General features: G+C 35.2%; 49 protein-coding genes, 3 other RNA genes and 2 riboswitches (2 of these 54 running past the window's edge). Of the genes, 8 read left to right on the forward strand and 44 right to left on the reverse strand.

Annotated features, from left to right (window positions below):
- Window positions 1–12,679, forward strand: the 3' portion of a protein-coding gene (locus MKO96_RS06615) for a DUF7507 domain-containing protein (RefSeq protein WP_240587061.1). The gene continues 2,354 nt to the left of window position 1, outside the view; only the last 12,679 of its 15,033 coding nucleotides appear in the window; its start codon lies off the left edge, out of view; its stop codon occupies window positions 12,677–12,679.
- A gap of 111 nt (window positions 12,680–12,790) precedes the next feature.
- Here MKO96_RS06615 and MKO96_RS06620 read toward each other — a convergent pair whose 3' ends face one another.
- The 15 genes from MKO96_RS06620 to MKO96_RS06690 all read right to left on the reverse strand — a co-directional run bounded on the left by MKO96_RS06620 (window position 12,791) and on the right by MKO96_RS06690 (window position 27,261).
- Entirely contained in the window at window positions 12,791–14,338 is a 1,548-nt protein-coding gene (locus MKO96_RS06620; RefSeq protein ID WP_240587062.1) for a hypothetical protein, read from the reverse strand.
- 92 nt (window positions 14,339–14,430) lie between these two features.
- Window positions 14,431–15,480, reverse strand: coding sequence for a glycosyltransferase family 4 protein (locus MKO96_RS06625; protein ID WP_087980028.1), 1,050 nt, complete (start codon window positions 15,478–15,480; stop codon window positions 14,431–14,433).
- The gene (locus MKO96_RS06630) at window positions 15,477–16,277 is read right to left on the reverse strand and encodes a glycosyltransferase family 2 protein (RefSeq protein WP_240587063.1); all 801 of its coding nucleotides are present in this window, start codon (window positions 16,275–16,277) and stop codon (window positions 15,477–15,479) included. The genes MKO96_RS06625 and MKO96_RS06630 overlap by 4 nt, the downstream gene beginning before the upstream one ends.
- On the reverse strand, window positions 16,252–17,466 hold the full coding sequence (locus tag MKO96_RS06635) for an O-antigen ligase family protein (protein WP_240587064.1): 1,215 nt from the start codon (window positions 17,464–17,466) through the stop codon (window positions 16,252–16,254). Before MKO96_RS06635 ends, MKO96_RS06630 begins: the two co-directional genes overlap by 26 nt.
- Before the next feature lie 3 nt (window positions 17,467–17,469).
- Window positions 17,470–18,906, reverse strand: coding sequence for an oligosaccharide flippase family protein (locus MKO96_RS06640; RefSeq protein WP_240587065.1), 1,437 nt, complete (start codon window positions 18,904–18,906; stop codon window positions 17,470–17,472).
- A gap of 37 nt (window positions 18,907–18,943) precedes the next feature.
- Window positions 18,944–19,582 (reverse strand): sugar transferase, encoded by a 639-nt coding sequence (locus tag MKO96_RS06645; RefSeq protein ID WP_240587066.1) that lies wholly within the window; start codon window positions 19,580–19,582, stop codon window positions 18,944–18,946.
- 18 nt (window positions 19,583–19,600) lie between these two features.
- On the reverse strand, window positions 19,601–20,221 hold the full coding sequence (locus MKO96_RS06650) for a CpsD/CapB family tyrosine-protein kinase (protein ID WP_240587067.1): 621 nt from the start codon (window positions 20,219–20,221) through the stop codon (window positions 19,601–19,603).
- Window positions 20,208–20,951 (reverse strand): YveK family protein, encoded by a 744-nt coding sequence (locus tag MKO96_RS06655; RefSeq protein WP_131934826.1) that lies wholly within the window; start codon window positions 20,949–20,951, stop codon window positions 20,208–20,210. The genes MKO96_RS06650 and MKO96_RS06655 overlap by 14 nt, the downstream gene beginning before the upstream one ends.
- Window positions 20,952–22,145 carry an acyltransferase family protein gene (locus MKO96_RS06660; protein ID WP_240587068.1) on the reverse strand — a complete coding sequence of 398 codons (1,194 nt, stop codon included), beginning with the start codon at window positions 22,143–22,145 and terminating at the stop codon, window positions 20,952–20,954.
- A gap of 327 nt (window positions 22,146–22,472) precedes the next feature.
- Window positions 22,473–22,613 carry an FbpB family small basic protein gene (locus tag MKO96_RS06665; protein WP_046955196.1) on the reverse strand — a complete coding sequence of 47 codons (141 nt, stop codon included), beginning with the start codon at window positions 22,611–22,613 and terminating at the stop codon, window positions 22,473–22,475.
- 359 nt (window positions 22,614–22,972) lie between these two features.
- Window positions 22,973–23,839: a 5'-3' exonuclease gene (locus MKO96_RS06670; RefSeq protein WP_087980021.1), complete on the reverse strand. Its 867-nt coding sequence runs from the start codon at window positions 23,837–23,839 to the stop codon at window positions 22,973–22,975.
- 130 nt (window positions 23,840–23,969) lie between these two features.
- Window positions 23,970–24,695 carry a P-type ATPase actuator domain-containing protein gene (locus MKO96_RS06675; protein ID WP_240587069.1) on the reverse strand — a complete coding sequence of 242 codons (726 nt, stop codon included), beginning with the start codon at window positions 24,693–24,695 and terminating at the stop codon, window positions 23,970–23,972.
- Window positions 24,696–25,037: 342 nt separating this feature from the next.
- Window positions 25,038–25,203, reverse strand: a riboswitch (M-box (ykoK) riboswitch).
- Window positions 25,204–25,328: 125 nt separating this feature from the next.
- Entirely contained in the window at window positions 25,329–25,715 is a 387-nt protein-coding gene (locus MKO96_RS06680) for a DUF350 domain-containing protein (protein WP_000606860.1), read from the reverse strand.
- Window positions 25,708–26,946, reverse strand: coding sequence for a glutathionylspermidine synthase family protein (locus tag MKO96_RS06685; RefSeq protein ID WP_240587070.1), 1,239 nt, complete (start codon window positions 26,944–26,946; stop codon window positions 25,708–25,710). Before MKO96_RS06685 ends, MKO96_RS06680 begins: the two co-directional genes overlap by 8 nt.
- A gap of 3 nt (window positions 26,947–26,949) precedes the next feature.
- On the reverse strand, window positions 26,950–27,261 hold the full coding sequence (locus MKO96_RS06690) for a hypothetical protein (RefSeq protein ID WP_073517808.1): 312 nt from the start codon (window positions 27,259–27,261) through the stop codon (window positions 26,950–26,952).
- 83 nt (window positions 27,262–27,344) lie between these two features.
- Between MKO96_RS06690 and MKO96_RS06695 the strand changes: the two genes are divergently transcribed.
- Entirely contained in the window at window positions 27,345–27,794 is a 450-nt protein-coding gene (locus MKO96_RS06695) for a hypothetical protein (RefSeq protein WP_240587071.1), read from the forward strand.
- A 54-nt stretch (window positions 27,795–27,848) separates the two neighbouring features.
- On the opposite strand, the gene ssrS (MKO96_RS06700) is transcribed toward MKO96_RS06695, so the two are convergent.
- The 5 genes from ssrS (MKO96_RS06700) to MKO96_RS06720 all read right to left on the reverse strand — a co-directional run bounded on the left by ssrS (MKO96_RS06700) (window position 27,849) and on the right by MKO96_RS06720 (window position 29,950).
- A non-coding RNA gene (ssrS, locus tag MKO96_RS06700) (6S RNA) lies at window positions 27,849–28,032 on the reverse strand.
- A gap of 21 nt (window positions 28,033–28,053) precedes the next feature.
- Window positions 28,054–28,236, reverse strand: a non-coding RNA gene (gene ssrS / locus MKO96_RS06705) — 6S RNA.
- Window positions 28,237–28,352: 116 nt separating this feature from the next.
- Window positions 28,353–29,186, reverse strand: coding sequence for a sulfurtransferase (locus MKO96_RS06710; RefSeq protein WP_240587072.1), 834 nt, complete (start codon window positions 29,184–29,186; stop codon window positions 28,353–28,355).
- A 2-nt stretch (window positions 29,187–29,188) separates the two neighbouring features.
- On the reverse strand, window positions 29,189–29,461 hold the full coding sequence (locus MKO96_RS06715) for a YpbS family protein (RefSeq protein ID WP_000451807.1): 273 nt from the start codon (window positions 29,459–29,461) through the stop codon (window positions 29,189–29,191).
- A gap of 21 nt (window positions 29,462–29,482) precedes the next feature.
- Window positions 29,483–29,950, reverse strand: a complete 468-nt coding sequence (locus MKO96_RS06720; protein WP_240587073.1) for a GNAT family N-acetyltransferase — start codon at window positions 29,948–29,950, stop codon at window positions 29,483–29,485.
- A 73-nt stretch (window positions 29,951–30,023) separates the two neighbouring features.
- Here MKO96_RS06720 and MKO96_RS06725 point away from each other — a divergent pair, with 73 nt between their 5' ends.
- A complete protein-coding gene (locus MKO96_RS06725; RefSeq protein WP_000369740.1) occupies window positions 30,024–30,278 on the forward strand; it encodes a DUF3931 domain-containing protein in 255 nt (84 codons plus the stop codon).
- 3 nt (window positions 30,279–30,281) lie between these two features.
- On the opposite strand, the gene MKO96_RS06730 is transcribed toward MKO96_RS06725, so the two are convergent.
- On the reverse strand, window positions 30,282–33,941 hold the full coding sequence (locus MKO96_RS06730; RefSeq protein ID WP_240587074.1) for a dynamin family protein: 3,660 nt from the start codon (window positions 33,939–33,941) through the stop codon (window positions 30,282–30,284).
- A gap of 548 nt (window positions 33,942–34,489) precedes the next feature.
- Between MKO96_RS06730 and MKO96_RS06735 the strand changes: the two genes are divergently transcribed.
- Window positions 34,490–35,653: a DUF418 domain-containing protein gene (locus MKO96_RS06735; RefSeq protein ID WP_098102172.1), complete on the forward strand. Its 1,164-nt coding sequence runs from the start codon at window positions 34,490–34,492 to the stop codon at window positions 35,651–35,653.
- 15 nt (window positions 35,654–35,668) lie between these two features.
- Here MKO96_RS06735 and pbuX read toward each other — a convergent pair whose 3' ends face one another.
- From pbuX to MKO96_RS06800, 13 genes are all read right to left on the reverse strand, one after another.
- Window positions 35,669–36,991, reverse strand: coding sequence for a xanthine permease PbuX (gene pbuX / locus MKO96_RS06740; protein WP_000809222.1), 1,323 nt, complete (start codon window positions 36,989–36,991; stop codon window positions 35,669–35,671).
- A 3-nt stretch (window positions 36,992–36,994) separates the two neighbouring features.
- A complete protein-coding gene (locus MKO96_RS06745; protein WP_000866483.1) occupies window positions 36,995–37,588 on the reverse strand; it encodes a xanthine phosphoribosyltransferase in 594 nt (197 codons plus the stop codon).
- Between the two features lie 107 nt (window positions 37,589–37,695).
- Window positions 37,696–37,797: riboswitch (purine riboswitch) on the reverse strand.
- 116 nt (window positions 37,798–37,913) lie between these two features.
- Window positions 37,914–38,660: a type I methionyl aminopeptidase gene (locus MKO96_RS06750; RefSeq protein WP_087980012.1), complete on the reverse strand. Its 747-nt coding sequence runs from the start codon at window positions 38,658–38,660 to the stop codon at window positions 37,914–37,916.
- A gap of 154 nt (window positions 38,661–38,814) precedes the next feature.
- A complete protein-coding gene (locus MKO96_RS06755; protein ID WP_240587075.1) occupies window positions 38,815–39,288 on the reverse strand; it encodes a GNAT family N-acetyltransferase in 474 nt (157 codons plus the stop codon).
- Between the two features lie 48 nt (window positions 39,289–39,336).
- On the reverse strand, window positions 39,337–40,854 hold the full coding sequence (gene ypwA / locus MKO96_RS06760) for a carboxypeptidase (RefSeq protein ID WP_087980010.1): 1,518 nt from the start codon (window positions 40,852–40,854) through the stop codon (window positions 39,337–39,339).
- A 100-nt stretch (window positions 40,855–40,954) separates the two neighbouring features.
- Window positions 40,955–42,892: an ATP-dependent DNA helicase gene (locus MKO96_RS06765; protein WP_087980009.1), complete on the reverse strand. Its 1,938-nt coding sequence runs from the start codon at window positions 42,890–42,892 to the stop codon at window positions 40,955–40,957.
- A gap of 138 nt (window positions 42,893–43,030) precedes the next feature.
- Window positions 43,031–43,213 (reverse strand): DUF3921 family protein, encoded by a 183-nt coding sequence (locus tag MKO96_RS06770; RefSeq protein WP_240587076.1) that lies wholly within the window; start codon window positions 43,211–43,213, stop codon window positions 43,031–43,033.
- 61 nt (window positions 43,214–43,274) lie between these two features.
- A complete protein-coding gene (locus MKO96_RS06775) occupies window positions 43,275–44,414 on the reverse strand; it encodes a THUMP domain-containing class I SAM-dependent RNA methyltransferase (protein ID WP_087980008.1) in 1,140 nt (379 codons plus the stop codon).
- A gap of 180 nt (window positions 44,415–44,594) precedes the next feature.
- Window positions 44,595–44,985: RNase P RNA component class B (gene rnpB / locus MKO96_RS06780), an RNA gene on the reverse strand.
- 87 nt (window positions 44,986–45,072) lie between these two features.
- Window positions 45,073–45,411, reverse strand: a complete 339-nt coding sequence (gene gpsB, locus MKO96_RS06785) for a cell division regulator GpsB (protein ID WP_000622425.1) — start codon at window positions 45,409–45,411, stop codon at window positions 45,073–45,075.
- A gap of 97 nt (window positions 45,412–45,508) precedes the next feature.
- On the reverse strand, window positions 45,509–46,063 hold the full coding sequence (locus tag MKO96_RS06790) for an SLOG family protein (protein ID WP_000862919.1): 555 nt from the start codon (window positions 46,061–46,063) through the stop codon (window positions 45,509–45,511).
- A 56-nt stretch (window positions 46,064–46,119) separates the two neighbouring features.
- Complete coding sequence (locus MKO96_RS06795; protein WP_240587077.1) at window positions 46,120–46,560, reverse strand: CotD family spore coat protein; 441 nt, start codon at window positions 46,558–46,560, stop codon at window positions 46,120–46,122.
- Between the two features lie 156 nt (window positions 46,561–46,716).
- Window positions 46,717–47,274, reverse strand: coding sequence for a YppG family protein (locus tag MKO96_RS06800; protein WP_240587078.1), 558 nt, complete (start codon window positions 47,272–47,274; stop codon window positions 46,717–46,719).
- Window positions 47,275–47,451: 177 nt separating this feature from the next.
- Between MKO96_RS06800 and MKO96_RS06805 the strand changes: the two genes are divergently transcribed.
- Window positions 47,452–47,643, forward strand: a complete 192-nt coding sequence (locus MKO96_RS06805) for a YppF family protein (protein WP_000242661.1) — start codon at window positions 47,452–47,454, stop codon at window positions 47,641–47,643.
- A 25-nt stretch (window positions 47,644–47,668) separates the two neighbouring features.
- Here MKO96_RS06805 and MKO96_RS06810 read toward each other — a convergent pair whose 3' ends face one another.
- Together MKO96_RS06810 and MKO96_RS06815 are read right to left on the reverse strand one after the other, a co-directional pair.
- Window positions 47,669–48,013 (reverse strand): YppE family protein, encoded by a 345-nt coding sequence (locus MKO96_RS06810; protein ID WP_240587079.1) that lies wholly within the window; start codon window positions 48,011–48,013, stop codon window positions 47,669–47,671.
- A 15-nt stretch (window positions 48,014–48,028) separates the two neighbouring features.
- A complete protein-coding gene (locus MKO96_RS06815) occupies window positions 48,029–48,271 on the reverse strand; it encodes a hypothetical protein (RefSeq protein ID WP_001252041.1) in 243 nt (80 codons plus the stop codon).
- A gap of 85 nt (window positions 48,272–48,356) precedes the next feature.
- On the opposite strand from MKO96_RS06815, the gene MKO96_RS06820 reads away from it, so the two are divergent.
- A complete protein-coding gene (locus MKO96_RS06820; protein WP_001982922.1) occupies window positions 48,357–48,533 on the forward strand; it encodes a hypothetical protein in 177 nt (58 codons plus the stop codon).
- Window positions 48,534–48,691: 158 nt separating this feature from the next.
- On the opposite strand, the gene MKO96_RS06825 is transcribed toward MKO96_RS06820, so the two are convergent.
- Entirely contained in the window at window positions 48,692–49,717 is a 1,026-nt protein-coding gene (locus MKO96_RS06825; protein WP_240587080.1) for a DUF2515 domain-containing protein, read from the reverse strand.
- A 103-nt stretch (window positions 49,718–49,820) separates the two neighbouring features.
- Here MKO96_RS06825 and recU point away from each other — a divergent pair, with 103 nt between their 5' ends.
- A complete protein-coding gene (recU, locus tag MKO96_RS06830) occupies window positions 49,821–50,423 on the forward strand; it encodes a Holliday junction resolvase RecU (protein ID WP_000155591.1) in 603 nt (200 codons plus the stop codon).
- Window positions 50,424–50,488: 65 nt separating this feature from the next.
- Window positions 50,489–53,194, forward strand: coding sequence for a PBP1A family penicillin-binding protein (locus tag MKO96_RS06835; protein ID WP_240587081.1), 2,706 nt, complete (start codon window positions 50,489–50,491; stop codon window positions 53,192–53,194).
- A 23-nt stretch (window positions 53,195–53,217) separates the two neighbouring features.
- Here MKO96_RS06835 and MKO96_RS06840 read toward each other — a convergent pair whose 3' ends face one another.
- The 7 genes from MKO96_RS06840 to dinG all read right to left on the reverse strand — a co-directional run.
- Window positions 53,218–53,736 carry a YpoC family protein gene (locus tag MKO96_RS06840; protein WP_240587082.1) on the reverse strand — a complete coding sequence of 173 codons (519 nt, stop codon included), beginning with the start codon at window positions 53,734–53,736 and terminating at the stop codon, window positions 53,218–53,220.
- Between the two features lie 3 nt (window positions 53,737–53,739).
- On the reverse strand, window positions 53,740–54,387 hold the full coding sequence (gene nth, locus MKO96_RS06845) for an endonuclease III (protein ID WP_240587083.1): 648 nt from the start codon (window positions 54,385–54,387) through the stop codon (window positions 53,740–53,742).
- 15 nt (window positions 54,388–54,402) lie between these two features.
- Complete coding sequence (gene dnaD / locus MKO96_RS06850; protein WP_240587084.1) at window positions 54,403–55,110, reverse strand: DNA replication protein DnaD; 708 nt, start codon at window positions 55,108–55,110, stop codon at window positions 54,403–54,405.
- A 121-nt stretch (window positions 55,111–55,231) separates the two neighbouring features.
- On the reverse strand, window positions 55,232–56,419 hold the full coding sequence (gene aspB / locus MKO96_RS06855) for an aspartate transaminase AspB (RefSeq protein WP_000761544.1): 1,188 nt from the start codon (window positions 56,417–56,419) through the stop codon (window positions 55,232–55,234).
- Window positions 56,420–56,437: 18 nt separating this feature from the next.
- Window positions 56,438–56,941: a cell wall elongation regulator TseB-like domain-containing protein gene (locus MKO96_RS06860; RefSeq protein WP_240587085.1), complete on the reverse strand. Its 504-nt coding sequence runs from the start codon at window positions 56,939–56,941 to the stop codon at window positions 56,438–56,440.
- Between the two features lie 7 nt (window positions 56,942–56,948).
- Window positions 56,949–57,119 (reverse strand): YpmA family protein, encoded by a 171-nt coding sequence (locus tag MKO96_RS06865; protein ID WP_000358354.1) that lies wholly within the window; start codon window positions 57,117–57,119, stop codon window positions 56,949–56,951.
- A gap of 250 nt (window positions 57,120–57,369) precedes the next feature.
- Window positions 57,370–57,671, reverse strand: partial view of an ATP-dependent DNA helicase DinG gene (gene dinG, locus MKO96_RS06870; protein ID WP_240587086.1) — the 3' end only. 2,503 nt of this gene lie beyond the right edge of the window; the window shows 302 of its 2,805 coding nt (coding positions 2,504–2,805); its start codon lies off the right edge, out of view; its stop codon occupies window positions 57,370–57,372.

Raw genomic sequence — 57,671 nt, forward strand, 5'->3', positions numbered from 1 at the left:
AGATCCACTTCCAAATGGAACGATATTGACCCCTGGTACTGTAACATTAAACGGAGTTTTGCAAAATGTAGATTCTCTCGTTGCTTTACCTATCGGCACAATTCCTGGCGGAGCTACTTTTACACTTTCTTTCCAAGTAGCAGTCATCAATATTACCGCCCAAAATCCTATCATTAATAATGCTTTCGCCTCTTATCTATATACTGTAAATCCAAGTCTGCCACCAACTTCAAAAACAGCAAATTCTAATTCTGTTACATCAACAATTAGACTAGCAAATCTTCATGCCAATAAATCTGTAAGTCAAACGTTTGCGGAAGTTGGGGATGTATTAACTTATACCTTTGCTCTTACAAACGATGGAAATGTTGCGGCAAACAATGTATTACTATCCGATTCAATTGCGAACGGTACTTCCTTTGTACCGAACAGTGTTACAGTTAACGGTGTTACTCAGCCGGGCGCAACACCAGCTAGCATCAATATTGGTAGCATCAATGCTAATACTACGATTACAGCTTCATTCCAAGTATTAATAACTAGCATTCCAAACCCAAATCCTATTTCGAATAGTGCCTCCATTTCTTATAACTTTATCGTTGATCCAAACGCTTCGCCTGTAAGTAAGAACACTACTTCAACTACTACATTTACGCAAGTAAACGATGCAAATGTCATTTCAGCCAAAACAGTGGATAATGGGTTCGCTACTGTAGGGGATGTATTAACTTATACCGTCGTGTTAACGAATTCAGGAAGTGTTTCTGCTGATAGTCCTACTTTCGTAGATCCGAATCCAGACGGTACTACCTTTATCCAAAACACTTTCCTTATTAATGGTGTACTCCAAAATAACGCCGATCCAAATGTCGGTGTTCCGTTACCTTCCATTCCTGCTAACAGCTCACTTACCGTCTCTTATCAAGTAACTGTCACCTCTTTACCAACACAAAACCCAACATTAAATTCATCTAGTACACAGTATAGTTTTATTTTAAATCCGGGTGATCCACCAACTATAGAAACATCTTTAAGTAATACTGTAAGTACACAAATTAATTTAGCAAATGTTGTTATTGTCAAACAGGTAGATTTAACTATTGCTGATGTTGGGCAACCAATCACATATACCATTGCTCTAGCTAACCCTGGAAATACTCCAGCGAATAATGTAGTTGTTACTGATATACTACCTCCTGGTACGACTCTCATACCAAATAGTATTTTTATAGGCGGTACTTTACAACTAGGTGCAGATCCAAGTGTCGGTCTTCAAGTTGGCACAATTCCAGCAGGCGGAATTACAACTATTGTCTTCCAAATTAGTACGAATGGGATACCTTCACCAAATCCAGTGCAAAACAGTGTTACACTTCAATATAGCTTTATCGCAGATCCAAATTTACCTGCTGTTGTGAGAAATGCTACTAGTAATATAGTAACGACACAAATTAACACCGCTAATATTGTTGCTACGAAACTAACAAGTACAAATTTCGCTGATGTTAGCGATGTTATAACTTATGCAACAATTTTAACGAATAACGGCAATATCCCTGCCTCTAATGTAACGTTTACAGATATTATTCCAGTTGGTACCATCTTCCTTCCTAATACTGTAACGATTAACGGTGTCCCTATAGCCAATGCAAATCCTGCTAATGGCATTTTAATTGGTACGATAGGGGCGAATTCATCACGTACTGTTTCATTCCAAGTTTCTGTACCAACTATTCCTAGTCCAAATCCGATTACGAATCAATCGAGCACTACATTCCAATACACGTACGATCCATCCAAACCAGTTGTGATGCAGATGGTTGCTTCTAACACTGTACAGACAACTATTAATAACGCTACTATTATCTCTGCAAAATCTGCAGATAAACAGTTTGCGAACGTAAATGATATTATTACGTACACGACTACTTTAACGAATAGCGGGAACACACTTGCATCAAATGTAGTATTTACAGATGCCATTCCAAACGGGACGTCTTTTATTCCAAATAGTGTAACAGTAAATGGGAGTACACTCCCTAATACAAATCCAGCAAGTGGAATTGCAATTGATCCAATAAACCCTAATACAAGTGTAACAATCTCATTTCAAGTAATCGTAAATTCCATTCCTAGTCCAAATCCAATCCCGAACCAAAGCAATACAACGTACCAATATGTCGTAAATCCTAACTTACCTCCAGCATCCGCCAATACGCTAAGTAACGTAATAACAACTCAAATTAATAACGCTACTATTATCGCTACGAAGTCAGTGAATACACCGACAGCTGCAATTGGAGATATCGTTACTTATACGATTGCAGTTACGAACACAGGAAATATTCCTGCTAGTGCTACAGTTTTAACAGATGGACTTGGACCAGGTGCATCCTTCATACCGAATTCCGTTACGATAAATAACGTTTCCCAACCTGGATTAGATCCCTCATTAGGTATTCATTTAGAAGATATTTCACCAGGAGGCACTACTTTCATTACATTCCAAGTGAAAATCCTCGCTATTCCACCTAGTGGCATATTAACAAATAATGCTCTTGTAAATTACGAATACACCGTGAATCCAAACCAATCACCCGCTGTTGATAGTACAATTACGAATACGACGGTTACTCCAATTATTGATGCTACTTTAGTTTTAAATAAAAATGCGAGTACAACTTTCGCTACAATTGGAGATACAATTACATTCACCTCAGTTGTTACAAATACAGGAAATACTACTGCTAACAATATTGTATTTACAGATTCCATTCCAAATGGTACTACCTTTGTCCCAAATAGTTTTAAAATAAACGGCGTAACCGTTCCGAATACAAATCCACAAAACGGTATCAATATCGGTAACTTGAATTCAAATGTTTCGGTTACACTCAGTTTTCAAGTAAACATTACAACAATCCCAAATCCTAATCCAATTCCTAACAAATCATCGCTTCAATATAGCTTTATTGTTGATATAAATGAACCGCCTGTTTCACGAACAGTTAAATCCAATAAAACTTTTACACAAGTAAATACTGCCTCCGTTATCGCAACAAAAACTGCGAGCAGTGCATTTGCTGCCGTTGGAGATACCATTACGTATACAACTACTCTCACTAATAGCGGCAATACTACCGCTAACACACCTGTTTTTATCGATATATTACCACCTGAACTTTCATTCGTGCCTGATAGCGTACAAATTAACACTATCCCACAACTTGGATTTAGACCAGATAGCGGGATTTCTTTAGACTCAATTCCAGTTGGAGGAACGACAACAATTAGCTTTCAAGCTATCGTTGGCTCAATACCAGCTACAAACCCTACGTTGAATCAATCTAGCACAACATACTCTATAATTGTTGACCCTACCCAGCCACCGGTGACAGAAACAGCTACAAGTAATCCAACTTTAGTCCAAATTAACGAAGCAATCATTCGAGCAACGAAAAGTGTGGACCGTATCTTTTCTGACGTCGCACCTGGAAATTCATTTTTAACGTATACTGTTTTATTAGAAAATATAGGGAATACAACTGCTACTAATATCATTTTTACAGATCCGATTCCAAATAATACAGTATTTATAGAGGATAGCGTTCGAGTAGGCGGAGTTTTATTACCTGGGGTAAATCCAGCGAATGGGATACCAATTGGGGATATTATTGCAGGAGATTTTATAAACGTCACCTTCCGTGTGCAAGTAGTTAGCATTCCAAATCCAATTTTCACAATTGGACCTGGGGGGCCAAACTCACCGGTTGTAAACGGAGCTTCCATTGATTATCAATTTATGACAGGACCTAATTTACCACTCGTTTCAAGAAATACGACATCCAATTCTGTTTCGACACAAATAAATTCCGGGGAAATTGTGGCAGTTAAATCTGCAGATAAAACTTTCGCAACAATCGAGGATACAATTTCTTATACAATTACATTAAGTAACCCTGGAAATGTCACTTCACAAAATATAATTTTTACGGATATTTTACCTGAAGGAACAACATTTATATCGGGGACTGTTACTAACGATTCTGGTACACAGCAAATCGGAAATCCTGGGAACGGAATACAGATTGGAAATATAAACCCTAGCGGAATGGCCTTTATTACTATTAACGCACTTGTTACAAACATTCCGAGCATAAATCCAATTTCAAATTTTAGTTCTGTACAGTATTCACATGTGGTCGATCCTAGCCAACCTGCCGTAACACAAACGAATATATCTAATACTGTTTCGACAACTATTAATAGTGCTATATTAACTACTACAAAAAGTGCTGATAAATCCATTATTTCTGTCGGAGATACGATTACGTATACAACTACTATTACAAATACGGGAAATACTGCAGCAACGAATATTACTTTCACAAGCGCTATTCCAGCTAACACTACATTTATACCAAATTCGGTCACAATCAATGGTATGCAGCAACTTGGTGCACGGCCAGCACTTGGAGTCAATATACCCAATATCACTCCTGGCGAAACAGTAACCGTTACTTTCCAAGTAAATGTTATTTCTGTTCCCTCTTCAAGTTCAATTATGGATAACGATACAATTTTATACTCTTATACTGTTGATCCAAGCGCAGCTCCTGTTACCACTTCTACTTCAACAAACCTCGTTACAAACCCTGTACTAGATGCTATGATAACGATGGTAAAATCGGTCGATCAAACAATTGTAACACTAGGTGATACCATTACCTATACTACAATTTTAACGAATAATGGCAATACAAATGCAACGAATATTGCTTTCACTGATCTTATACCAGATGGTACAACGTTCATTCCGAATAGTGTCACAATCAATGGCAGTACACACATTGGACTCGATCCTAATACAGGTATAACAATCGGATCAATTGCTCCTAACAGCTCAATAGCAATAGCATTTCAAGTTACCGCCACTTCGACTCCTGTTCAAAATCCTATTGCCAATTCTGCTACTGCTTCTTACACATTTATCGCTGATCCAAATGCACCGATTGTTTCAAGAAATGTTACTTCAAACTCAGTGTTCACTACAATTAATACAGCTACCATTCTTTCATCTAAACAAGTTGATAAAATATTTAGCCACATCGGCGATACACTCACTTATACTGTCTCTTTAACAAACAATGGAAATTCATCTGCACAAAATGTTATATTCACAGATACCGTGCCGAGCGGAACAGCATTTATTGCAAACACATTTTCTATTAACGGAATTCCTCAAAGTGGTGCAAATCCTGTGAACGGTGTAAATATCGGATCTATAACAGCTGGGTCTACAGTAAATGTTTCTTTCCAAGTAAACGTAACATCATTACCAACCGAAAACCCAGTTGTAAATTTCTCATCAACATCGTATCAATTAGTCTCACCGCCTGTTGCAGAAACTTCAATTAGCAATCCTGTTTCAACACAAATTAAAGAAGCAATACTATCCATGACAAAAAATGAAAGTGTCTCTTTTGCAGATGTCGGGCAAACTGCTTTTTATACTACTTCTATTTCAAATATAGGAAATACAGATGCAGCCAACATTGTATTCACAGATGTATTACCAAGTGGAATCATTTTTGTTCCTAACACATTAACGGTCGATGGTATTTTACAACCTGACGCGAATCCGAATACAGGTGTATTACTTGCAGCACTTCCACCAAATGAAATATATAGTATCGTCTTTCAAGTTACAGTGAACAGCATTCCACCTATTAATCCAGCACCGAATACTGCTTCAACGACATATGAGTTTACTGTTGATCCTATTAATCCTCCAGTATCAAGTTCAGCTACTTCCAACACTACGCTTCTTCAAATAAACAACGCTACTATTATAAGTACAAAAACAGCAGATCTTACCTTTGCGGATGTTGGTAATACAATAACATTTACACTTAACCTCCCTAATACCGGGAATGTGACCGCAACTGATGTTACCGTTATCGATATACTTGATAGCAATTTAAGTTTCGTTCCAAATAGTTTCACAGTTAATGGGCAAACTATTCCAAATGCTAATTTATCTACTGGTGTAAATATCGGTTCCATTAATGGTGGTAATACGGCAATCGTCACATTCCAAGCAACTGTTACTACACTTCCTACGCTTAATCCTATTTCTAATTCTGCTTCTATCACATATCATTATGTCATTGATCCTAGCCAGCCATCTATTACAACTTCTAATCAATCTAATACAACAACCACACAAATTAATAGCGCTATCCTTACTGCACAAAAAAATTCAAATGTGTCAACAGTAGATATTGGGCAAGATATTATCTACACCGTTACAATTACAAATAGCGGCAATGTTAGTGCAACAAATGTTATTTTTACCGACCTTATTCCAGACGGAACTTCATTTGAACCGAATAGTTTTACATTTAACGGAACTAGCATCCCAGATGCAGATATCATTACAGGCGTCCCAATTGGTGATATCGCGCCAAACCAATCTGTCATTGTGGCATTTAATATTATCGCAGATGAAATCCCGCCTATAAATCCAATTACCAATCAAGCTAGCGTTAACTTTCAACATATCGTTAATCCAGCTAATCCACCAGTTTCAAAAAACATTACTTCTACTACTGTTTCAACAAAAATCGAAAGTGCAATTTTAAACACGATTAAAATCGGAGATAAAGCTTTTGCAACGATTGGTGATACGATTACGTATACAACTACGATTACGAATACAGGAAATATTCCAGCTAACAACGTTGTTTTCTCAGACCCTTTACCATCATGGACACAATTTGTGACAGGATCAGTTGTTGTTGACGGTACTTCATTACCATCCGCTTCTATCATTGACGGTGTTGGCATAAATACAATCAATCCAAATCAAACTGTAACAATCATATTCCAAGTTCAAATTGTAAGCAATCCAACAACATTCACTCCTGAACTTCAAAACTTAGGATTTGTGAACTTCCAATATAACGTAGGCAATGCATTACAGGCTCAGCCTGGCAACGTGGAAACGAATGTCTTCGTTACTTCTATTAATTCAGCAATATTTTCAGCTGTAAAAACTGCTAGTACAGCCTTCGCAAATATTGGAGACACGATCACTTATACCGTTTTAATTCAAAATAGCGGCAATACAAACGCTACGAATGTAAATTTCTCAGACCTCATTCCATCAGGAACGACCTTTGTTGAAAATAGTTTTGCTGTAAATGGAAATACCATTCCAGGTGCAAATCCAAATAACGGAGTTAATATCGGAACCGTTAGCGCGGGTAATTCCTTAACTGTTACTTTCCAAGTCATAGTTACATCTACTCCACCTTCAAACCCAATTACAAATGTTGCATCTATTCAGTTCGCATTCATTGTTGATCCGGCAGCTCCTCCTGTTACAGGCACAATAACTTCTAATAGTGCTTCCACACAAATTAATAACGCTACTGTTACAACGGTTTTAGAAGCAAATCGAACAATCGTATCTATTGGAGATATAATTACGTACACTGCAACATTAACAAACACTGGAAACTTCCCTGCAAATTCTGTATTACTCATTAACGGTGTTCCTGAAGGTGCATTATTTGTTCCAAATAGTGTCACGCTTAACGAGATCTCACTTCCAGATGCAAGTCCAACTCTCGGTATTCCAGTTGGTATTATCGCACCAGGTGATTCTGCTACGATTACGTTCCAATTTCTTGCAAGCTCTATTCCACCGAAAGGAGCAATTATAAATCAAGCACTTACAAGTTACACGTATATTGTAGATCCAAGTCAACCTCCAGTTACAGCAACATCTTCATCTAATACAGTTACTACAGCTGTCGTTGATGCATCGCTATCTGTAATTAAAAATACAGATTCCCTCGTACAATCTACTGACGGTACAATCACTTACACTGTAGTCGTTCAAAATAACGGGAATACAACTGCAAATACAGTTACTTTAACAGATTTGGTCCCAGAAGGAACTGCGTTTATTCCGAATAGCGTGACCATTAATAACGTCTCAATCCCAGGTGCCGATCCAAATGTAGGAATACCATTAAATCCCATCCCTTCGTCAAAAATCGTCACCGTCACATTCCAAGTTATCGTTCAATCCATTCCAAGCGTGAATCCAATTTCTAATATTGCCCGTATTGACTATACTTTTATCGCCGATCCAACTGCCCCTATCATCTCTCGAACAATTACTTCGAATCCAGCTTTCACACAAATTTCAGATGCGAATGTTCTTTCTTTAAAAGCAGTCAATGCACAACAAGCAACAACTGGCGACATTTTAACCTACACGGTAACACTAGAAAATACCGGAAATATTCCAGCTACTAATCTCATATTTTCAGATACGATTCCAGAAGGGACTACATTCGTAGAAAATAGTTTTACACTTAACGGAACAGCTATACTTGGTGCAAATCCAAATGTAGGTGTTACTTTGCCTAACCTAGCAGCAAACGCTACTCACCTGATTTCGTTCCAAATTCTTATTAACGATCCATTCTCGCAAGAATCGATTACAAATCAATCTAATACAACATATACAATTCAACCAGACCCAGGGCAACCACCTATTACTGAAACATCTACAAGTAATATTGTCATTACAAATTTCGTGCAAGCACAATTGACAATTACAAAAACATCCAATCCAACAACTGTAGATATTGGTGGAACTATACTTTATATTTCCGAAGTGAAAAATATCGGCAATGTTGACGCAATAAATATTATTTTTACAGATTCTATTCCAGCTGGAACTACATTCGTCCCCGATAGTGTCACAATTAACGGTGTTCTGCAGCCAGGTGTAAATCCTGAAAACGGAATACCGATTGGAACGATTCCACCAAACAGTTCCAAAACGATACTATTTCAAGTACAAACAAATAATCCACCAACTGCAACCGAAATTGTAAATCAATCATCTGTAAATTACCAATATGTAAGTATTCCTACAGCTCCACCAGTGAATCGCTCTGCAAATTCTAATATCGTTACAACATCACTTCAAAATGCAAATATTATTTCTGTTAAACAGGCGGATGTTACTTTCATAGCCATTGGGCAAAATATTACCTACACAAATACACTACAAAATATAGGAACTGTTCCAGCTAACAATACGGTGTTCATTGACAACATTCCAGAAGGTACTATATTCATTGAAGATAGCTTATCAATAAATAATGTGATTCAGCCTGGTGCAAATCCTCAAAATGGAGTAACTCTCAGCACGATACAACCAAATGAAACAGTCACTATTTCATTTCAAGTACAACTTACAAATATACCAGAGGGCAACACTGTCATTAACATTTCAGACACTTCGTATGAATACCAAATTGACCCTAGTTCTCCGATTATTCAGCGTAGATCATTATCAAATGCAGTAAATACTGAAGTGCGGACGGCAAATGTTAGTGCAATTAAATCCGCTAACAGATCTATTACACGTATCGGTCAAATCATCACGTATACAGTCGCAGTTACAAACGCTGGTACAGTACCTATTACAAATACTCTCCTAATTGATGCAATTGCTGCTGGTACAATATTCGTTCCAAATAGCATCCTTGTAGATGGCATACCAAGACCTAACGAAAATCCAATTACCGGAATCACCCTTAATATTATCCTTCCAAATAATACGATTATTGTTACGTTCCAAGTAAATGTAGTCTCTATACCTTTTCAAAATAACATTAATAATATCGCCGTCATTCACTATGAGTATCAACCAGACCCAAGCTTACCACCAATTTCAGAAACAACCTCTTCCAATACTACAAATATACAATTTATTGATGTTATTCTTATCGCTACAAAATCCGCTAATACAGTATTAGCTAATATTGATGAAACCATTGAATATACAGTAGTCATTCAAAATAACGGATCCACTACAACTAACTCCATCTTTTTTACAGATACTATAGAGGATGGAACAGTATTTATTCCGGGAAGTGTAACAGTTAACAATACTGTACTTCCTGCAGCAGATCCAAATATCGGCTTTTCCATTGCTAATATCGCGTCAGGTCAATCGACAACAATAACATTCCAAGTTTCCGTTACGAATTTACCTGCTGTAAATCCAACACCTAATACTGCAAACATCGTCTACGACTTTATTTTCAATCCTGACTTTGCACCAATTCAAAAATCTACTACTTCCAATACTACTTTCGTCCAAATTAATGACGCTGATATCGTTTCACTGAAAACTGTTGATTTAACTTCTGTAACGATTGGTGACATTTTAACTTATACAACAACTTTAACGAATATAGGAAATGCAGCTGCTACTGCTGTTGTATTTACAGACAATATCCCTGATGGAACAACATTTATAGACGGTAGCGTTTTAGTAAATAATATTCCTCAGCTTAACGCGAATCCAAGTGCAGGTATACTTGTAGGAACGATTGCTCCTAACGTTACGATCCCAGTCACATTTTCCGTTACGGTGGTAGCTCTTCCAGCTAGCGGTCGTATTCAAAATCAAGCAACTTCTCGTTATACGATGAACGGAGAAGAACAAATATCGACTAGTAACATTACCTTCACTGAAGTTATTTCTGCTAATGTAATTGCAACAAAAACAACACCTATCCAATACGCTGACCTACAAACGATTATCCCTTACACAATTTCCATCACGAACAATGGGAATATACAAGTTGATAACATTATCGTTACAGATATCATCCCAGCAAATACGAGCTTTATAGAGAATAGTGTTATCGTGAATGGCACCGCTCGTCCAAATGACAATCCAGTTAGCGGGATACAAATTGATAACATTCCGCCTAATACGACAGCAACTGTTCTATTCCAAGTACGGGTTACTTCGATTCCGCAAACAAATCCAATCTCTAACACGAGTACAATTGAATACCAATACACGTTACCAGATCGACCACCTATTACAGAAACTATTATTTCATCAGCTGCTTTAACAGAAATTAATCATGCGAATTTGAATAGTAATAAAGCTGTTGACCGTGCATTTGCAACAGTCGGTGACACGTTAACGTATACGATTACACTCAATCAAACTGGTAATGTTGCAGCAAATGATGTAATCATTCAAGATATTATTCCTCAAGGTACTACGTTTATAGAAAATAGCGTTATTGTAAACGGAGAAACTCTTCCGGGAGTTAATCCAGTAAGTGGCATACCAATTGGCACTATAATTGTTAGTGGAGATGCTATTACTTCATTCCAAGTTTCTGTGACTTCTATCCCAACACCAAATGAACTCAACAACAATGCAATTACTACCTTTAACTATATAGTCAACCCAAATAACGCACCTGTTACAAATACGACGACAACAAATACAGTCACAACAACCGTTCAAAATGATAATGTCATTGCCATAAAAGCAGTTGATTTCACGAGTGCCTTACCTGGTCAAACTTTAACGTACACCATTACTATTACTAATAGTGGTAATATCACTATTGAAGATATTCTTCTAGTAGACACGGCACCAGTAGATACGACATTCGTTATTGGTAGTGTTACGATTAATGGAATCAATCAGCCTAATGCGAATCCTGAAAATGGTATTACGTTAGGAAACCTTGCTCCTAATGCAGCTGCTATCATTACTTTCCAAGTAACAATATCTTCTTCAACTCTTCAATTTGCAATTACTAATGATGCTTCTGTTTCCTATACTGTTATCATCGATCCAACCGAACCACCTATTACAATTACAAAACAAACAACTACTGTTACAACAACAGTAGTTGATCCGATGGTTAGTATTGAAAAAACAGCCGATAAATCTATCATAGCGACAGGAGATATCATAACTTTCACATTAGAAGTGATAAATCATTCACCAATTCCTACAATCAGTACTTCCGTCCTAGATATAATTCCAGCTGGTACAACATTTATGGAAAATAGCGTAACAATTAACGGGACTCCGGTTCCAAATATCCGGCCAGACACCGGTATTAATATCGGAGCTTTATCTGCAAGTTCAGTAGCAACGATAACATTTAAAGTTCTCGTTACTTCTATTCCTTCAAACAGTACAATTATAAATTCTGCAACAGTTACTGCCGCTTTTCAATTGACACCACAGGATCCAATTATTACTTTCATTGTTAATTCAAACATTGTACGCATACCAGTTCAATTTATAACTGCAACAGTAGTAAAAAATGCTTCCGTCAGCTCAGCTTATTTAAACCAATATTTTGATTATACGGTGCGTATTACGAATACTTCTGATATTTCACTTTCAAACGTTTCTTTACAAGATACCATTCCAGCAGGTTTACAATTTATGAACGGCACGGTCTTTATTAATGGCGAACGCTCTCCACTAGCGAATCCAAATATCGGTTTCCTAGTCGCTACTAATTTAGAACCAAACGAAACAATTATCGTGTTATTCACAGTACAAGTGATAACTCCACCTGTTAATAATGAATTTAAAAATACGGCCAATATTTCGTTACAACTTCAAGTCTCGCCTACCGATCCACCAATTACAGTAACTGTTACAAGTAACGAAAACATCGTCACCTTTATTCCAAAAAATCCTGATGAAACACTTCCAAATTTCAATTGTTTCTTTGACGGCGAACGTTTTATACGCATTACCCCTCGAAATATACGAAATTACTTTTGGACTTGGATTTGGTGGCGTTAATTTAAACAAAAAGAGATTGTAGTTTGGTTGAAACCAAATTACAATCTCTTTTTTATTCTCTTTATCGTACTACCTAATAATTCGTCCAAGCATTTACAATCAATCATCATCTTAAGTTATTTTAGTCGTAATAAGCTGGCCAGCCTCATTAATCGTTACTTTCCATTTCGCTCCACTAGCAGTCTTCATAACGATACCTTTACTTGCTTCTATTTCAATATCTCCAAACATTCTTCCACCAGTTGTCGCTAACCAAGCATTCCCATTTTCCATCGACGATCTTGCAAACATACGATTAATCCGAAAACGCTTATGGTCTTGAGAATAACCACTCAATGTAATTCTTACTTTATATAGTTGACTCGCCTTCATATTCGATATAATTGTATCGCCTACATTTAATGGAACATCCGATGCAACAACCCAATTTCCAGTTGCACTTAATGCATATTCAATTTTAATTTTCTTTGGACTCTCTCCCCATCCAAAATACATTCCAAAACAATTCAACATTTTGATTGGATTTTTCGTAAAATCTAGCTCAATCACAACTGGATTACTATCTGGAACATCGATATAGTTTACACTTTGTTCATCTATTAAATTAAAGCAATTTGCGAGATTCCCCCCGTAAGGTAATTTCCCACTTACTTGCTTAACAGTATACTTCTGCGGAGCATTTACTAATATATCATCTTGGTTCCCTATTAAATGTGGTATATTTAACGTAATTGGCAACTGAATCCGAAGAGATTCTTCATAAGTAGACTTACAAACATTGTATTGTCCTTTATCTACAATAGTTGTGGAAAGTAAATTCGAAAAAAGGTAGTTACGATGCGAATTAGAAGAAAATTCAATGACAATCTGTTCACTACTCATCCGGTACGTATCCCAAATCATACAATCAAATGTATTATAGGCACCCGTACAACGAATGACTTTTTTCGTTTGCTGTCTACATTGTACTTGAATATCATGAAACGTATTTCCTGAACTTTCATTTGGTAAATCACTGTTTCCATCAACTTCTATCCCATACTGACATCCATCAATAAATATAGATTGAAATACATTTGCGTTAATCCAGCAAGGTGTATTTATATCATCTATATATTCTGTCTTCAAATGTATTGCAGTTTGAAAGTTTTTAATTTGAATAAAGTTAACTTGAAAGAAACTAATATAATCCCATGCTTTTTGACAATAAAAGTGTATAGCCTTACCTTTATATGACGACGTTGCATTTATTATATTTATATTTGATATAAGAGAGTGATTAGGAACTTCTATTTGTTGTGAGCCGGAAACATAAATGACAGCAGATTGAAACACTGGATTTATAACTTGAACTGTACCACCTGTAATAGACGCATTTTGTTGCAGTTCAAACACATTAAAATCTCCATCAATTTGTAGTGTTACAGTAGGATCTAACTCTAGTCTTACGTTTGATTTAATAATAATTGGCTTTAAAATTTTGTACGTATTAACGCCTGTAATTCTTACCGTGGAAATCCGATTCGATACACAGTATTCAATCGCTTGTTGAATCGCTATTGAACTATCATTTCCCGAGTTTGGAACTGCACCAAAACAATCAATATGGACACTATTTTCAGGTGCACAATCTCCTTGTGATGAAATATACTCTGACAAAATAAATTCACTCCTCATATTACCTTTTTCATATAATATGTGAGTTTCCTCTTTAAAGTTTCTATAATAAAAAAAACAAACGACTTGCACGGTCATTTGTTTAATTCATATATACTTTTCGTTTCTTCTATCATTTTAGTTAATGAAAAATATCTCTCTGCTTTCTCTCGTGCCTTCAGTCTAATACCATTCACCTTTTCCTCATTTCCTTGTAGTTCCTCAAGCGTACTTGCAAATCCTAATTCGCAATATTCAGATACTAAAACACCTGATTCTCCATCTATTGCTTCATTTATTCCACCAACATCTATTGAAACAATCGGTGTTCCTGTAGCCATTGCTTCAATTACCACCATTGGAAACACTTCACGAAAAGATAATAAAAGTAGGGCATCCATATTTCCTATAAACCTATGCGGCTCTGAAATATTCCCTAACATCTTTACACTTTGCTGCAATCCATACTTTTCTATTTCTTTCATAATAGATTCTTTCTCTGGTCCATCACCAGCAATATAAAACAAAAAATCATCTCTTTTTTTCAATACATTTGCAATTTTTACAAATAATTGATGGTTTTTCTCCTTTGATAGTCTAGCTAATATCCCTATTTTATAAATAGATTCTTTCTTTTTCTGCTGGAATAAAAACTTTTCAATATCCACACCGTTATAAATTGTCTTTATTTTCTCTTCTGCTACATGCATTGAAATTAAATTATTCTTTTCAAACTCACTTACTGTAATAATATTATTCACATATTTATTTATAAAATAACGAAAAAGAGTTGGCATTTTCTTTTCTAATATCGTTACATTATGTTTCGTATACACGACTTTTATCTTTTTTTTCATGAACTTTTGAATCAAAAAGGAATATAATACCATTCGCAAACTATTTGCATGAATAAGTTCTATCTTTCGTTTACAAATTTCTTTTCGTAAGTAATGAATATTTCTCAAATGATTCCATCGACTAAGTAACATGAAATTTTCTTTTCTAGTAAGAGATTCATATAGTTCTCCATCACCTGCAGCTGTATAAACCGTAAATTTCTCATCACGCAAATTGCTTTCCAATTTACAAAAATAACTCTCGGCTCCCCCAGTTATCAATTTATCTGTCATCAACAGTATATTCATAATTGCGCCTTCCCAACTACATTGATTTTATTTTTTCTATAGGCATGAAAAGCATACTTACTAAAATAGTAAAAGATTTGCACTGCATTCAGTCGTTTTTGTTCCCTTAATAATTTCCAATACCGAAAAGCCGCTCTAATTTTATTTCTCGAAACAGAATTTTGTACAATTCTATACTTCGCTAATACTTGCTGTATTCCTTTCGCTTCATGCCCTTCATCTAATAAGTTTAGCCATAGCGCTGTATCTTCCGGCTGCACACTAGGCATTTCAATATGCGGAATTTTTTCACGATCAATCATTACTGTTAAACAACCGATAATTGTATTTCCTGCCAAACGATGATAGTCAACAGATTTTGGTACATTCACTTCTCGATTTAATCCATTACCGTTTTCATCGATTAAACTATACGATGCATATGAAAAGGCCGCATTCATTTCTTCCATAAATAGCAATTGCGTCTGCAATTTATGTGGCAACCATATATCATCGCTATCTAAAAAAGCAATATACCTTCCTCTCGCCTCTTCAATCGCTATATTCCGAGCTTTAGCAGCACCAACATTTCCTTTTAATGATAATAGTCTAATACGCGAGTCTCCTTCTATTATCTCTTTAATTTTTGCAAGAGATTGGTCAGTTGAAGCGTCATCAACGATAATCATTTCCCAATCTTCATATGATTGATTCTGTACAGATAAAATCGTTTCACCTATAAATCGTATACTATTATAAGAAGGTGTTATTACAGAAATATGAGGCGCCTTATTATGTGCTGATAGACATTTTACCATCTACCTTTCCCCTTCCTTCATATATTGAAATGTACTTTACAACCATTGCTAAAAATAAAAAGAACGCTTCGTTAATAATGAGTGACAATGACATCATCTGAAATAAAAATGCAATCATGGTCAATAAAAGATACGGTTTTTCACGAAACAAAGTATACTGCGTTAACTTGAACATTAATATGAATAAAAAAGCGCTATATAAAAGAAAACCAATTGTACCCGATTCAGACAAAATTTCTAAAAATGTATTGTGCACATATAATTTTTCGTTAAATTGAAACTCATAATAATTCGAAAAATTAAACGCACCGATTCCGATATATGGATTGGATAAATAATATTTAAAAGCAGCTTCCCATAATGTAAATCTTCCACTTCCATTATCATGCGAAAAATCAGAAATTCGTTTATTCAATATGTCATCCAATTGGCCACCCATTACACTATTTGATAAACTAAAAATCACTACACCAAACAATAGTAAACTTATCATTATTTTTATTTTTTTTGCAAAACTAGATGTACATACATATACAAAAACAACAAGCACAAGTGCTAATATTCCTCCCCTTGAAAAAGTTAATAAACTTGTCGTAACACATAAAATCAATCCTAAAATGTTCGTCATATTATGTAGGTTTGTCATATAATACATAAAAAATATTGTATTATAAAAAATAAAAATGTTAGGATCATCTAGCAAACCAATTAATCTTGGATACCCTCTATCAACTAATAGTCCAGCAAAAATTTCTCTTTCTTCCCCACCGTACAATCCAAAGTGCTGTAAACCGACTATATACAGTATTAGGCTTACAATATTAAATATGAATCCTACATAGACGATAGATGATTCAAGTGTTGCTATTTCAACATTTCCTAATAAATTTCTCATTATAAAATAACACCCTAAAACAAGTAGCACACCAAGAATCATACGAATACTAGCATGTAAATATATAGAAAGAATTCCACTCAAACAATAAATGAAATAAAATAGTAAAAATACAACTTCATGAAAATATAACTTTTGAATATGAAAGTTTTTAATTGTTAAACAAAAATATATAACTAAAAAAATCATATATATCTTCAGCGAAAATCCAATATATATGTTGTATTTACTTAACATGACAAATAATATTAAGAGCATAATCCATTTCATCGATATTTTCATATTATTTTCCATAGGCTATATCCCCTGTTTCGTAATATAATCCTTTTTGCGTGTTTTTCTTATAAACGAAAGAAGAAGTTTTTTCAGCTCATAATCATACAGGAATATACCAACTACTACGATTAACGTATTCAGAACGAGCGCAATGAAATGATATGTATGCAATATATATTGCACTCCAATAAAAGTTACGCCAAAATAAATTGTATACGGTATTACAATTTGGAATACAATTTTTTTCTTCACTACACTTACCGCTATATACCCAACTAAAGCCACAATTTCAAATAAAACCATAGCGTAAGCCGCTCCTATCACTCCACCAATACTACTAAAGCTATAAAGCATAATCCCCCCTATCACTAACGCTATACATTGCACAACCGTTCTTTTATTTTGACGTCCACCCGTTGTTAAGCCGTCAGCTATAGCAATATTTAAACTTTGCAGCACAATGAGAAATGATAATATTTGGAGTGGCTCTACTGCATTTCTCCATTCTTCCTGAAAAAATATAGAAATAAAGTATGGTGCTAAATGATATAAACCTATCGTCATACATATTCCCACAATCGCCATTGTTTTTATTTGAAGTAAGTTTAATTTCGTATGCTCTTCTAAATTATTCTGATTATAATGCTTAAAGAGCACTGGATAAAATGCACCTGCAATCACCCCTGGCACTTGATATAAAGCTGCTGGCATCCGATACGCCACTGCGAAAACACCTACCATACTTAATGGCAATGTATAGTTAAGTAAGATAGGTGCTAATTGTGGCGTACTCATTATTAAAAAACCACTAATAATAAAAGGTGTCAATTGCCAAAATAACGCTTTATGAATTACGACTTTCATATTCATACTCGTCTTTCTTTTCATTACATATATGCTGAATGCACCACCGATCATATAACCAAATCCATATAAACGAGCAGTTATATAAACTGGTAACTCTCCGAAAATACAAAAACATGTAATGATAATGACAACTGCTGCTGATACAACTTTAATAAGCGCTATATACTTCATACGCTCCGTCAGCTGAAAGTAGGCAATCCCTATATTTTGCCAAGTTAATCCTATTAACATGAAAAACATTACGTTTATCATCATATAAATCAAATTTCTATCCGCATACATATAATGAATAGCAATATAGCCGATTATAGAAATAAAAATAAGTAGAATCATCCTTACTTTTATATACGACGATACAATCGTATCTAAGTCTACTCCATCTTTTGCGCCTTCTCGAAGAAACGTATTTGTAAGTCCTAAATCTGTAAAAAATAACATAACAAACGTCACTGCTATAGCAACACTAAACATCCCATAATTTTGTGCATTAAAAAAATTTGCTAAAGCAATTAAACTCACAGCTTGAAGAAGATTAGCTAAAATTGTGCTATAAAATAGATGGATAATATTATTTAAAATAGATCTACCCATACCTGCTCTCCTTTGCAAGCAACCTACTTACATATATTTATCTTGCACCATTACCGTTCAATACTATTAAAACGGTTTTACATAAAATCCGAATGTCCATCTTAATCGTTTTCATTTCAATATACTCCATATCCAATTTCAACTTTTCTTTCGGATCAAGATTATATCCTCCATTTATTTGTGCCCATCCTGTTAACCCTGGCTTCACTATTAAACGATCCTTGAATTCTGGAATATACGTATCAAATTGTTTATAAAAATACTCTCTCTCTGGTCTTGGTCCGACAAAAGACATATCACCTTTTAAAATATTTAAAAGTTGCGGTAACTCATCAATTCTCGTTTTCCTTATAAACGATCCAACTTTAGTAATTCTTGGATCATTTTCATTTGCCCATTGTGGTCCATTTATTTCAGCATCTTTTACCATCGACCTTAATTTAAATACATTAAATTTCCTTCCATTAATCCCTAAACGTTCTTGAAAATAAATTGGAGCTCCTGCTGTTTCGAAAGCAATCATAATACAAAAGAACAACATAATTGGTAGCGTTACTAGTAACAATATGAGTGAAAATATAATATCAAACAAGCGCTTTATACTTCGATTCAAAATGCTGGTCTTTTCTTGAGCCGGAATCGTATACAACTTGGCTTGGTTTGTTTCACGAATCATAGATCGTTACCCCCACATTCAAGAATATAAAACTATACCTATTAATTCACATTCTTTCCTCTTTATATTTGCTATCACTTTTTGCACCGTACGTAGGGAATCTTTTTTCTTTTTGACTGCTAAGACCACTCCATCGCATTTCCCTGCAATCATGTGCGTAGCAGGAAGCTCAAATACTTCAGAGGAATACAAGAAAATATAATCAAAATCTTCTTTCCACTTCGCAATTACATGATCAAATTCATCAGTAGCAACTAAAGTCGTTCCGGTGTTTACTGTTTTTTGGGCAGGAATACAATATAAGTATTTAGATAAATTACTAGAAAAAGATTCATAACTACAAGGGGAGTCGTTTATTATATCGTTCACTGTTTTCGTATAATTACTTTGTAATAGTAGATGTAGTTTAGGATCAGAAAAATTCACATCGATAAGTAACACCTTTTTTTTCATCTCTGCAAACACTAGCCCTAGATTTACTATAAGCGACGCGATAATACCTCTATCCTTCGTTGAAGTAACTGTGAACACTTGTTTCCCCGATTTTTTCAACTCGTGATACACCGTATAAAACTGCTCTTTCATTAGAGCATCATGCGGATTAAATGGCAGCTTTTTCTTTGTCTTAAACATCGACATGTTCACCTCGATATATAGATGATTGCGCATCAACTTCTGTAGATTTCTTTTTTCTATTCGGTTTCATATTTATGTGACCAATAACAGATACTGTTGTTATTTTCTCTAAATCTTGTTCCACGTATATACGCTCATCAAAATAATCTCGAAATACAGCTAAACCTATCCCAACAAAAAAACTAACAATTAAAGAGATAGGAATGATAAGTTGCAATTTCGGAAACAACTTATCAGCTTTTTCCTGTAACTCAGGGTCAGTTAATATTTTTATCCCCTGTACATTCGTATACTGTTGAAAGCTTTTTTGAGATTGTTCTGCCAATGACTTTACAATTTCTTTGACGATTGTAGGATCCGAATCTTTTACTGTGACAGTAACGATTTGTGAGTTGTCCATATTCACCACTGAAATTTTTTGTGCTAATTCATAAGTTGATTGCTCTAATTTTAAATTTTTTTTAACCGTTGAAATAATGAGTGGACTTTTTAATATATCAACATACGACGTTACAAGTTGCTTATTTTCCTGTGTTTTATTCACTGCATTTTCCTTATTAAACCCATCTAAATTCCCAACGAGAATTTGCGTTGAATATTGATACGAAGGCTTTAATACATACATAGAAATAAGAATTAAAGAAACAGTTACACAACACATCGTCAAAATAATTGTTACTACTCTTCTTTTCAATAGTTGCTGAAAATCCTTCATACTAATTTCTTGCTTCAATTATTTCACCGCCTTTGTTTGAATGACATCCTGCAACTCACTTTCTACAGATAGTCTTTTCTTTTCTAAATTCGATTGCTTTGTTATATACTTTCCAATCCTGAATGCAAATTTTTCTACAAACAAATAAGAAATTATTGCTAGTATAAACGAAAGAATGAGCGATAACATTAAAACAATAGGTAACGGAAATATTTCATGAAGCATATACACTAGGGAAAATAAAGATATGATGTGGTATAAATAAAGACTGTAAGAAATCTTCCCCAAATATAACAAGTATTTATTACGTAGCAAGGATGACAAAGTTGATACTGACAAGCTTAATATGACAAATAAACATGCACTTATCGCTACTACGTAGTCTCGAAATATAAAATTATTAAGCAAATTAATTTCTCCAATAAGCCCTTCATACATATAAAGTAAAACCGCAAATAAAAACCATGCAATTTTCTCATTTTTAGTACGATTACTATAAAAAACTATTAAATTATTTTTATATTTCGCAACTAGTGCTCCTAGTAAAAACAGCACTGTGTAATGCAGAGTTAATGCATAACTAGTTAATGTTAAACTTGAGTGAAATAAAAATAAAATCACGACAGAACATATACTAAAACTAAACAATGACAATAATGAATGCCTCAACGTTTTTCGTAAACAAACCATCAAAACTAACGGAAAAATTATCGATATTCGCATTTCATGAACAAGTGACCAAATTACGCCGTTATATGCATCTGTATTATATTTCCCAATCAATAAAATATGTTGCGCTATTGAGCTTAAAGAACTTTCAATCGTCCATGAGCGATTAAACCATTCACTTAAATTAGAAATACCATATTTACTCATTGTAGTCTGGCATAAAATAGCTATACTTATTGCTACGATATATGGAATATAAATTCTAGATATACGCTTTAAAAGGAATGATCCATAGCTATCGTAGTTTTTTTGAATGGATCTATACAAAACAAATCCACTCAAAACAAAAAAGATAATAACAGATTCGTTACCACTACTAAAAATTAGACGAGCAGGTGTTTCTTTTAATAGATAAATAACAAATGGTTTATTATCTTCATAACTGTAATTTTGAAATACTGAAAAAATCATTAAATGATGGCCAATCATTACTATCAATGAAGAAATTCCTCGTATAGAATCCAGTTCTTCATACCTATCCATCGTTTTACATCAACTCCTACTGAAATGATAATAATCATTTCAAAGCGACACCATTATTCATATTCTTCTCCTTTCTTTTCATTCCAATTTTTCATATTAAAATGATTTTATAGCGTAATTTTGAATGTATTGTAACATTTTTTGTAATATTATGAATAGCGAATCTTCAAAATTGATATATACCAATTACAACCTCGAAAAATGAATAATATTGACAGAAAAACACTATAAAAATATCTTGCATAGTTGCAAAATTAAAGAGAGGAATAAAGTTTTTTTCAATATAAAATAAAAAGATAGCCTTTAAAGGCTATCTTTTTATTTTATTTAATTATTGGCACCACTATATGCTACATGTCGTTTCTCAATTCTCTCTTCAATTTCTTTCATATTTTCTTTATTATTTAATAGTGATTGTTTATTTTCAATTAATAATTGTTTAAAAGATTTTCGCACTTTTTTTCTCATTTTCATTGTCCTCCTTAGGGGATGGTTTATATAAAAGATAAGGAATTATCTGTGTGCCCTTATAATAATTGATTGTTGTGAATTCCATTTGAACTTCATATGGAAATTTCGTTTATTTTCTGACAACTTTGTGAACATGCAAAAATGTGATCTTCCTAAAACCATTTTGAAATTGCTTCATTTCATTGTAAAAGTTTCTATCGTCATTAACTTCTATCAATATTTTTGTCGAAACATTTATATATTTAAAATTTAGTTCGATATAATTTTATTTACTACGATACTGTTCGTAAAAACAAAAAGAGGGGTGTTGTATAAGTCAAAGTTTGACTTATACAACATCCCTCTTTCAAAACTATTTACAGCATATTGATTAATATTTCTGGTCTTCCCCAATTCATTTCTTCACAAACGAATCTAAGTTTTTCTTCATCCATTGTGTGTAATCCTTCTTCTAATAAACATGAAATTGGAACTTCACAATGAATTTGTGCCAATTGTAATGAAATATTTAAGTTCTCTAAATCACTTTCAATCTTTGTACGCTGCGCTTTCGTTAATGTTGCTACATTTTCTAGTACGGTTGCTACTGTTCCGTGCTCTTGAATCAATTTATACGCTGTCTTTTCGCCGATACCTTTTACACCTGGATAGTTATCACTCGTATCTCCCATAAACGCCTTCGCATGCACGATTTGCCACGGCTCTACGCCTTTTTCTTCCATGATTTTCTCTGGTGTGTAATATTCGTAATTTCCAATTCCTTTGCGCAAGAGCATAACTGTAACGTTCTTATCAACAAGCTGAAGTAAATCCGTATCACCTGTTAAAATATAAACTTCCGCTTCATTACAGTATTGTTTTGCAAGCGTACCAATACAATCATCCGCTTCATACCCTTTCATACCGATAACTGGAATAGACAATTTGGCAGTCATTTCTTGAACTAAATCAAATTGCGGAATTAATTCTTCAGGCGGCGCTACACGATTCGCTTTATAATTCGAGAACGATTCTGTTCTAAATGTCGTACTACCCATATCCCAGCATGTTACGATATGTGTCGGTTCAATTGCTTGCATAGCTGTTAATAAATGTTTCATATAACCATGAATCCCGTTTGTAGGGGTACCATCTTGTCGTTTCATAAATTGTCCGTAGACACTTGTTGCGTAAAAAGCACGAAATAATAGTGCCATACCATCAACTAATAATACTTTTTTCATAATCCCTCTCCTACCAAAAAAATAATAACCCCACGTCATCACGTAAGGTTATATAAATAGATTACCATTCTACGTTTTTTCAACTTTGTCTATTATACATTGTTTTTGTATATTTAGCATCATTTACACATTAAGACGTTCTACTACAACAAGTATGAAGAATTCCTGTATACGTATTTTTCCCAGTCGAAACAACTACAGCCTTTGCATTTCCGCCAACAATATGAGTCCCTTTGAAACATACGTTTTCAAGTTCAAGTGGATTATAGTCTTTCATTCGTTTTAAAGGAATAAATCGTTTACGCTCAAGGTGATAGCAACTTTCAAATTTCTCAATACTTGCATCTTTTCCTGTTAGCACGGATTCATTTACTAATAAATCATTCGCGTAAATGATACGTACATCTGCTGGTACTGTATCACCTTCTGAAAGAAAAATCATATCCCCAGGAACAAGCTCTTGTACTGGCACATTCATCATTTTTAATTCACCGTTTAAACCAGTTACACTAGAACATTCTACTCGAGACACAGTAATTTTCTCACATTGTAATCCATCACGCACATGTTGTTTTGAAAAACCTGGAATCATTCCACTTAGCTTCATCATTACTTCCGCAATACGCGCTCTTTTTGAAACTAATTCGTTTCGGCCGTATACTTGAATGCGTTTTTGTGCCTCTTTCATAGATAATCCGTCTCTTGTTGTTTTAAAATACGCAAATACAGATTTTACATCTCTCGTTGCGATTTCAATTAATAAATCTTTATTTTTTTGAAGCATTGTTTGTTCTTTCATTGATTTTTTACTTAATTTATATGACGTGTTACCCACAGTTTTGTTTGCATATAACATATTATCGTCTCCTCCTGTACAACATAGGAAGAAACGCTTTGTTTCTCAATTTATCCACTTTACCGTAACAGTGTCTAGCGCTTAAACATGCATATAAACGCTACATTATGATAAATATAGAGGGAGGAACAAGTCGTTTCCTGCCTACATCATATATTTTTGATTTGAAGTATATGGGTAACGGAACCGAGTCAGAATTTGACATGCTCCTCACCTCCTCGTTTAATTTTATAGTTTATACTATGAATTTACTCATAGCTTTGCAACAAAAAGACCCTTACTCCGAAAAGAGTAAAGGTCATGACATACACAAATAAACGATTCCTAAACAATTAGAAATCTACGGACCTCTCCCTCGCCGAGTTTTAGCACTGTATAGCATAGGTACATTACCAGCTACGTTAAGAAAAACCTTAATTCGATCATTCCTGTTGACCCATTGGCGTCTCTCGACATTTTTGGGCAGTAGCATTTCTCTATACAGGAGCCTCACCTAACAGAGACTTATTTTTATTACATAGAAAATGTTACTCTTATTTAAAATAGATGTCAACAGTAGCCTACAATTTTTTCGAAATGTATGACGAACTAACGTATATAAAATAAAAAACTTCACGTTTAAACGTAAAGTTTTTAATAAGTTATACAACCAGCAATTACAATCCCAATGGAAAGTGATAAAAACATAAGAAAAAGACCGACTGCTTGGTTATCTTCTTCGAGACTTTTGTTTATATTAAAGCGCGGTGTAAGCCACTCAGCTAAATAAAAGACGATAATTTGAGCTAAAATCCCAACAGCTCCCCACGAAACCATATCAAGAAGTGAAATGGAATTAGCTGCTGTCGAATATAAAACAATAGCTAACCCAAGTAATCGTCCTCCAAGCACATAGCTTACCGCCTTATTTCCTTGAGCCATTAACTTAAATTCTTTTACTTTCGTTGTCACTTCCATTAGGAAAAGACCAATGCATAAAAGACCCAGTGTTACTGCTAAATATAATAAAAAATTAATCATATACTTTCCTCCTTTTTATCCCTACCGGTAAATAGTACGATTCATTCCCCGTAATTTTTTCCCCCGCACGAATACCGATACTACTCGCTTTTCCAGCAATTAAAAACGAACCAAACACATACGACAGTTTTTCCATCCCTTTCTCTGTTTCCAAGGATACGACTGGAAGTTCTGTATACTTTTGAAATATCGGCAGTGATGCTTTATACGTTTGGTGTACATTTTGAATCATAATATTTTCGTCCTTATCGCGAACGGTAATTGTGTCCCCTTCTCTACCAAATGAAGGTTTTTGAACGAAAGAACTTTTCCCTAAAAATAAATCTGGTTCTAAATATGTAGGTAACATATATTCTTTAATCCACTGTTGTTCCTCATTTGTATAAAAGGCCTTTTCTTCTGCTAACCCCCAAATCAGACACTGAATTGATTTTGGCTGAAGCAAAAATGCTGACAAAGGATTTATTATAAAAAGCTTTCCGGCTTTTACAAGTTGCAACAGTTCCACACCTACCAAATCTCCTGTTTCAGGATCTTGGTCCTCAATTAAATCTTCTATCGGATATGTTTGACGATATAAAACATCAATCGGTACTCCATCGCTATCCACTAAAGCATCTTTTGTAATTCTAAGTTCTGACATTGGCACTGCTTTATTTTCAACATGGCATAACTGGCTCAAATACATAGTCGTATTCCAATCCTCAATATGTTCATGATGTGCTGTAAAAACAACATTTGGGTTATCTATTCCCTTTGTCGCTTCCATTACGGCCTTTGTAACACCAGAAGATAGTAATCGTTCTTGACCCAAGTTTGGATCATCATAGTCTAGTTTTCCACAAACTTTTCCATTCATTTGAAAGCATTCCATAATAAAAGTTGGTGTATCACTATTAAACTCAAGCATTTTAATTTGGTTATCACTTGTTAAAACGAAATCAAATCGTGAAATAACAGATTCAGGATATAATCCTTTCATTCTAATAAACGATAAGCTTGCAGGAGGATACCCAAGTTCAAGAAGCTGTTCGTCACTTAAATTCCGCAAAAGTTTAGCAGTCTTAAAAAATATTTTCCCCATTCGTTCCGTTACTAATTGCAATTGTTTCATAGTCTGATTTGTTATAGAGAAAACATGAAACAAACTATACTCACATTCATATAAATCCGACCAAAAATTCGGATATTTCGAATAAAACTCTTTTCGTTCTCTTATGTATTGCGACATATGTTAGCCCCCAAATCCACCCTTTGAACCGCTTCCAATTCCACCTTTAAATTCCGCGGACGATTGATACGATTTAAACGCCGATGAATTTTTAAAAGCTGATTTATTTTGATAGTATCTCCCACCATAGAAGTAATGCCCACGATAACCTGAACTACTATCATCACACTGCCATACCCCAAGTTCATCATCCCAATCCCAATCTGAACAACTATTATCATTCGGTTTTGAGGGAAGATCTTGTGCGCAGCCAAATAAAGTGCCAGTCATTAAAGACGTTACGACACCACCTACTAGCCATTTCGTTTTTGTCACCTTCGCACTCCCCTTTTTAAATTCTATTCCTATTATATAAGATAGCATGATAAAGTAGAAGAAAAAGGAAGAAGAGGGATAAAATGCGCTTAGAATATCGACTTAATGATGAAACGAAAAGGTATCCTGCTTTATGGAACTACGCAAATATTTCTAATTCTGAAATTATTGCACGCATGACGTGTGAATATTTTATAAAAGATAAAAATACATATGTTGTTACTGCAACTTCAGTAGATCCAGACGGCACAGCAGTTATATATATTCAACAAGAAACTTTTTCTAACGATCCTTCAGATCCTACTTACTTCCACATCGGTTTTGAAATTAGAGAGCTAAAGGATACGAATTCAAACTTGATTGAAAGTAAAGATGTATGGAACTATGAAGAAATTTTACCATCTCTTCATTCAGATATTATATATATTCAGCGCGACGGCATGCATATGGAGTTCACTTTAGATTCAAGAGAGATTGATGAAGATAGAAAATGCTATATTTATTATGGAAACTTCACAGGTGAATCGAGATAACATGGATACATTTATGCAACAAAAAAACCTTACGTATAAAACGTAAGGTTTTTATATAGCCCCACATATGCCGTTCTCTCTAGATGTCCATAAACCTGCTCTCACAGGTGGATGCTCTCACAAATGTTTGTAACTTCCTTCTTAAAAAGATGGCATGTTAGCTACATTTAAATATTGAACTTCCATATTAAACTTATTGGTTTAAGACATACATAAGCTACGTACACCGTAGGAATTTTATATAATGTTAGTTGAAATAAGACCCCCGCACGTGCCGCTCCTCGTAAATGTCCAAAAACCCGCTACTCGCAGGTGGATGCCCTCACAGTTACCGTACATCTTCCTCCACTAGGAAGGCTTGATGATGGTCGCTAAATATTGAGCTTCCGTATAACTAACATCGGTTTTAGACATAAATAAGTTACGTACACCGCAGGATGTATTATTTACTTGTCGTTATATTATCACATTGTTTCCAATGTGTAAAATACAAAGTTTTTCGAGCAATTTCTTGCTTGTGACCTTATTTTAATACAAATTATTTTTGCATGCAAGTGATTAATCTTCTTCTTTTGCAATTTGATTTTCTGGATAAGAAATCCAATCACTCCAGCTACCTGCATACAATTTAACATTTTGGAATCCAGCTAATTTCAATGCAAGGATATTTGGACAGGCTGTAACACCAGAACCACAATATACAATTGTTTCCTTATCTTTCGAAAGATCTTGGAATCGTTCTTGTTGCCCAGCTTCATTCTTAAATTGTCCTGATTGGGCAATTCCATCCTTCCAAAAATAGTTTACTGCTGTCGGAATATGCCCTGCTTTTGAATCAACTAGTTCCTCTACACCAGCATAACGTTTTGATTCTCTAGAATCAATTAACGTAACATTTGCACCTGCATGAATATTCTCTCTCACCGTTTCCATCGTTACAAGCATATGATCTTGTACATTTGCTTTGAATGCTTTTCGTTTAGCAACCGGAATTTCCGTTGTTATCGGTAGTCCATTCTCTTTCCAAGCTGGAAATCCGCCATCTAATATATATACTTTCTCATGTCCTACATAGTTTAATAACCACCAGAGACGAGAAGCATTTGCACCTGCTTGACTGTCATATGCAATTACTGTCGTATGTTCATCAATACCAGCTTGCGAAAGCTTGTCTGCAAACTCCTCAATATTCGGCAATGGATGGCGACCACCATGTTCTGTTACAGGACTTGATAAATCTAAATTCAAATCAAAATATAACGCATGAAGAATATGTTCTTCCTCATACTTTTCTCTACCCCAATTAGGATTCGCTAAATCAAAACGACAATCGATTATACGGACATTCTCATCTTCTATATGCTCACGTAACCATTCGACTGTAACTATCATCTTTAACGACCTTCTTTCTCTTGCAAACGACTTACATACTCCATAACCATTTCTTCTGTAACAAATTTACGCTGCAGTGTAACACCATTTTTTGCAAGATCATTAATTTGCTTTGTTACAACATTAATGACATCAACCGAAAATTCTTTCCCCTTTGACGCAAGAGATACGGCTGCTTCAATAGCTGCTTCACGCTGCGCATCTAATTGTAAACATGCTTTTACACTTTCATTTTGTTTACGAGAATGTGCTGTAATTGCTTTATGTACTTCCATCTTCTCTTCCCCCTAAATAAGTTATACGTTCTTATTCAATTCCATTGCAAGCCGGATCATATCACGACATACAATCCCATTTTCAATAATCTCTTCTTCATAATGCTTTGAAAAGTAATCAAAATCAATAGAAAAAATACGAAATCCGCATTTTTGATATAAAGCAAGTTGTGAAACACTAGAATTGCCTGTACCAACTTCAAGTTTTGACATACCATATCCTTTAGCAGTTTCTACGGCATGACTTAATAGCTGCTTTCCAATCCCTTTTCCTTGCAAATGCTCTACAACCGCAATATTCATAATTTCCATCGTCTTCGGCCTTGTTTCCAAAAGAACATATACACCGACAACTCTCTCCTCTTGCTTAGCTACATATGTGAACCCTCTTTGTACATATGCATCAATTTGCTGCTCACTTGGATCAGCAAGCAATAATAAAGGTTTCGGTATAGCTTCTTTCGAAATATACTCTATTACTACACACATAAAAAAACTCCCCTTTCTCTATTGTTCTAAACCCTCCTTGTCTACCATAAATAATAGAAAGGAGGGATTCACCATGGACAATAATGAGAAAAAGTGCAACGTCATCTCTATTGATGGAAAGAAGAAGAAAAGCGACACGTATTCCTACCCAAAATTAGTAGTAGAAAACAAAACATATGAATTTTCTTCATTCGTCTTATGCGGTGAAACACCAGACGGCAGACGCCTCGTTCTTACTCATATGATTTCTACCGATGAATTTGCTGGGTTTGTCAAATCTTTAGATACAGTATTGCAAAAGAAAATTGAACGAATCTTTTTCTCATAACGACTATATCACATAAATTTCTTTTTCAATCTCTACTAACTGCTTTTGCAATTGTTCTTTACTTTGTTCATATAGTGATACATCAATTGTTTCAGCCAATGCAAATAATACACTTTCATAATAATTCATCACATCTTGCTGCATCACTTTTTGGAATAAGTTCCATTTCAAATCCCACTCTTGCTTATAATGATGAACAAATAAATCTTTTTCATCAGCTACATAGTTTGATACGAAAGGCTCTAATACAACTTTAGCCTCTTCTTGCATGAAAGCTTTATCATTTTTTTCAAAAAAGCTTTTTTCATTTTTAAAATGCGCCAGTGCTTTTTTGAAATCTTTTATTTCAACTGAAGGGAACGGTTCTTTATGTGCAATATCTTTATATTCATAATCCACTGTTCCACTCATAGAAATTGATTCATTTTCTACTTTACAGCTCACCACAATTTCATTCTTTGCACGCTTCATCGCTTCATCTATCCATTTCTCAAGGCGTAATGATGTCGCACGCATTTCTTGTAATAAATCATGCTGAATAAATGCTACTAATTCCATAACGCACTGTTGCAATTGCACTTTCACATTCCCATCCGTTCTCAGCGATGCTGGATTAATAAATTCAGTAAACACATCGTTATAGCGCAGGAATAGACGCTGTTGCACGTAATACAGCAATTCTTTCACTTCATTTTGCATCGCCTGCTCTTCAGCAAGCACACTATATGATGAAATAATATGAAGTAGCTGATTACGCTCTGCTTCATATTTTTTCGTTTGCTTCTCTTTCTCTTCATTCCCCTGCTTTGCACCGTTTATCATATTTACTAAAAGCTGATCTGCTCCTTGCAATGTACCATATAAAGCATGAACAGATACGAGCATTAAATCTCTCATCATAAAGGATGTAAATGATTCCTCGAACTTAGCAATCCCAGAGTTTTGTAAAATACCGTACTTCTCTTTTTCAATATTCTTTCCTTGCTTCTCTTCAAGTGCACATAAACTTGAAATTGCAAATAAACGCGGATTTCTAATACCGTATTGCAGTAGCTGGTCTGCGATATAACCTTTTACCATTTCAAGTTCTTCTTCAGACTCTGCTAAATCGGCCGCATTAATTAAGAAGAACATTTTATCAAGTGCAAAAGTATCCTTTACACGACCAAGCTGGATTAAGAATTCACGGTCAGCACGAGAGAACACATGATTATAATACGTTACAAATAAAATAGCATCTGCGTTTTTAATATACTGGAACGCAACGTCCGTATGGCGGGCGTTAATAGAATCCGCTCCAGGTGTGTCTACAAGCGCTACTCCTTGCCTTGTTAAAGCACAATCATAATAAAGCTCCATATACTCAACAAAACATGATTTTTCTTCATTCGCTACATAATCAGAAAACTCTTCTAATGTAACTTGTACTTGCTCCCCTAAATGAGCAGAAACCGTATCATACCCTTTTTGTACCGCTCGTAAAAAGCTAAATGTTGTTTTTTGCTTCCCAGTTGGTGAAGGATATTTCATAACTTTATCAATTTGTGCTAACGCTTCATCTAACGTAGTAATCTCATAATGAAACAACTTATAAACAGCTTTCATATCTTCTAATAGAGCTTGCTTTGATTTGAATTGAACCATTACTGTTCCGTGTGGTTTTTCCTCTGTAACCGGCAAAATTTGATTAATCGTTGCCGTCGTCGGATTTGGTGATACAGGAAGTACATTCCCACCAAGCAATGCATTGGCAAATGATGATTTTCCAGCACTAAAAGCTCCGAATAACGCTACTGTAAATTGTTTCGTTTCCACACGACGCCTTTTTTCTATTACCTCTTGTTGTACATGTTTCAGCGCTGGCAATGGCTCTAATATCGTTTCAGCTTTCTTCACTTTCTCTAATATACGCTGAATATTTAAAGCTGCCGTTCCTTTTATCTCTTCCTCACGAGCCATTACGTTATCGTTTACGCTTTCCTGCTCTTGTAGTGTGAATTTCTCACTAACAATTTGTGTTTTACTTTGCAATATCTCCTCTATTTGCAATCCTTCTGGTGTAGCAACACGCTCGTGCCAAACATTTTGCAAATAACTTTCATATGTCTCTAAATTGTTACTGTATTGCAATTGCGTTTCTTTTGCCGTTTGCAACATCATATATTTTTCAATCTCTTCTTCAATGCGTGCAACTGCTTCCTTCACCTTTTGCTTTAAAACGACTGCACTTTTATCAAAAATTTGCTGCGCTTTTGTAAAATAACGTTTCTTCAGTTCATTCGCTACATCCGCTGTATAAAGAAGTAAGTAATCACCTGTGAAACCTGCACCTTGTTTAATGACTTCAGCTAACATTTCTGGTCCAAAAGCAATTTCTAAAGCATATATGTCTTTCCCAATTTCCTCTGTGAACAATCCTTCTTCTTTTAAGAAGGCAACAATAAATTCTTTCACATGAAAATCAAGTTGCGTTTCAACAGTCTTTTGCAAAGCAGAATAAAAAGCATCTAAACGTCTCTGTTTTTCTTGCTCCGTCTTTCCTTTCGCAAACAGCAAACCGACCTTAAATTTAGTTAATTTCGTTTCTAAATACGCATTTGCCAGTTCTCTCATTTCAAATGGCATTAAATACGCGTTATCTAATATAGCTTGTAAGCCTTTTATAAATTCGTTTCTCACATGAGATTCTTTACTAGCCTCGCATTGTTTAGTTTCCGTTAGCTCTTCTTTCTTTTCAACTATCTCTGAAATAGAAAGCGGCGATGCTAGCTCTTCCTCATATTTCAAAAGAGCTTTTTCATTTTCTGAAAGAATAAACGAGAAATGTTCCCCCATTAAATATTCTGTTTCTCGCTCCATTCCATCTCTTACATACTGCTCTTTTTCTTTCATAATAGAAGTTATTAATGTTTCTAAGCTTCCAATTTCATTATGTGTATGGTTCATCATTCTTAATGAAGTATAATACACTCCATTTACTTCAATATCCCAGTTAGAGAACGATTGTTTTACACTATCTTTATAATCATCAAACGATAATTCATTTTCTTTATGTTTATCTATTTGATTTACAACAAGATAAACCGTTTTATTACGTTGTTTCAATTCTTTAACAAATTGTAAATTCACTTCCGATTGGACGTGATTATAATCCATCATATAAAAAATTACGTCTGCTAGATGCAGCGTTGATTCTGTCGCTAATTGATGGGCATCATCTGTTGAATCAATCCCTGGTGTATCAACTAACATAACATCCTCAGGAATTGGCGCATCATTCCGATAAATATGAACACCAATTACCTCATCACCGTCTTTACAAATTTGTTTTAATTCTTCAGCTGAATATGCACCGTCATATTCGTACTGTTCTCCAGATTTAACTGTTACAACAACACGATCCATTCCTTTTTCAATTTTGACAACGTTAGCGCTTGTCGGAATTGGACTTGTTGGTAACAACTGCGCTTTATATAGATGATTCATCATCGTTGATTTCCCTGCAGAGAAGTGACCGCAGAACGCTATCATAAGCTGTTCTCGTTTATATTTTTGAATCACCTCAAACAACTTTACACTATTCTCTGCATCGCCGTGTTTTTGCCACTCTTCATAAAAACAAACAAGTTTTTTCATACCGTTTGTCTGTACTATGTTTGTCATCCCCTTGTTCCCCTTTATCCAAGATGTATATACTTTTTCCCGCTATTTGCGAGCTCATAATCATCAGGAGGTACATCCCCTCGTTGATTACGGTTTCACCTTACTATCATACTAAATTTTCAGCATATTCTCATTAAAAATAAAAAATCCCTTTCATTCTTTTTACAAATGAAAGGGATTTTATGTCATATCACTCATTTTGCTGTTCCTACTCCAGTTAAAACATACTTTGCAATAACTGCATATACAGCGACTGTACCTGCTACTAATGCGTATACCATACTCATGCACCAACCTTTTTGATAATGATTATCACTTTTGAATACATTTTATCATTAAAGAGAATCATTATCAACACTTTTCATAAAGAAAGCCCCTTATAAGAAGGAGCTTTACTGCCTGTTTTGAAGAAGGTTAAAACTTGTTGTGCACTCTTATTATATCTCATAATACACATCTTAACAGTTTTAAAAATTGGAAATTACCTATATACCCTCCTCTTTACATTTTGTATAATAAAAGGGAATTACTTAACAAGGAGGAAAATAATGACACAAAATATTTCACAAAGCGAGAGGATACACTCCATCGACATTATTAGAGGGATAGCTGTACTAGGTATTTTTCTTGTTAACTGGCCTGTTATCGCTGGGATTGACTCACGTGATCTTTCAGGAATTTATGAGGGGCTAGATAGCTATATCCGTCTGTTTTACGATATGTTTATTCAAACAAAGTTTTATACTATCTTTTCGTTTTTATTCGGCCTAGGCTTTTACATTTTTATGACTCGTGCTGAAGCGAAAACAGATCGACCAAAAACTTTATTTGTTCGTCGCTTACTTATTTTATTATTATTTGGTTTCTTACATTACGTTCTTTTATGGGACGGAGACATTTTACATACTTATGCAATCGCTGGATTTTTCTTATTTTTATTTTATAAGAGAGAACCTCGTACCATTTTAATATGGGCAATCGTTTTATTAAGTATTTTTCAATTTCTTATGCTAATTGCTAGTATTGGTATTGCCTTCATGCCAAAGGATGAACTTGGGTTATCCTTACCAATCATGCCACTTGAAGACTGGGTGTCACAAATACAAAATCGTTTCCATGCATTTTATGCTGATGGAATTGGACTAAACGCATTCATGCTCCCAGAAACAGTTGGGCTATTTTTACTTGGTTTATATGCCGGTAAAAAGGATATTTTCCGCCGTACGAAAGAGTTAGATCCAAAGCTTAAAAAATGGCAAATTATTATGTTCATTTTAACATTGCCAATGTGGTTCTTCATGGTCCGCTATTTCTTATCAAAACCATCTTATGAACCAATTTATATGCAGGGCTTTACAATGTTTAGCGGAAAAACATTATTCATCTTCTACATTTTCACGCTTATGCGTTTATTACAGAAAGAAAAATGGCAAACATTATTACGACCATTCCAATATGTTGGTCGAATGGCGTTAACAAATTACATCTCGCATACAATTGTTACGTTACTTGTATTCGGACTATTGTTCAAAAATGATTATCTTGCTCCATTATGGGTAGGTCCTCTATTTTGCATTAGTTTCTATACGTTACAAATCTTTATTAGCCGCTGGTGGCTATCACGTTATCAATACGGGCCACTTGAGTACATTTGGCGTCTTGGTACTTACGGGAAAATGATGCCACTTAAAAAGAAAAGCAAGGTCTCGTAACGAGACCTTGCTTTTTTACGCTTCCCTTACTGCACTTTGCATAGACACTGGCTCTTCTTTTACTTTTACTTTACGTTGCGGCACCATATTAAATACGATATTTAAAAGTACTGCTGACGCACTTCCAAGTACAATTCCGTTATCTGTTAAAATACGAATGTTTTCAGGAAGTTGTGAGAATAATGTAGGAACAACTGTAACCCCAAGCCCAATTCCTACAGAACATGCAACGATTAATAAGTTTTCTTGTTTACCAAAATCAACGCTACTTAACATTTTAATACCATATGCCATTACCATACCGAACATCGCTAACATTGCACCGCCAAGTACTGATTTCGGGATAATAGTTGTAATAGCTGCGATTTTAGGAATGAATCCAAGAACGATTAACATACCACCACAAGTATAAATAATAACGCGATTTCTTACTCCAGTTAATTGAACAAGTCCTACGTTTTGAGAGTATGTTGTATATGGGAACGCGTTGAAAATACCACCTAACACCATCGCTAATCCTTCTGCGCGATAACCTTTTGTTAATTCTTTTTCACCGATCTTTTTATTGCAAATATCAGATAATGCGAAATATACACCTGTTGCTTCTACAATCCCTACGCAAGCAACTAAAATCATCGTAATAATTGGCGTTAATTCAAATGTTGGTGTACCGAAGTAAAATGGCTGAATACCGTGGAACCAATCCGCTTCTCCAACCGCTTGCAAACTTACTTTCCCCATAAATGCTGCAACGATTGTACCGAACAATAGACCTAGTAAAATAGAGATTGAACGAATAAATCCGTCAAAGAAACGATACATAATGATGATAAATAATAATACACCAAATGCTAACGCTAAATTTTCAAGACTACCGAAATCTTTACTTCCTACTCCTCCAGCCATATCATTAATTGCTGCTGGAACAAGTGTAACTCCAATTACGGTAACGACAGATCCTGTTACGACAGGTGGAAACAGTTTTACAAGCTTTCCAAATAATTTCGCAAAAATAACAACGAATAACCCGGCAGCAATAATCGCTCCATAAATAGAAGACACGCCGTATTGTTTCCCGATTGCAATCATCGGCCCAACCGCTGTAAATGTGCAACCAAGTACAACGGGAAGTCCAATACCGAAAAAGCGATTTGATAATGCTTGTAAAATTGTCGCAACGCCGCACATTAATAAATCAATCGAGACTAAATATGTTAACTCTTTTTGATTTAAACCAAGTCCGCCGCCCACAATAAGCGGAACGATAATTGCGCCAGCATACATCGCAAGCATATGCTGCATACCAAGCGATGCGATTTTAAATGGATGTTGCTTCATCGTTTATTTCACCTCCGCAGTTTCTTGCTGTACAAATGTAACTGTGCCGTTATCAAGTGATGCAATTTCTGCTAGTGACTCAACACGAACTCCTTGTTCGCGAAGCTTCTTTCCTCCATCTTGAAATGCTTTTTCGATAACAATCCCAATTCCTGCAATACTTGCTCCGGCTTGCTCTACTAAACTCATTAAACCTAAAGCAGCCTGACCATTTGCTAAAAAGTCATCGATAATTAAAACACGATCATTTTCATCGATATGATTTCGAGATAATGAAATTTCATTCGTTTCTTGTTTCGTAAATGAATATACGTTTGCAACGTACATATTATCTTGTAACGTTAACGATTTACGTTTTCTTGCAAAGATTACTTTTACACCAAGCTCTAATGCAGCCATAACTGCTGGTGCAATGCCTGAAGATTCAATCGTCACGATTTTTGTAATGTTCTCTTCTTTAAAACGTTTAGCAAATTCTTTTCCGATCTCTTGCATAAGTACTGGGTCAATTTGATGATTTAAAAATGCATCTACCTTTAATACGTCACCAGATAAAACCTTTCCTTCGTTCAAAATCTTTTCTTGTAATACTTTCATGTTTGTTCCCCCTCTTATGCAATAAAAAAACTCCAAAAGCCGCCACCACTCGTTACAAGTGAGAGACGCGCTTTTGGAGTTTCGCAAAAAAGAATGCTAAACAAGCAAATATATTCGTCCTCACTCATAGTCAAAGTATTTACGGTACTTCGGTAGAAACTTGCAGGCCATATCCCCGCGATTATATGAGTGTAGCTAACTATTTATTTTATAGATGGATTATAACGCACTTTTTATACTTTGAAAAGCATTTCTTAATAAAACACGTACAAATTTTATAAAAACATCATTTTTGTTCGAGTTTTGTAAACTCTTACATATTATTTCAAAGTGTCGTTAAAATGATTGGCCCATCTTTTGTAATCGCAATTGTATGCTCATATTGCGCTGATAATTTCCCGTCCATCGTTCTTGTAGCCCATCCATTTAAATCTACTTTCGAATATCGCATACCTACATTGACAATAGGCTCAATTGTAATTACCATTCCTTCTTGTAGTTCAGGCCCTTGTCCTTGTTTCCCAAAATGAAAAATTGCTGGTTCTTCATGAATCTCTTTACCTATTCCATGTCCCGTAAAGTCTCTTGCGACAGAAAAACCTTCATTTGCTACATAACTTTCAATCGCATAGCCAATATCTCCTACATGATTACCGATTATCGCCTGATCAATTCCTTTATACAATGCATTCTCAGCTACTACCAATAACATTTCTGCTTCTTCAGAAACATTTCCAACTCTATACGTCCAAGCAGAATCTGAAAGACCACCATTTAAGTTTACTACCATGTCAATTGTTACAATATCACCCTCAGTTAAAGAAACATCCGCCGGAAACCCATGACACATTTCATCATTTACAGATGCGCATATCGCATATGGATACCCGTTGTAACCTTTCTGTTCAGATGTTGCACCATGTTTTTTTAAATATACTTCAACAAACGTATCAATTTCTTTTGTCGTAATACCTGGTTTCATCATTTTGGCAATTTCCCTATGACATGAAGCAAGTAATTTCCCAGATTCATGCATCAAATCTATTTCATTTCTCGTTTTAATTGTAATCATTCTACCTCTCCTTGCTAAACCTGCTATTTGCTACTAAAGTTCAATCATACACATCCTCTGTCAAAATTTCAAAACTCTCAATTACAACAAGTACAAAAATATGTATCCTATACTTCTAATTCAAAATAAAAAAACAGAAGATCCCCTCTGTTTCTTAATCATTTTTACATATATAATTCATTTTCAAAAACTCAAAACAACTACCGTTCGTTTTCTGGATAAACGTTCCAACAGCTTCAAATCCCGCTCTTTTATACACTTTAATTGCTCTCTCATTACATGTCGCTACTGATAGTGTTATATAATTGCAACCATATTTTTCTTTACTAAAATCTAGTCCAGCGTTTACGAACTGTAAACCAATTCCATTTCCAGTTATATCAGGTCTCATTCCAAGACCTATATCAACCGTTCTATCATTTATTTTACAAACAGTAAAAAAGCCAATGAGATTGCCATTTTCCTGTACAGAAAATGTATGATTTCCTCTACTCTCATCATGTAAAAACTCAGCTAAATCTTCTTCATCTGCCTCTATATCATAAAAAGAATATTCCCCTTCATAATGCCAGTTATATGCAATTTCTTCCGCTTCTTCTTGCGTCATTACTGTATATGTATAAGCCATTCTTCTATCCCCCTTGAAAAAAAGAGCTGCAATTAAGCAGCTCTTTTTTTATAACCCATAAATTTCTTTATACTTCTCTTCTAAATAATCTGCTAAGTAGTTTGCATTTAATCCTTCACCTGTCACATCTTCTAAAATTTCAAGTGGCTTTTTCGTTTTACCGTATTGGTGAATATTTTCTGTTAACCATTCACGAATTGGTGTTACATTTCCTTCTTCTAATAATGCATCAAAGTTCGGAATGTCTTTTAACATTCTTTGCTTAAATTGCGCTGCATACATATAACCAAGCGCATAAGATGGGAAGTATCCAAATGAACCACCAGCCCAGTGAACATCTTGCAATACACCTTGCGCATCGCTTTCCGGACGAATTCCTAAATATGCTTCCATCTTATCATTCCAAGCCGCTGGCAAATCCTTCACTTGTAATGTACCATCAAATAATTCTTTCTCAAGTTCATAACGAACCATGACGTGAAGCGGATATGTAAGCTCATCTGCTTCTATACGAATGAACGATGGCTTCGATTCGTTAATCGCATCATAAAATTCATCTACTGATATATCATTGAATTGACCATCGCTATACTCTTTTAATAAATCATAATTTTTCTTCCAGAATGATTTATTACGACCGATAAAGTTCTCAAAGAATAATGATTGTGACTCATGAATACCCATAGAAGTTCCACTACATAGCGGTGTACCTTCGAATTTCTCTGCAATATTTTGTTCATATACAGCATGGCCACATTCATGAATTGTTCCAAACACTGCCATACGGAAATCTTTTTCATCATAGCGTGTTGTAATACGAACGTCCCCTCTATTTAATGTAATCTCAAATGGATGTACCGTTTCATCAAGACGACCTGCTTCAAAGTCATAATTCAATTGCTTTAATAACTCTAATGTAAAATTCTTTTGTTTTTCTTTTGAAAAATGTTCTGATAAAGCATTTGTCTTTAATCTCTTTTGTGACTCCGATATTTCTTTTACGAGCGGAACGATACGCTCACGAAGTTGACCAAATACGTGGTCTAACACTTCTACTGTAATACCTGGCTCATACATATCTAATAATGTATTATATTTATATGTTTCGTAACCCCAATATGTAATGAATTTCTTTTTAAATTCAACTATTTGTTCTAAATACGGACGGAACATTTCGAAATCAGATTTTTCCCGAGCTTCTTCCCACACACTTTCCGCTTTCGCTTCTAATTTCACATACGCCTCGTATTCCGCTTGTGGAATTTTCTTATTTCTATCATATTCTTTACGACACTCTTCAACCATTTTCTTCGTCGTTTCAGAAAGTTTATCTTCACTTATTAAAGCTTCAAGCTCTGTTAAATAATTTCCCATCTCACCTGAAGTCGACATGACAAACACTTCTGATGAAAGCATACCAATTACTTCTGAACGCTGGTCTACACCTTTTTTAGGCGCACCTGTTCTTAAATCCCAAAACATTAAGCTTAATGCTTCCTCGTAATTTTGTATCTTCTTCACATATGTTAAAAATTGTTTTTCTACTTCATATGTAGCTACTGTCATCGTATAAAACCTCCCTTTTCTACCTCCAACTTAATTCGACATGGAACTCTAAATCCCTTTTATAATAGAAAAAAAGCTTGGCAAGCGCCAAGCTTTTTCCTTATAATTCTTTACCTTCTACTGGTAGTACGTTTTTCACCGCTTCTATCACTTTCTCATCTTCTGTATCAGATAAGAAGATTGATATAGCCCCTTTATCGTCGCTCGTACGAATTAAACGTCCAATCCCTTGACGAAGACGTAAAATCATATATGGTACATCTACATCCCAGAATGGATCATTTACATGTTTACGCTTCGCTTCAAACACAGGATCGTTTGGAGGGAATGGTAATGACCAAATGATAACATGTGATAATGATGAACCAGGAATATCTAAACCTTCCCATAAATGAACGGCACAAAGTACAGTCTCTTCTTCATTTTGGAAACGAGAAACGAGCTGACTAATTTCTTGATCCCCTTCATATAGGAACGGAACGGACATTTGTTCTTTACTTACATATTCTTTAAACGCTGCAAGTTCTTGTGTTGTACGGAATAATACAAGTGTACGTCCATTTGTTTTCTGTATATTTTCAAGTGTATATTGACACTTTCTTTCCCATTCATTTTCTTTCGTATGCGATAGTAAGTTTACTGCCATTTGTTCCTCATAATCAAACGGTGAGGCAACTGAGAATGATAAGTAATCTTTTACCCCTAGGCTATTTGCTGTAAATGCGAATGAATCGTTGTTAGATAATGTAGCAGAAGAGAAAATATACGGGATTTTCTTCGAGAATACTTTCTCTTGTAATACTTCTTCAACTGCACGTGGCATAATCACTAACGTGAAGGCTCCATCACCTTCTTCACCCCATGTAATTACATTTTTCTCGTGCATGAACAGACGAAGTGAATGTTCTAATACATCTAAATGTTCATCAACGATATTTAAGTCATACGTGTTTACTGTATGCATTTCACTTTCAAATACTAATGCATCACCGACTTCACCAATTTTCGCATAAAGTCTCTTCGCTTCTGCTGTTACTTTTTCTGTCACAGTAATTTCTAAACGATCAGAACCGGCGATTTCCTTTTTATTTTCTTTTAACACATCAAAGAATCGCTCTGTTTGCCAAATTGTTTCTTCTACTAAATGCGCAAACTCTTCACGAATATCGTTTTGCAACAATCTTGTTAAAAGTTGCTCCATCATCGTTTGCTTTAAACGATATGTTAAAGCTTTTTGAGCTGCATATTCTACAAGATGTCCTTCATCGAATACAACGCAGCTACTTTCAGGTAATAACGGAATTTGCCCTTCACGCTTACGAGCATCGTACGTCCAAATATGATCCATGTAGAAATCTTGAGAACAAATAATTAAATCTGCCGCTTTACGATAATGTTCACGAGAAAGAGTTTGACCACAACGATGACGAGAATCACAAGTGAAGCAATCTTGGAAGTAATCCCAATTTACTTTTGACCATTCCTCATCATTTAAAAGTGGAAATTCTTTTCTGTCACCGTAGTGGGTAAAGTTTTGCATCGTACCATGATCGAATACAAACTGTGGTAATTCGTAGTATACATCTTCAATTACTTCTGGAGCTCGTCCACTCATAACATCTTCAAGTTTACGTAGACATAAATAATTATCCATTGATTTCGCAAGTCTAACATCAACAGATAGTCCTAATGCTTCAGATAACTTAGCAATGTCCCCTTCTTCTTTCACAAGCTGCTCAATTAACGTTTCATCAGCACAAGCGATAATAGCTGGTTTTCCTGTATAACGTGCATAGCAAATCGCATATAGAAGATATACAATTGTTTTCCCTGTTCCTACACCCGCTTCTGCGAACATTACTTTCTTTTCTTGGAAAGCACGCTCTAATTGAAACGCCATAAAAATTTGTTCATCACGCTCTTCAAAGCCTTTTTCCGGAAGGATATCGTAAAACACATCTCCAATCCATTCATTCAACTTATCATAAAAATTATCTTGTTTTCCTACTTCAAATGGTAATCTCTTCTCAGTAAACATCCTTAGCCTCCAACCAAAAAGTTTTTCTATAAAAAGATATAGCAATTGCTACTCATATGTGTGCAGCCACTTTCCCCTGTTGCCATACATAGAAATACACGAAAAAAAATTTTCCTTTCGAAAAAGGAAAATTTTTTTCTATATTAATGACTTTAAATACCGTTTATCAATCGCTGTTTCGTGTGAAAGAGCTGACAAATATTGTTCTTGTGCTTTTTGTATTTCATCTACAATCGCACCTTGGCTATCCACTTCTTTCCCGATCTCATCATACGTACGATGAATAGCTTTTTGAATCATCGATAATTGGAAACTATCCATATCACGTCCTCCTTTATGCATTACATAATAGCCAGTATATGCGCGCTGGAGGAGTTTTATACTATGAATTACGCGGTGGACGTTTTCCGAAGTATTGGTAGTAATCTGTACGGATAAATCCATTAAATAGTTTACGTTTCTTCGATGCATCTTTTCCATAACACTTTTCAAATGCTTCGTAGCTTGTTAATACATACGCTGACCATGTGTCTAATGGGCGGAATACTTGTCCCATTTCTTTGTACAATTGTTCAACGAGTGCTTTTTCACTTAAACGTTCTCCGTATGGAGGATTCGTTACAACATATCCATAATCCTCTTTTGTCGTGAAATCTTTTACTTGCATTTGTTTAAATGTGATTAAATCACTTAAACCTACTTCTTCAGCGTTGTCTTGAGCAACTCGGATCATACGATGATCGATATCTGATCCAATAATTTGTAGTGGTTGATTATAATTCGCTAAATCTTCAGCTTCTTGACGAGCTTCACGCCAGTTTTGTTTACCAACCCAGCCCCACTCATCTGATGCGAAGCCACGGTTAAATCCTGGTGCAATATTTTGTCCAATTAATGCTGCTTCAATCGGAATTGTACCTGATCCACAGAAAGGATCCACGAAAGGACGATCCGGCTTCCAGTTTGTTAACTTAATTAAAGACGCAGCCAATGTTTCTTTTAATGGGGCTTCCCCTTGATCCATACGGTATCCACGTTTATGAAGTCCAACACCACTTGCATCAATTGTTAATGTTGCAATATCCTTGAGCATTGCGATCTCAATACGGAATAACGGACCATCTTCTTCAAACCAAGTTGTACGTTTATATGTTGTTTTTAATTTTTCAACGACAGCTTTTTTAACGATACGTTGGCAATCTGAAACACTGAACAACTCAGATTTTAACGATTTACCAATTACAGGGAACTCTCCGTTCTCTGGAATATAATCTCCCCAGTTTAATGCTTTCGTTTTTTCAAACAGCTCATCAAATGTTGTCGCTTTGAATTCGCCAACTTTAATTTTCACACGGTCCGCAGTACGTAACCATAAGTTCGTGCGACAAATCGCCTTTTCATCTGCTTCAAATGTTACTTTGCTGTTTTCCACTTGGCATTCATAACCAAGATCACGAACTTCTCGGGCAACTAACGATTCAATACCCATTGCCGCTGTTGCAATTAAAGTAACTTTTCCCATTTGCATTCACCTCTTATGTATAGTTAAACAATAATTAATAGCAATTTGTCCTATTAATCATTACATTTTACGAAGAATTTTCTCATTAACCATTTTAACTCATAATTTATAACTTCATACAAATAAAAAGCCCTCCTCTAACAAAGGAGAGCTGAGTTATTTCATAGTTGGTTCATAACGTTCTGTAAGCCATGTTCTGTTCCTTTGTACTGCAAACGGCCCACGCCTCGTACTCCGGTGGCAATCATCTATCTACAGGTTATACAACCTGTCCTTTCCCATCGTTCATTTCCTTGGAAAAGATTCCCCTACCATTATTTGGGTTTCTCGCTCGTGGGGTTTACCTCGTTCCACTCCTATCATTTCTTCAAGGACTTCGTCACTGTGGCACTTTAAAGGTAGTCAAACCATATCCGAAAGGACTTAGGTTTTTTCCCTGCCGTTAAACCAGCCTTACAGCCAGAATACCCTAGCTTATGAATTGGCTAGGCACGAACACTACAGCCATCTCAGGCCGTGCGAGCATGGACTTTCCTCTACAACGTTGGCGTTGCAGCGATTACCCAAACGTTATGACATCCATTAGTATAGTGGAAACAAAAAGATTTTGCAATGTTTTTTTCTATGTAAAATGCTTTAACCTTTTTACCACTAGAAATTATTCGTATAACTTACTTCCAAATACAGCTTTTTCTAAATTAGATAGACGTTTTAAAATGTCCGTATTCGTGTTGTTATATACAGGTTGTGCAACTGGTGTTTGTACAACTGGTTGTTGTGGCACTTGCGTTGCTACTAATTTTTGTTCCTCTAATTCACGCTTTAAACGAGCATTTTGTTGCTTTAATTGATCAAACTCCTTGTGGAAAGCTTCATAGTCTTTAATGATCATATCAAGAAACTTGTCTACTTCTTCTTGTTGATAGCCTCTCATGCCTGTTTTAAATTCTTTTTCTAAAATATCTTTCGCCGTTAATTTAATTTTATCCGAAATCATTTTCTTCACCTCAAATTTTTGCCAAAACTTTCATTACCTAAATTTTTTCAGAAACAATGCCTTTTGTCAATCATATATACGAGTACTATATTACATATTACTCAGCATTATTCCACTGTTCCTCTTCTATTATATCTTGTAAATCAGAAAAAAGAATGAAATAACTGTGATAATTTTCTATTTCTCCTTTTTTCTTTGCTGCTTCTACAATATATTTGGGACTCCCTGGTTTTTCTTCATCATATACAGCTAAAAGTGCATCACTTTTTTCAATAAAAAATTGATTTTTTAATTTAAATTGTTCCGGGCTTTCGTACTTCCGTTTCGTAATACTATCAATATGGTCTGCTTGAGAGAGAATACATTCGTAATATTCACGGTTATCTTCCTTCCAGCTTTCTTCTTGTTCTAAAAACGGAGTAAATACCGCTAATTTTAGATCTGGATATTCTACTTGAATTTCAAAAACAACTTCAGCAGCCCATAATTCGACTCCTAACTGCCCACTTATTATCACCCATTCCAAACCTTCTTCTACAAAAGTAGTTAATTTTCGGTGCAATGCTTTTTTTATACATTCCACCCCTGGATGATCATTTTTAAATATACCAAGTTCAAATGGCTTATATCCCGTTACAGCGATAACTTTCATATCAACACTCCAATTACAAAAAAAGAACTAGCATTTCGCTAGTTCTAACATATCATTTACTTTTTAAATATTCCACCAACGTTTGGTCCAATATTTGGACCTACTGGTGATACATTGTTTGGTAAAAATGGCGATATATTTGGTCCGAATGGTGATACGTTTGGTCCAAACGGAGATACATTTGGTCCTGGACCAAATGGTGATACGTGATGTCCATGATGTCCATGATGTCCATGACCACATGGCCCACATCCACCGCCGAATCCTGGATCGATTGGGTCTACAACATTTACATTCGAATTTGTTTGTGGGAAGAAGTTTTGGTTTTTAATTTGTTGATGATGAACATGTGTTGTATGTGTTGGGAAAATGTGTGGCACCACCGTTGTTGAAAAAGAATGTGTTACACACTGTTTCGTCGGATGAATGACAGGAGCAGTTGTACAGATAGGTCCTACAGGCTTATGCCCTCCAAAACAAGGATGACAATGATGCATAGTTTTTTCTCTCCTCTCTCGTTAAAAAAATCTGACTACACTTTACAATATGAGGAAAGAGGGAAAGCCGTTTGTTATATATACCCATTTATTACAAGGAAATTTGTCTAGCCTTCTGCTTTATACGTAATGCTTTTTATAGACAACCCCCCAAGATTACTTACCAAAAAAACCTCCAACTTGCTTTACAATACCCGTCACTTGGTTCATCGCATTCATCATTTGTCCAGCTGTATTCATCATTTTATTTACATCATAGTTACCATCTGAGTTTTTAAATTGGGAAACAAAACTAGAAAATTGACTCGGTTGCTGTTGTTGTTTTTGTTTATTCTGCGTCGGGTACGGTTGTTTTGGTGGATAAAACATCGCTTGTTGATTTCCATAGGGAGATGGTGGTGGCATATAGTATTGTGAATTCATATAAGATTGCTGTTGTTGATCCATAAAGGGCTGCTGCTGCTGTTGTTGCTGTTGATTCATATAAGGTTGCTGTTGCTGATCCATATAGGGCTGCTGTTGCTGTTGCTGCTGTTGCTGTTGCTGCTGTTGATTCATAAACGACACTTCAAATGGCTGGTAATAACTTTGATTTCCATAATGAGGCTCGAAAGGATACATATTATACCGTAAATATGTATCCGTATTATATTGGTACATATTTTGCTGTGCATATGGATTAGATTGCTGATATACGTTTGATTGTTGAAACATGCATTCTCTCCTCCTTCACATAAGTTTCTACATATATAATATGTACCAGTAAAATAATATGTGTGACGGAGTATCTGTCTATTTTTGTCGGAAGTTTAAATTTTTAAAAAATTAAAAAAGAAAACCCTTCCATGCTATGATAATGAAGAAGAAGATTCTCATGGGGGAGGAATCAACATGGTATTAGGGGATTTAAAACAAGCGTTTTCTCAAAAAAAGGGGTATTACACAGAGAATGTAAATGAATTGTTAGACTTTGCGAGACATTGGTATCTCGAAGGAAAAATATGCATTTCAGATTACCGAACATTAATAAAAGAATTAGAAATAAACGGTGCAACAAAACCTACAACAATGACAGAAGCATAAAAAAACAAGAGGGTTTCCCCTCTTGTTACTTACATTGCTCAATTATATTTTGCAAAGTATACGAAATGGCTTGATGTGTTTCAAAGAATCGCTTACCTTTACCTTTATTTACAAAACATTGCAACACATTTGTCTGTAAATTATCGTACACTTGATCAATTTGCTGTACATGTATATACTTCGGTTTTTCTTCCTTAATCCATTTATAAGCTAATTCTTTCCACACTTTTAATTCCTCATCTACCATATCTACAAATGGTTTCATATCCTTATAAAAATCGTACTCAATCATTTCTCTTTTTTTCACATTCGCTTCATTATTATACTGCATGAGTTTTTCTGAAGATTGTATTAATGCTCCATACTTCATTTTATTCCCACCTTATTATGCACTCACTACGACGTTTTGAAATGCCTTCACCCAATTCCCTTTTTCTTCGTGATGCACTAATTTATTTTCCATATGCTCAATATGCATTTCTGTTATTTCTATCTTATTGCATATTTTTTCACCCGTATCCTTCAATGCATGATTCATTCTAATCCCTATATTCATTTCCAGCAAATCGAGAGAACTTAACATTTGATCCATTGTTTTCATTACATCTTCCTTCTGAACCATCGCCATATATAAAACGCCCCCTTCTTTGCTTTTCCTTTGTCATGTAATTTCGCCGAATGAATCCTCACTCCTGCTCACATGACAAAACTAGTTGTTATTCGTCAAAGAAATCATTTTGTATGTCATTTATAGAAATGGTAACAATACAAAAAGGAGGTGTATGAAAATGGCAAAGAACAAAAACGAAAAAAAGAAAAAACAAAACAAACAAAATAAACCCGAGACCGGCAACCCTAAGTTAGATGGTCCAAACTTCCCTGCTACATAAAGTGAAGCTTTAGCGCTTTTACAACAAGCTAATTTCTGAAGCATCCTTAATCTCTTATATTCATTACGTTTTGAGATTAAATTCTTAGCATACACGGCAGGATTACTTCACATTAAGAAGTCCCGTCTTCATTTATGAAGACGGGACTTCTTTTTTTATTATATCACGAACTCATCCATCCTTTTAACAAAACGATTTACGATAGAAGCAACATAGATTTGCTCCCTCTTTCTTTTATACCATTCTGTTATATCAACTTCACCCTTATACTCTTCCAGTAGAAACAACTCATTTATTTCCGTATCTCTACAAAACCAATCTCTCATACTTATTTCCTTATGTGCAACGACAGGATAAACCTCTCTAAGGGCTGGCGTACAAGATTTTCTAGCTTCTCTTACATAATATTCATAATCTGCTCTTGATCCTGTGTGTATAGTTTGCAATGCAAACCTATGGAATAAACTTTTATAATTCGGATGAAACAGTAACTCCGCTAATTTCTGCCCTAGTTCTATACGCTTTTGTAATGTTTCAAATTGATAAACTGAAAAACCATACATCCTCCCTTCAACAGTCGGAAAAATAACAGCACTAATATGAAGCATTTCTTGCAATTTAAAAAGTGCAGTATGGAATACATGTTTTTCAAAATATGTATTCTCAATAACTGGTTTTTGAATTTTATTTTGCTCATTTATAATAAGCGCTGTCATGAGCCTATCTATATCTTTTTTTTCCCAAAAATAAACCCATTCTTTTTCCATGAAAATTGATACGTTAAAATATTGTAACAAATAGAATAGTGGTACTTGCCTTCTCTTACTTTCTTCGTATAACAATAGCTGAGGAAATGCATCTAAAAAAATAATCCAATTCGCTTCTTCATAAGTCCGAAACAAATGTTTTTTTACTGTTTGAGGTAAAACAGTAGCATAATATCTCCCTTTTAAATCAGTCATATTCCATCCCGCATTTCTCGAGACCATACTTGCTAAAAAGGCCCACCTAATTTCACTGTTCCTTACATAATATTCTTGATAAGACTGTGTTCGAGAAATGTTGTCCATATTAGCCATTTCTATTTCCCTCTTAATGTTATAAACGATTGTTTTTTCTTCGTCTGTACAAACCATATTTTTACGATATTGTTTAATTTTTTCATAATCATTCCATGTAAACATAAATACGTCATCATACCTTTCTTCAAAAAGGTCACATCTTTTTTCATTTTTTGTTATAATCACCTTTGTAAGTAATTCTTAGCAAGTTGGGAGTGGACACACTATGACCATTCGTTACCCAAACGGAAAACGGTACAATCAAGCTTCACAACCTCATAAAACACCAATTAAAAAACATACTTATAGTAATAGAGGTATGTCCCTTGAAGAGGAATTGAATGAAACAAATGAATATTACTTAACCCATAATATTGCATGTGTACATAAAAAACCTACACCTCTTCAAATTGTAAAAGTAGATTACCCCGCTCGAAGTGCTGCAGTGGTAAAAGAAGCGTATTTTAAACAACCTTCTACAACAGATTACAACGGTGTATACAAAGGGAAATACATCGATTTTGAAGCGAAAGAAACAAAAAATAAAACCAGCTTTCCACTTCAAAACTTCCACCTTCATCAAATTGAACATATGAAGCAAGTAATCGCGCATGATGGAATTGCATTTGTTATTATTAAATTTACACTTTTTGATGAACTTTATTTACTAGATGCAAAACATATTATTGCATTTTGGAATCGTCAAAATACTGGTGGACGGAAATCGATTACGAAAGAAGAAATAGAAGAGCATGGATCTTTATTATCATGCGGTTATCACCCTCGGATTGATTATATCCGTGTACTAGACACGGTTTATTTTTCGTGATAGAGTCATCACTAAGGCTCTTTTTTCGACTTTTGGGGAGAGAATGAAAGGTAGGAGAAAGTATAATGTCAGATAATTATCGTTCTCGTACAGAACGAAATCATGTAAAAAATCAAAAGCAAGAAACAAATAAAGAAAAAAAACCAAAGAAAAAAGGCTCCTTTTTTAAAAAATTCCTTATAGGTTGTCTACTTCTTGGTATCGTTGGTCTTATAGCTAGCGTTTCCGCTTTCTTTGTTATGGTGAAGGACGCTCCAAAATTAGACAAATCAAAACTTGTCAATCCTTTATCAACAAAGTTTCTTGATAAGAATGGGAACTTTTTCTATGAATACGGTGCTGAAAAACGAACCCACGTTACGTATGATCAAATTCCAAAGGTAGTTGAAAGTGCATTCCTTGCAACTGAGGATTCACGTTTCTATGATCATAATGGAATTGATTTTAAAAGAACTACAAAAGCAGTTATGGAAAATGTCACTGGAGGGTTCGGGTCTCAAGGTGGTAGTACGATTACACAACAAGTAGTCAAAAACTATTTTCTAACGATGGACAAAACTGCGAAGAGAAAAGTACAAGAATGGTACCTATCTTACAAATTAGAGCAACAATACTCTAAACATGAGATCTTAGAAATGTACTTAAATAAGATTAACTTAGGTAACCGTTCGTACGGTATTGCAACAGCAGCCAAAAAATATTATAACAAAGATTTAAAAGACTTACAGTTACATGAAGCTGCAATGCTTGCAGGTTTACCCCAAGGTCCTAATATTTATGACCCAACAAAACAAGACAACGTTGAACGAGCGACACAACGTCGTAACGTCGTATTATCATTAATGAATCGACATGGTTATATAACAAAAGATGAAATGAATAACGCAATGAAAATCTCTGTAACTGAAGGTCTTCAACCGTCTTCAGAAGTAACTGAGATGAAGTATCAAGCATTTTTAGATGCTGTTGTAAAAGAAGTTGAAAAAGAATATCCCGATGTAAATATCGGTTCAGATGGTTTAACTATTCATACAACAATTGATCAAGATGCTCAAGATTACGCTGAAAAAATTATGGATGGCAACCTTATTAAGTATCCGAACGATCAATTCCAAGGATCATTCGTATTTATGGATACACAATCTGGCGAAGTTCGAGCAATTGGAGCTGGGCGTAAAGAAAGTAAGTCTACTTTCAAAGGTCATAATATGGCAACTGATTTAAAACGCCAAGTCGGTTCAACGATGAAACCAATTTTCGACTACGGTCCAGCATTTGAGAATTTACAATGGTCTACATACCATCAATTAAACGACTCAGAGTATACGTATTCCAATGGTAAGAAAATACGAAATGCAACAAAAAGTTACAAAGGTGACGTTTCACTACGTGAAGCTTTGAAAAAATCATTAAACATCCCAGCTTTAAAGACAGCTCAAGCGGTTGGTCTTCCTAAGTCACAAGCGTTTGCTGAAGGCTTAGGCATGACATTTAAAGACGGCAAAACATATGAATCAACAGCAATTGGTAGTAACGATAGTTCTCCATTAGAATTAGCAGGTGCATATGCCGCCTTTGGTAATGATGGTAACTATAATAAACCGCACTTCGTAAAAGAAGTCATCTTCCCAGACGGTAAAAAGAAAAGTTTTAAACCGAAAGAACAACGTGTAATGCAAGACTACACAGCTTACATGGTTACTGACGTTCTTCGTGACGTAGTAAAACCTGGTTCTGGTGGTACAGGTCCAACAGCATACGTTTCTGGTTTTGACGTAGCTGGTAAAACAGGGACACAAAACTTTGATGAAGACGTTCTTAAAAAATATGGTATTCCAGCTGATGCAAACAGAGATAGCTGGTTTGCTGGATATTCGCCTCAATATACAATGGCAGTGTGGACTGGTTATGAAAAAGATGGCCCAGAAAATTACATTAGCGATCGTTCTACTAGAATTGCGCAACAAATGTTCCAAGTAATGATGAGCAAATTTGCTACAGATAAATCTCGCTTTGAACGTCCTTCTTCTGTACAAGAAATAAACGGAGAGTTATACGTAAAAGGTGCGAAAAAAGATGCGATTAAACAAATTAAAGTAGATGCACCTAGTGGTCTTAATGTTACTTTCGATGGCGCTAGCACTGTTACACTAAACTGGTCTGGCCCAACAGAAGTTGATGCGTATGCAGCAAGCTATAAAGCGACTGACGGCTCAAGTGGTAGCCTATCAATAAGTGGTACGAAAGCTACTCTTGGTGGTATTAAACCAGGCGTTACTTACAGCTTCTCTGTAGTAGCGAAAAAAGGTACTGGAACAAGCCCTGCAATTGGTGCATCCTTCACTGCACCTGGCGGAACTCCAGACCCGAAGAAAGCTGAAGAAGAGGCTGCCAAAAAGAAAGCCGAAGAAGAAGCTAAGAAAAAAGCTGATGAGGAAGTACAGAAAAAAGCTAATGAAGATAAACTAAAACAAGAAGAAGCTCAGAAAAAAGCTGCTGAAGAACAGCGTAAACAACAAGAGCAACAACAGCAACAAGAACAGCAGCAACAAGAACAACAACGTAAACAACAAGAAGAAGCTCAGAAAAAGGCTGCTGAAGAAGCAGCCGCTAGAAAGAAAGCCGAAGAAGAAGCTGCTAGAAAGAAAGCTGAAGAAGAGGCTGCTAGAAAAAAAGCTGAAGAAGAACAACACAAGCAACAAGAACAACAACAAAATACCGGAGGAGATACACCTCACGCAGACGGAAATGTTGTTACAACAGAGTCTTAATACAAAAAAAGAAGTCCTTTCTCTTAACGAGAAAAGGACTTCTTTTTTGTTATCATTTTCTTAACATATAGCTTTTCTATTTCAATATACAACTGCGCTAACTGAATATAGGAATGATAATTATTCGGTTTCTTTATAATAAACGAATATCGCTCCATAAAATTAACTGGTTGTACTTCCAATTTACTCGTATAAGCTTCCATTTCATTCAAACTATAAACAGGTTGCTCATTTAGCCAATATACAATTGATAACAAATGTGCCGCAAAAAGAATCATTGGACCTTCAGCTTCTTGCTTATTTCTGTTTCGAAATAGTGTGGCAATGTCTTCATGCTTACTTTTCCATACATTCAACAGTACAGGAATACTATTTTCAATTTCATTCCATGGCTCATATTGTCTTTCAATATCATGTATAAAGTAAGTATTTTGTATTATTTCTTCAAAAGATTGGTCTGTGTGATACGTAATTGAATTCGCACTCTCTTTAAAAAATGGTACGCACCGAAACTCTTTCGGTATTTCTATAACTCGCTCCATCTTTTATTTCCCCTTCATTCGTTTCTTTCCTTCGCGACATATTTCTAGTAATCGGCACTCTTCACATTGTGGTCGTTGCGCCTTACAGTAATAACGTCCAAAGAAAATCATACGGTGGTGTGTAACTCCCCACTCATCCATTGGAATTTTCTTCATCAATGTCTTTTCCACTTCTAACACAGAATCTTTCCATCTACAAATTGCTAACCGTTTACTCACTCTCTCTACATGCGTATCAACAGCAATCGCTGGAATTCTAAATGCAACCGAAACAACTACATTCGCTGTCTTTCTTCCTACTCCTGGTAACTTCGTCAGCTCGTCACGGTCTTCTGGAACTTTCCCGTTATAATCATCTAGCAACATCTGGCACAATTTTTGAATGTTTTTCGCCTTATTTCTAAACAATCCAATGGAACGTATATCTTGTTGTAATTCTTCTAAAGACACGCTTAAATAATCTTCTGGTGTTTTATATTTTTGAAATAAATTTTTCGTCACTTTATTTACAAGTGCATCTGTACATTGTGCAGATAACGCCACCGCAATTACTAATTCAAATGGATTATCATGAATTAATTCACAATGTGCTTCTGGATACATATCGGCCATTGTGTCTAAACAATAGCGAATTTGCGTTTTATTTAACATATACTTCCTCCTACATTACTGCTCCAACCAATTATAAAAAGGCACTTTCCCAGTGAATTTCGTCTCTTGTTTTGTCGTTTGCTGCGTTCGTTGTTGATTTTCTCTAAATTTCCGTCCTTGGTTTTGGGCTTGATCTATTGTTTTAATACCATTCTTTTTCCACTCAAATAAAATACGATCAATATATCGGAAATTAAGCTTACCACTCATTACAGCTTCCCTGAGGGCCGCTTGAATTAAATTCGGATGATGTTGATCTTGATCTTCCCACATACCCAACGTTTCACATTCAAACGGAGAAAGTGGTCTTCCAAATTCTTTTTCAAATACTGTATATAAATTTACTTGCAGTTGTTTTATTTCTTTTTGTTCTTCCTCTATTGATTCATTCATTAAGAAATGCAATATTTTTTCCCATAGCGGTTGTAAAGAATAACTTTCACACATCATCGCTTCTGATTTTTGTCCACCTTCTAGTGATAAAAAACCTTTTTGAATCAATGTCTGAATTACTTCCATACATTTCATTTCAGTAATCGTCATCCGTTCTGAAATCTCTGACGGAGTCGGAAACGAATTGCCCGATTCTAAAAATGTGTGTACATGAAGTACAACCATAAATTCCATTTCATTTAACCCTAATTTTTTATAATGCATCATAAGTAATTTTGGAATTGCAATGCTTCCCTGCTCAAACCACTGTAACATCATTTTCTTTTTCATCACCAAACACCTCGCTCTCTAGTATAACACACCTTTCGCTATTTCTTTTTGCCACAATTCGTCAAAAAAACCTCCCTATTATGTAGGAAGGTTTTTTGTATTGCATTAATAAAATATACAATTAAGCTTGCACTTTACTTTTCATAAACGTATGAATGCGTTCTAATGCTTTCTCTACTTGTTCAAGAGATGTCGCATATGATAAACGAACATTATTTGGAGCACCAAATCCTGTACCTGGTACAAGAGCCACTTTTTCCTCTTCTAATAGAGCTTTTGCCCAATCATCCACAGTTTCGTATCCTGATAAAGCTACAGCTTCTTTTACATTAGGGAATAAGTAAAATGCGCCTTGTGGTTTAATGCAAGTAAAGCCAGGGATTTGAATTAATTTATCATAAATAATGTTTAATCTTTCTTCAAATGCTTGACGCATTGTTTCTACAGGTTGTTGTGAGCCTGCATATGCTGCAATTGCACCGTATTGAGCGATTGACGTAGGGTTTGACGTACTATGGCTCGCTAAGTTCGTCATCGCTTTAATAAGCTGCTTATTTCCTGCTGCATATCCAATACGCCATCCTGTCATAGAATGAGATTTAGATACACCATTAATAATAAGTGTTTGTTCTTTTAATGCATTAGAAAGCTGGGCAATCGAAGTATATTCTGCTCCACCATAAATTAACTTTTCATAAATTTCATCTGAAACGATTAAAATATCGTGTTCTAAACATATTTCTCCAAGCTGTTGTAATTCTTCTTTGCTATAAATCATTCCTGTTGGATTGCTCGGTGAATTAATAATAACTGCTTTCGTTTTCTCTGTAATTGCCTCACGCAGCTGCTTCGCTGTAATTTTGTACTCATTGTCTTCCAGGCCTTCTACGTAAACTGGCTTACCTCCAGCAAGCTTTACTTGCTCAGGATAACTTACCCAATAAGGAGTTGGGATGATAACTTCATCTCCTTCATCAAGCAACACTTGGAATAATGTATATAATGCATGCTTTGCACCGTTACATACAATAATTTCAGATGGATCATACGCAATTCCTTGATCACGTGTAAACTTCTTCACAATTTCTTGTTTTAACGCTTGTAATCCACCTGTTGGTGTATACTTCGTATGTCCTTCTAACATCGCTTTATGTGCAGCATCCATAATATGTTCTGGCGTATTAAAGTCAGGTTCTCCTGCCCCTAATCCAATTACATCATGACCTTCTGCTTTTAATGCTTGTGCCTTTGCTGTAATTTCTAAAGTTGCAGATGGTGTTAAAGCAGCTACTCGCTTTGCTAATTTCATTTGTAGTTCCCCCTACATCTATTTTTCAATGCTATATCGTTTTAAAAACTGACCATCTTGAAATGCAAGATTGTAGTAACTATAACGATTGTCATCATCAATATATGTAACTTCCCATAGTGGTATATTGTTTTCAACGCCTAATTTTACTTTTAAAATTTCTTTAGGCTTACTCTTGGGCTCTTTACTGTCATCTCCGACTTGTTCAATCGTTCTTTGTAAAGCATCTTTTTCAGAAATACCTTCGCTCTTTTTCCTTACTATAGTTTCCCCTTTTTTCTCAGGCACCCAAACAATAATTTGTTCTCCTTTTTCGTCTACACCTTGTACGACTGTATATGAAGATTCTCCATTATAATAATCTACAGATTTTACTTTTGTAAGCTTTGCCTTTTCTTTTGCAATTTCTACAGATTTTTCCTCTTTATGGATTTTCTTTTCCATTGCTTTATTATAAACATACGCCCCATATATTCCGCTAGCAACGATTACGATAACGATTGCAAAGATCCACTTTTTCATTGTATCACTACGTTCTGTAAATCGTAAATACAGCTGTTTCTTTATCTTTTTCGTCTAATGCTAATCCGAACATGAGGTCCTGCTCTTTTAACGTACGATTCAAACTATCAACGATTTTATACAAGTCAGACGAATATTTAAGACGCGTCGTTGATAGGACTTCGATTTTCTTATCCATGAAAAAACTCCTCCGTTACACAAAAATTTCTAATTATAGAAGAACGCAATACGGTTACAATAAGAGTACATTCTTTACAACCCCTGCTTCATCACCCATCTATTATAGCAGGACATGTACTGCAAAAAAAGGTTTCAAGTCGAAAACCAATACATTTTGTATACAAGAAGTAAGAAAAATAAAATTCCTCCTACCCACATTTTTTACGCCTGAAGCTTAAATGTACTTCAGGCGTATTTTTCTTCCAATTTTATTTATTTGGTCGTTCCTTTAATTGTTCTAATAATTCTTCTAAAGGGCCTTCATAAAGCGGAACAGTTGGGATTGATTGTAAAAAACGTTTTCCATAAGAAGCGCTTGTCAAACGACGGTCTAATACAAATACTGTTCCGGTATCTGTACTTGTTCTAATCAGACGACCAAATCCTTGTTTGAAACGCAAGATTGCTTGCGGGAGTGCTAACTTAGCGAATACGTCCTCTCCTTGTTTTTGTAACCACTCTCCTTTTGCTTCCATCATCGGTTGATGAGGAGGCGTAAAGGGCAGCCGGA

The organism is Bacillus sp. ES1-5 (assembly GCF_022487605.1).
Taxonomy (GTDB): Bacteria; Bacillota; Bacilli; order Bacillales; family Bacillaceae_G; genus Bacillus_A; species Bacillus_A wiedmannii.

What these genes read in the sequence shown, in the direction of transcription:
- MKO96_RS06625 (WP_087980028.1), bottom strand. Translation starts at nt 15,480, where the DNA reads ATGAATATACTGTTGATGACAGATAAATTGATAACTGGGGGAGCCGAG.
- MKO96_RS06630 (WP_240587063.1), bottom strand. Translation starts at nt 16,277, where the DNA reads ATGGTAAAATGTCTATCAGCACATAATAAGGCGCCTCATATTTCTGTA.
- MKO96_RS06635 (WP_240587064.1), bottom strand. Translation starts at nt 17,466, where the DNA reads ATGGAAAATAATATGAAAATATCGATGAAATGGATTATGCTCTTAATA.
- MKO96_RS06640 (WP_240587065.1), bottom strand. Translation starts at nt 18,906, where the DNA reads ATGGGTAGATCTATTTTAAATAATATTATCCATCTATTTTATAGCACA.
- MKO96_RS06645 (WP_240587066.1), bottom strand. Translation starts at nt 19,582, where the DNA reads ATGATTCGTGAAACAAACCAAGCCAAGTTGTATACGATTCCGGCTCAA.
- MKO96_RS06650 (WP_240587067.1), bottom strand. Translation starts at nt 20,221, where the DNA reads ATGTCGATGTTTAAGACAAAGAAAAAGCTGCCATTTAATCCGCATGAT.
- MKO96_RS06660 (WP_240587068.1), bottom strand. Translation starts at nt 22,145, where the DNA reads ATGGATAGGTATGAAGAACTGGATTCTATACGAGGAATTTCTTCATTG.
- MKO96_RS06665 (WP_046955196.1), bottom strand. Translation starts at nt 22,613, where the DNA reads ATGAGAAAAAAAGTGCGAAAATCTTTTAAACAATTATTAATTGAAAAT.
- MKO96_RS06670 (WP_087980021.1), bottom strand. Translation starts at nt 23,839, where the DNA reads ATGAAAAAAGTATTATTAGTTGATGGTATGGCACTATTATTTCGTGCT.
- MKO96_RS06675 (WP_240587069.1), bottom strand. Translation starts at nt 24,695, where the DNA reads ATGTTATATGCAAACAAAACTGTGGGTAACACGTCATATAAATTAAGT.
- MKO96_RS06680 (WP_000606860.1), bottom strand. Translation starts at nt 25,715, where the DNA reads ATGATTAATTTTTTATTATATTTAGCAGTAACACTGGGTCTTTTATGC.
- MKO96_RS06685 (WP_240587070.1), bottom strand. Translation starts at nt 26,946, where the DNA reads ATGTCGCAATACATAAGAGAACGAAAAGAGTTTTATTCGAAATATCCG.
- MKO96_RS06695 (WP_240587071.1), top strand. Translation starts at nt 27,345, where the DNA reads ATGCGCTTAGAATATCGACTTAATGATGAAACGAAAAGGTATCCTGCT.
- MKO96_RS06710 (WP_240587072.1), bottom strand. Translation starts at nt 29,186, where the DNA reads ATGATAGTTACAGTCGAATGGTTACGTGAGCATATAGAAGATGAGAAT.
- MKO96_RS06715 (WP_000451807.1), bottom strand. Translation starts at nt 29,461, where the DNA reads ATGGAAGTACATAAAGCAATTACAGCACATTCTCGTAAACAAAATGAA.
- MKO96_RS06720 (WP_240587073.1), bottom strand. Translation starts at nt 29,950, where the DNA reads ATGTGTGTAGTAATAGAGTATATTTCGAAAGAAGCTATACCGAAACCT.
- MKO96_RS06725 (WP_000369740.1), top strand. Translation starts at nt 30,024, where the DNA reads ATGGACAATAATGAGAAAAAGTGCAACGTCATCTCTATTGATGGAAAG.
- MKO96_RS06730 (WP_240587074.1), bottom strand. Translation starts at nt 33,941, where the DNA reads ATGACAAACATAGTACAGACAAACGGTATGAAAAAACTTGTTTGTTTT.
- MKO96_RS06735 (WP_098102172.1), top strand. Translation starts at nt 34,490, where the DNA reads ATGACACAAAATATTTCACAAAGCGAGAGGATACACTCCATCGACATT.
- pbuX (WP_000809222.1), bottom strand. Translation starts at nt 36,991, where the DNA reads ATGAAGCAACATCCATTTAAAATCGCATCGCTTGGTATGCAGCATATG.
- MKO96_RS06745 (WP_000866483.1), bottom strand. Translation starts at nt 37,588, where the DNA reads ATGAAAGTATTACAAGAAAAGATTTTGAACGAAGGAAAGGTTTTATCT.
- MKO96_RS06750 (WP_087980012.1), bottom strand. Translation starts at nt 38,660, where the DNA reads ATGATTACAATTAAAACGAGAAATGAAATAGATTTGATGCATGAATCT.
- MKO96_RS06755 (WP_240587075.1), bottom strand. Translation starts at nt 39,288, where the DNA reads ATGGCTTATACATATACAGTAATGACGCAAGAAGAAGCGGAAGAAATT.
- ypwA (WP_087980010.1), bottom strand. Translation starts at nt 40,854, where the DNA reads ATGACAGTAGCTACATATGAAGTAGAAAAACAATTTTTAACATATGTG.
- MKO96_RS06765 (WP_087980009.1), bottom strand. Translation starts at nt 42,892, where the DNA reads ATGTTTACTGAGAAGAGATTACCATTTGAAGTAGGAAAACAAGATAAT.
- MKO96_RS06770 (WP_240587076.1), bottom strand. Translation starts at nt 43,213, where the DNA reads ATGGATAGTTTCCAATTATCGATGATTCAAAAAGCTATTCATCGTACG.
- MKO96_RS06775 (WP_087980008.1), bottom strand. Translation starts at nt 44,414, where the DNA reads ATGGGAAAAGTTACTTTAATTGCAACAGCGGCAATGGGTATTGAATCG.
- gpsB (WP_000622425.1), bottom strand. Translation starts at nt 45,411, where the DNA reads ATGATTTCGGATAAAATTAAATTAACGGCGAAAGATATTTTAGAAAAA.
- MKO96_RS06790 (WP_000862919.1), bottom strand. Translation starts at nt 46,063, where the DNA reads ATGAAAGTTATCGCTGTAACGGGATATAAGCCATTTGAACTTGGTATA.
- MKO96_RS06795 (WP_240587077.1), bottom strand. Translation starts at nt 46,560, where the DNA reads ATGCATCATTGTCATCCTTGTTTTGGAGGGCATAAGCCTGTAGGACCT.
- MKO96_RS06800 (WP_240587078.1), bottom strand. Translation starts at nt 47,274, where the DNA reads ATGTTTCAACAATCAAACGTATATCAGCAATCTAATCCATATGCACAG.
- MKO96_RS06805 (WP_000242661.1), top strand. Translation starts at nt 47,452, where the DNA reads ATGGTATTAGGGGATTTAAAACAAGCGTTTTCTCAAAAAAAGGGGTAT.
- MKO96_RS06810 (WP_240587079.1), bottom strand. Translation starts at nt 48,013, where the DNA reads ATGAAGTATGGAGCATTAATACAATCTTCAGAAAAACTCATGCAGTAT.
- MKO96_RS06815 (WP_001252041.1), bottom strand. Translation starts at nt 48,271, where the DNA reads ATGGCGATGGTTCAGAAGGAAGATGTAATGAAAACAATGGATCAAATG.
- MKO96_RS06825 (WP_240587080.1), bottom strand. Translation starts at nt 49,717, where the DNA reads ATGTTTACATGGAATGATTATGAAAAAATTAAACAATATCGTAAAAAT.
- recU (WP_000155591.1), top strand. Translation starts at nt 49,821, where the DNA reads ATGACCATTCGTTACCCAAACGGAAAACGGTACAATCAAGCTTCACAA.
- MKO96_RS06835 (WP_240587081.1), top strand. Translation starts at nt 50,489, where the DNA reads ATGTCAGATAATTATCGTTCTCGTACAGAACGAAATCATGTAAAAAAT.
- MKO96_RS06840 (WP_240587082.1), bottom strand. Translation starts at nt 53,736, where the DNA reads ATGGAGCGAGTTATAGAAATACCGAAAGAGTTTCGGTGCGTACCATTT.
- nth (WP_240587083.1), bottom strand. Translation starts at nt 54,387, where the DNA reads ATGTTAAATAAAACGCAAATTCGCTATTGTTTAGACACAATGGCCGAT.
- dnaD (WP_240587084.1), bottom strand. Translation starts at nt 55,110, where the DNA reads ATGAAAAAGAAAATGATGTTACAGTGGTTTGAGCAGGGAAGCATTGCA.
- aspB (WP_000761544.1), bottom strand. Translation starts at nt 56,419, where the DNA reads ATGAAATTAGCAAAGCGAGTAGCTGCTTTAACACCATCTGCAACTTTA.
- MKO96_RS06860 (WP_240587085.1), bottom strand. Translation starts at nt 56,941, where the DNA reads ATGAAAAAGTGGATCTTTGCAATCGTTATCGTAATCGTTGCTAGCGGA.
- MKO96_RS06865 (WP_000358354.1), bottom strand. Translation starts at nt 57,119, where the DNA reads ATGGATAAGAAAATCGAAGTCCTATCAACGACGCGTCTTAAATATTCG.